Below are 57,671 nucleotides of genomic sequence, written 5' to 3'. Positions count from 1 at the left end.
CAAGGTTTATGCATAGAGGGAGCCCGGCGCTCGTGGAACGCCGGGCTCGGTCATTCGTTCAAGCGGCGCTGCAGGGTGCGGCGCCGTAAGGCTTACACAGCAGCGGCTTCGATCATCGAGCGGGCCTGGTTGATCCAGCCATCACGCTCGAGACGGCCGTTCAGCTTCAGGTCCTTGTCGAGCTGAGCGGTATCGGCCGGCTGCATGGCAGCGAGCTGCCAGTAGTGGAAGATGCCAGCCTCATTGAGCTTCTTCTCGAGCTGCGGGCCAACGCCGTTGAGCTTTGTCAGGTCGTCGGGAGCGCCGCGGGGAGCCGCCAGACGCTCGAACTGCTCGCCCTCATAGGCGGGGACAGCAGCCGTGTCGTTGGCCGGAAGCTCTTCAACCATCGGGTTCTCGGAGGCACCGACGTCGATACCCATATCGCCGGCGCCGCGGGAGATGCCATCGAGGGCAGCACGGGCCACCAGGTCGCAATAGAGCGCGATCGCGCGGCCGGCGTCGTCATTGGCCGGGACCGGGAAGGTGATGCCGTCCGGATCGCAGTTGGTGTCGACGATGGCCGCCACCGGGATTCCGAGGCGCTTGGCCTCCTGAATCGCCAGCTGCTCCTTGTTGGTGTCGATGACGAAGATCAGGTCGGGCGTGCCGCCCATGTCCTTGATGCCGCCAAGAGCGCGCTCGAGCTTTTCCTTCTCACGGGCGAGCATGAGGCGCTCTTTCTTCGTGAGGCCCTGGCCGCCGCCGGCCAGGATCTCGTCGACCTTGCGCAGGCGGGAGATCGAGCCGGAGATGGTCTTCCAGTTGGTCAGCATGCCGCCGAGCCAGCGAGCGTTCACATAATACTGTGCCGAGCGCTTGGCCGCATCGGCGACGGCATCGGCTGCCTGACGCTTGGTGCCGACGAACAGCACGCGGCCGCCCTTGGCCACGGTGTCGCTCACCGCCTGAAGGGCGCGGTGCAGCATCGGAACCGACTGGGCGAGGTCGATGATGTGGATGTTGTTGCGGGTGCCGAAGATGTATTGACCCATCTTCGGGTTCCAGCGGTGGGCCTGGTGGCCAAAGTGAGCGCCAGCCTCAAGCAGGCTGCGCATCGAAAATTCAGGAAGCGCCATCGTCTATTCTCCGGTTAAGCCTCCGCGGAACAGTGGACCGGACTTTCCGGCCACCGGGGGTTCCTCATGAGTCATGAGGGGATTCCGCGTGTGGGATGCGGGCGCATATAGGGGGAAACGCGAGGAAACGCAAGCGGGGCGTTCTCCCGCTGGGGCATGGAGCAGCCTCCTCTCCCGGTGTCCTCCCCGCGCAGGCGGGGATCCATCACCGCTGACGCCTGAAGAAGGGCGAACCGCGTCGCGCCTCTTTCTGCCTCGTCGGCGGTTATGGATCCCGGGCTCTGCTGCGCAGCCCCGGGATGACAGGGCTGGACTGGTTTGTGCGATCCCGGATCGGCCTTGCCGTCCGGGATGACCCACTTGATGTCTCTGTCAAACAGCCAGCACCGTGTGGCCCGCAGCCTGAGCTGCGAGCCTGAAGGGTGATCGAGGGTGGCGCGACGGGCAGCCCGGCTCGATGATGGATGGTGATAGGGAAGAGCCGAACTGTCTCTTCGCGCACGGCTTCTTTAGGCGTTCAAGCGATGCCGGCCCGGTGACCGCTCAAGGCGGGGCCCGCCTGCTCAGCGGGGGCCTTGAACCGATTCCGACCACCGGCACGCAGCCTGGGCCTCCTGTCAGTGCCGCTTGCGAGGCTGCACCACAGGACCGTGCCTGCTCCCACACTGCGACGCCTCGCGAGCGCGCCCCTCACAGGAACAGGTCTACACAACGATATAGCCGAGCTTAGCTAGACTGTCAAGAACAAATTGAGAACATCAAAGCTCCCGACGCTCTCTCCGTGTGGGAAAGGACTCCCGCACTGCCTCAATTCATCTGCACTTCGACTACCCCCGGCACGGCTCGGAGCGCACCTGCGATTTGGGGCGAGGCCATGTACTTGCCGGGAAGCTTGACCTCAACCTCTCGGTCGCCCTCATCCAGGATCAGAACCAGGGACACCTCGCCCTCGCCCCTCACCTTCAGGCGCTCCTGCACACTGGGTATCGGCCGCTCATCCCGCAGGAAGATCCGCATGCCCTTCTGGTGCTTGGCGAGAGCCTCTTCCAGCGGCTCGGCGATGCCGATTCGGGCCCTCACCTCCTCGCCCTCCATCCCGGCCTGCAGCATCAGGACCACGGCAGCGCCGGGCTCGAGCACCTCGCGGAACCGCATCAGGCCCTCCGAGAAGATGATGGCCTCGAATTGCCCGGTCTGATCGGAGAGCATGAGAATGCCCATCTTGTTGCCGGTCTTGGTTCGGCGTTCCTGCCGGTCGAGCACGGTGGCGGCCACTCGCCCGACAGAATTGCCTGCCTTCACGGAACGGCAGAACTCAACCCAGGTCTGCACCCGCAGCTTCTTGAGGAGCTCGCCGTATTCGTCCAGCGGATGCCCCGAGAGGAAGAAGCCGACAGCGTCATACTCCCGCTGCAGCCTCTCGGCCGCCGGCCAGGGATCGTAGGGCCCGATCCGCAGTTGGACATCGGCTGATGCAACGCCTCCGAACATGTCCATCATGCCGCCATTGGCGGCCTCATGGGATTGCTGGGCAAGGCTCATCATGGCGTCGATGGAGGCGCAGGCCTTGGCCCGCTCCGGCTCCAGCTCGTCAAATGCGCCGGCAGCGATGAGGTTCTCCAGCGTACGCTTGTTGATCATGCGCGGATTGATGCGCCGGGCGAAATCGGCGAGATCCTTAAACGGCTTGTCGCCGCGGGCCTCGATCACGCTTTCAATAGCCTGCCGGCCCACGCCTTTGACGGCAGCGAGCGCATAGAGAATCTGCCCCTGGCCTTCCGCATCGTACTGCACATCGAAGACCACGCCCGACCGGTTGATGGAGGGCGGGATGACCTTGAAGCCGAGGCGCTGAACCTCGCGGCGGAATTCCGACAGCTTGTCGGTGTTGTCGAGATCGAGCGTCATGGACGCGGCCAGGAACTCGACCGGGTGATTGGCCTTCAGATAGGCGGTCTGGAACGCAACGAGTGCGTAAGCCGCCGCGTGGCTCTTGTTGAAGCCGTAATCCGCAAACTTCGCGAGCAGGTCGAAGATTTCGTTGGCCTTCGCCTTGTCGAGGCCGCCCTCCTTCGCACCGGACACGAAGCGCTCGCGCTGCGCGTCCATCTCGGCCTTGATCTTCTTGCCCATGGCGCGGCGCAGAAGGTCGGCGTCGCCGAGCGAGTAGCCGGAGAGGACCTTGGCCACCTCCATCACCTGCTCCTGGTAGACGATGATGCCGAAGGTCTCGCGCAGGATCGGCTCGAGCTTGTCGTGAGGATACCAATCCTTCTTGTTGTGCTCGTCCTTGCCCAACTTGCGCGCGCAATAGACCGGGATGTTGGCCATCGGACCCGGACGATACAGCGCCACGAGGGCGATGATGTCCTCGAACCGGTCGGTCTCCATCTCGACGAGGGCCTTGCGCATGCCCGCCGATTCCACCTGGAACACGCCGACCGTTTCGCCGCGCTGGAGCATCTCGTAGGTCTTACGGTCATCCAGCGGCAGCGCCGAGAGATCAATCTCGATTCCCTTGCGACGGATGAGATCGACCGCGGTGCGCAGGACCGTGAGCGTCTTGAGGCCCAGGAAGTCGAACTTCACGAGGCCGGCCTGCTCGACCCATTTCATGTTGAACTGGGTCACGCGCATCCCGGTCTTCGGGTCTCGATAGAGCGGCACCAGTTCCTGCAGCGGACGATCGCCGATCACGACGCCGGCCGCATGGGTCGAGGCGTGCCGGTGCAAGCCTTCGAGCTTCTGCGCGATGTCGAGCATGCGCTTGACCACGGGCTCTTCGTCGATGGCCGCCTGCAGCTTCGGCTCGCCCTCGATGGCCTGCGCCAAAGTTACGGGGTTGGCAGGATTCTGCGGCACGAGCTTGGTGAGCTTGTCCACCTGGCCGTAGGGCATCTCCAGCACGCGGCCGACGTCGCGGATCACGCCGCGAGCGAGCAATGTGCCGAAGGTGATGATCTGCGCGACCTGTTCCTCGCCGTAGCGCTGCTGCACGTACTCGATCACGCGCTCGCGCCCGTCGACGCAGAAGTCGATGTCGAAGTCGGGCATCGACACGCGTTCCGGATTCAGGAACCGCTCGAAGAGCAGGCTGAAGCGCAGGGGATCGAGATCCGTGATGGTGAGCGCATAGGCCACGAGCGAACCGGCACCGGAACCGCGGCCCGGGCCGACGGGAATATCGTGATCCTTTGCCCATTTGATGAAGTCGGCCACGATCAGGAAGTAGCCGGGGAACTGCATCTTGCGGATGATGCCGACCTCGAAGGCCAGGCGGTCGTGGTAATCCTGCTCCGTCAACCCCGGCGCGGGTCCATGCGCGGCAAGACGCTTGACGAGTCCCTCTTCCGCCTGACGCTGCAACTCCGCGCCTTCGTCCAGAGTGGCGGCCTCAGGGCCGATGCCGAAATTCGGCAGGATGGGCTTGCGGGTCTTCACGCGCGTGGCGCAGCGCATCGCGATCTCGACGCTTGCCTGGAGGGCATCCGGCAGGTCCGCAAACAGCTCCATCATCTGCCCGCGGGTCTTGAAGTGGTGCTCCGGCGACAGGCGGCGGCGATCCGGGTTCGAGACGATCTGCCCTTCTGCAATCGCGAGCAGCGCATCGTGCGCCTCATAGTCCTTCGACGACGAGAAGAAGGGTTCGTTCGCTGCAACGATCGGCAGGCCGTTGCGGTCGGCAAGCGTCAGCAACTCGCCCTCGATCAGACGCTCGTCTTCCAATCCATGACGCTGGATCTCCACATAGAGCTGGTGGCCGAAGGCTTCTTTCAGGATATCGAGCCGAGCCTGCGCCAGATCCTGGCGCCCGCCATTGCGCAGGGCGCTATCGAGGGGACCCGTGAAGCCGCCCGTCAGGGCGATGATCCCCTGGCTGTGAGCCGACAGGATGGGAGCGGCAACGCGTGGATCCTCGCCGAGCGGCACGCCGAAATAGGCGTGGCTCACGAGGCGCATGAGGTTGCGGTAGCCCTCCTCGTTCTGCGCGAGCAGCACGATGTTGGCGGGCTGTGGCACCACGCGGGCCACCGGATCGGCCTCCTCGAAGCAGACCGAGAGCTGGACGCCGGCGATGGGCTGGATGCCGGAGCCCGCCATCTTCTCGGAGAATTCGAGGCCGCCGAAGAGATTGTTGGTGTCGGTGAGCGCCAGCGCCGGCTGCTTGTCGGCGGCGGCGAGTTTCGCCAGTTGCGCGATCTTCAGGGCACCCTCGAGCAGCGAGTACGAGGAATGCACGTGCAGATGAACGAAGCCGATATCGTGAAGAATGCGCGCCATGAAACTCTACTCACTCAATGGCACGCATAGTGACACGATTCTTTCCTCGAAATCCTAACCCGGGACCTTGAGGACTATGTTCCTGTGAATCGCGGTGGGTTGTTGTGGATTTCCGGTATCAAGCGATGGGAGAAAGAACCAGAGCCCAGATTGCCACGGCCGAGCCGAACATGGCGAGCGAAGCGATTTCGGCGGTGGTCTCGATGATGAAGCGAAGCATGGTCTGATCTCCGTGTTCCCAATATGTTCATATTTGTTCATTGGATGTTCTGTGTAAAGCGTGTGCAAAGACCGCTTTCGGGACGGAGTCAACAAAGCGTAAAGATGCGATCACGCGCAGGCGCGCGTGCCTCAAAGGCGCCGAACGACAATATAATTGAGAGAGTGGAAGCTCAGGGCAGCTGAACGATCAGCCCATCGCGGATGGTCACGCGCCGATCCATGCGTGCCGCGAGATCCATGTTGTGGGTGGCGATGAGAGCCGCGAGCTTCGAGGCGCGGACGATGGCCACGAGGGTTTGGAAGACCCGGTCGGCCGTGTGCGGGTCGAGGTTGCCGGTGGGTTCGTCCGCCAGCAGCAGGCGGGGCGCATTGGCGACCGCGCGGGCAATGGCGACACGCTGCTGCTCGCCGCCGGAGAGTTCGCCGGGACGATGGTCGAGGCGCTTGCCCAAGCCCAGGAAGGTCAGGAGCTGCTTCGCACGATCCTGCGCTTCGCCCTTTGGCAGACCGCGGATGAGCTGCGGGATCACCACGTTCTCCAGGGCCGAGAATTCCGGCAGGAGGTGGTGAAACTGATAGACGAAACCGAGTTCTTCACGCCTGACGCGGGTGCGATCCTGGTCGTTCATGGCGGCCGTCTGCTTCGAGCCGACGAAGACCTCGCCGCCGTCCGGCTTCTCAAGCAGACCTGCCAGATGAAGCAAGGTCGACTTGCCTGTGCCCGAGGGCGCCACGAGCGCCACGATCTCCCCCGGCCAGATCGCTAGGTCCGCCCCGCGCAGCACTTCGAGGAAGCTTTCCCCCTGCGGGTAGCGACGCTCGACTTTCGACAGGTACAGGGCGGGCTGGGACTGGGCTGGCGACATATTTATCCGTAACGCAACGCCTCGACGGGATCGAGTTTGGCGGCCCGCCAGGAGGGATAGAGGGTCGCGAGCAGCGAGAGCACCATCGCCATGATGAGAATGGTCGCCACCTCGGTGGGGTTCACATCGGCCGGCAGGCGGCTCAGGAAGTAAAGTTCGGCCGGAAAGAGGTTCGTGCTCGTCAGACGCGAGATCACATCGCGGATGGTCTCGACATTGAGCGCGAGCAGCAGCCCGAGGCCGAATCCCGCGATGGTGCCGACAATACCGATGGAGGCACCTGTGATCAGGAACACGCGCATGATCGAGCCACGCGTGGCGCCCATGGTGCGCAGGATCGCGATATCCTCCGACTTGTCCTTCACGAGCATGATGAGGCCGGAGATGATGTTGAGCGCCGCCACCAGCACGATGAGCGTGAGGATGAGGAACATCACGTTGCGCTCGACCTCAAGGGCGCCGAAGAAGGTGCGGTTGCGCTGGCGCCAGTCGGTCATCAGGATCGGCCGCCCCGCCGCCTCGTCGATGGCCGCACGCGCCTCGTCCACCCGGTCGGCATTGTCGAGATAGACCTCGATCAGCTGCACGTCGCCCTGGCGGTTGAAGTAGTTCTGCGCTTCCGTGAGCGGCATGAACACGAAGGTGGAGTCGAACTCCGACATGCCGATCTCGAAGACCGCCTTGACCGGATAGCCCTTCACCCGCGGTGCCGTGCCGAAGGGCGTGGAGGCGCCACGGGGCGTGATCAGCGTAAACGTATCGCCGGCCTGGAGCGACAGGGCATCGGCGAGACGGCGGCCGATCGCCACCCCCTCGCCTTCATCGAAATCATCGAGCGTGCCCTGACGGATGTTGCCGGAGATATGCTGGATCTTCTGCAAGTCCTCAGGGCGGATGCCGCGCACGAGAACGCCGCTTCCATTATATTGCGAGGAGCCGAAGGCCTGCCCCTCCACCAGTGGAATGGCGCGCCGGACGCCGGGCACGGCGGCAATGCGCGCCGCCACCTCCGGATAGTCGGTCAGCGGGCTTTCTATCGGCGCCACGAAGATATGGCCGTTGATGCCGACGATCTTGTCGAGCAGTTCCTTGCGAAAGCCGTTCATGACCGAGAGCACCACGATCAGCGTGGCGACACCAAGCATGATGCCGAGAAACGAGAACCCGGCGATCACCGAGACGAAGCCTTCCCGCCGCCGCGTGCGCAGGTAGCGCCCGGCGAGCATCCACTCGAAGAGCGAGAAAGCTTTCGTTCCCGTTGGTGCCGCTTTGGTGTCCGCTGCTTTGGCCATGGAGCTTATGTATGGCCGATCAGGCGGGCGGCCACATCCTCGAGGGACAGCGTCTCGCGCTCGCCGGTGGCGCGGCGCTTCAGCTCCACCTTGCCCTCAGCGAGACCCTTCGGGCCGATCACCACCTGCCACGGCACGCCGATAAGGTCGGCGGTGGCGAACTTGCCGCCCGGACGCTCGTCACGGTCGTCGTAGAGCACGTCGCGGCCGGCGGCGGAGAGTTCGCGATAGAGCTTCTCGCAGGCAGCATCCGTGCCGGCATCGCCTGCCTTCAGATTGAGGATCGCCACACCGAACGGCGCCACGCCTTCAGGCCAGATGATGCCGTTCTCGTCGTGGCTCGCCTCGATGATGGCGGCGATCAGGCGGCTCGGCCCGATGCCGTAGGAGCCCATGTGGACCGGCCTCTCCTGCCCGTCTGGCCCCATGACCTTCGCGCCCATGGGCTCGGAGTACTTGGTGCCGAAATAGAAGATGTGACCGACCTCGATGCCGCGCGCTGACATCTTCTTGTCGGCGGGCACCGCATCGAAGGCGCCCGCGTCGTGCATCTCGGACGTGGCGGCGTAGAGCGACGTCCACTTGTCGACGGTGCTCTGCAGGCCAGAGATATCGTCGAAGTTGGTGTTCTCGGCCGGGATGTCGAAGTTCAGGTAATCCGCGTGGCAGAACACCTCGCTCTCGCCCGTCGAGGCCAGGATGATGAACTCGTGGCTCAGGTTTCCGCCGATCGGGCCTGTGTCCGCCCGCATCGGGATCGCCTTCAGGCCCATCCGGGCGAAGGTGCGCAAGTAAGCCACGAACATCTTGTTGTAGGAATGGACGGCCCCGGCCTGATCGAGATCGAAGGAATAGGCGTCCTTCATCAGGAACTCGCGCGAGCGCATGACGCCGAAGCGCGGGCGCACCTCGTCGCGGAACTTCCACTGGATGTGATAAAGGTTCAGCGGAAGATCCTTGTAGGACCGCACATAGCCCCGGAATATCTCCGTGACCATCTCCTCGTTGGTGGGGCCGAACAGCATTTCGCGCTCGTGGCGGTCCTGAATGCGCAGCATCTCCTTGCCATAGGCGTCGTAGCGACCCGACTCGCGCCAGAGATCGGCCGACTGGATCGTCGGCATGAGGAGCTCGACGGCGCCGGAGCGGTTCTGCTCCTCGCGGACGATGGCATTGATCTTGTTCAGAACCCTCAGGCCCAGGGGCAGCCAGGCATAGATGCCCGCCGATTCCTGGCGGATCATGCCCGCGCGCAGCATCAGCCGGTGGGAGACGATCTCCGCTTCTTTCGGCGTCTCGCGGAGAATGGGGAGGAAATAGCGGCTCAAACGCATGGGACGCCTTCTAAAGTCTCGATCTGAACAGAAGCTGAGTAACGACTCGTTTCTCGCACACAACACAGGCCCTGGGCAAAAGACAAGCTGTCATCAGTTCGCAGGGCCAACGGCGCGATAAATTAGACCAAAGATGAATACCTGAAACGCCGAATTTTGCATCATCGGCAGCCTCGGAAAGGTGACACCCCAAGGGAAGGTGACTATAAACAAAATCCTAACGTCTTGAGACCTTCAAAGGTCAGAGGCTGCGGTCCGAGTTTCGGGAGGAACAAGACCCCTAGGCGCCAGACAGGCGCCGGCCTAAGAAAGCCAGGGGTAAAAATTGCCAAAAGGCAGTTCAGGCAAGGCGAAAGCCTTGCTTTTTCTTTTGGGCTCCCTGCGAAGGCTTTTTAGAGTCCCGCCAGAGGGAAAACCGCAGCAACGATCACCAGCACCACCGAGGCGACCAGTGTCGTCCAGATCGCCTTCTCGCGCAGGGCGGGAAGCGCAGGCGCACCCGGCTCGCTGCCTCGGATCACTTCACCGGCCTCTGCCTGGCTGCGGACGCCAAAGGGCAGAACGGCGAAGAGCAGAATCCACCAGATCACGAAATAGAGGGCCAGGCTGCCGCTCACCCGCAGATCGAAGCCGTTGACCGCGACGGCTACGGCAATCGCGGAGACCACCACCACCACGGCCAGGGTGGACCAGAACGAGCCGGAAAGGGCTTTCACAAAGTTTATCAACAGCTTGTCCTCAGGCTTGCTCAAGCTCGATGAGAGTACCATTGAAATCCTTCGGGTGCAGGAAAAGCACGGGTTTCCCGTGAGCTCCGATCTTCGGCTCACCGGTGCCGAGCACCCTTGCCCCGGAATTCACAAGCTGGTCGCGCGCGGCCGCGATATCGTCCACCTCATAGCAGATGTGGTGCATGCCTCCGTCCGGGTTCTTCTCCAGGAACCGGGCGATGGGTGAGTCGACGCCTAAGGGCTCCAGCAGCTCGATCTTGGTGTTGGGCAGCGTGATGAAAACGACGGTGACACCGTGCTCCTCAAGCGGCTCAGGCGCGGAGACCTGAGCGCCCAGGGTGTTGCGATAGACTTCGGAAGCCGCCGCGATATCGCGCACGGCAATGGCAACATGATTGAGGCGTCCGATCATCTGGCTCTCCCTGGGGCTCGATGCCCTATGCCTCGATCACGAGAACATGGCAGGCGGGTTTCTTGCCCCATTCCTGGTTCACCGTCGCGCGCACAGCCCGGTGGACGGCATTCTCGACCGCCTCGGGATCCCGGCGCTTGGCTTTCGGCAGCCCATCGAGCAGGTCCGCCACCGTATCGGCGATGATATCGGTCAAATCCCGGCCCTGGCGGTTCTTGTCCGGCAGGCCCATGGCGTCGATCACCGGATCGCCCACGAGTTCGCCCCGGCCGTCGATGGCGATCGCAACCGTCACGATGCCCGCGAAGGCGAGCTTGCGGCGCTCCGGGAGCGCCCGGTCCCCGGCTCCGATCACGATGTTTCCATCGCGGTAGAGACGTCCGGCCGGAATGGTGTCGACGATCTCGGCGGGACCGGGCGCGAGGCGCACCAGGCTTCCGTTCTTCGCGCGAACCACCTCCTGCACGCCCTGCTGACGGGCGAACTTCGCGTGCTCGCTCAAGTGGAGCGGCTCGCCATGAGCCGGAATGGCGATACGGGGCTTCGTCCACTGGTACATCTGGGCGAGCTCGCCCCGGCGCGGATGGCCCGAGACGTGAACCAGCTCCGTGCGGTCGGTGATAACCTCGACGCCCTGCTCGATGAGGCTGTTGATGATCGCCCCAACGCCCTTCTCGTTGCCGGGAATGGCGCGCGACGAGAAGATCACCCGGTCGCCTGCCGAGAGCGCGATGTCCGGGTGCTCGTCCTGGGCGATGCGGGCAAGGGCCGCGCGAGGCTCGCCCTGCGATCCGGTCAGGATCGCGACGATCTTGTCTCGCGGAATGTAGCCGAAGTTTTCCGCCGAGCGGAACTCGGGCAGCCCTTCCAGGTAGCCGCATTCCTTTGCGACCTCCACGACCCGGTCCATGGCGCGGCCCACCACCACGACCTCGCGGCCGCATTCGCGGGCGGCCTCCGCCACGGAGCGGATGCGCGCCACGTTGGACGCGAAGGTGGTGATGGCGACGCGATGGGGCGCATCGTTGATCAGCTGCGCCAGGTTCTTGGCCACATCGGATTCGCTGGGGCTGACGCCTTCGCGCACCACATTGGTGGAATCGCAGATGAGCGCCAGAACGCCCTCATCCCCCAGGGATCGGAACGCCTCCTCCGAGGTCAGGCTGCCGAGATAAGGGGTGTTGTCGAGCTTCCAGTCGCCCGTATGAACCACGAGACCGTGGGGCGTGCGGATCGCAAGCGCGTTCGACTCCGGGATGGAGTGCGCGACCGGCACATATTCGACATCGAAGGGCCCGAGCTTCAGCCGCTGGCCGGGAACGATCTCGTTCAGGTCGATCTTCGGCGCGCCCGCCTCGGACAGGCGGCGCGTTTCCAGGAGACCGATGGCGAATTTCGTGGCGTAGACGGGCGCCTGCAGGCTAGGCCACATCTCGACGAGCGCGCCGATATGGTCCTCGTGGGCGTGGGTGATGAAGATGCCCAGCAGGTTATGGCGTTCTTCCTCGATGAAGCGCAGATCCGGATAGACCACGTCGATGCCGGGGAGATTCTCCTCGCCGCCGAAGCCCATGCCGCAATCGACGAGAATCCATTGCCGCTCGGCCTCCGGCCCGAAGCCGTAGAGCGCAGCATTCATCCCGATCTCGCCAAGCCCTCCGAGCGGAAGGAAGACCAATTCGTCTTGATGGGAAGCCATTATTGTTCGAACCTTTTTATGCCAGCGCCGGGCTTGGCTATATCGTGCAGCGAATTGGGAAAATAAAGGTCGCCTGCATCGATGAGTTCCACGCCATCACGGCTTTTCAGCTGCAGGCGACCGAAACGATCGAGACCCTCGAAAACACCCTTCTTCTCGCCGGTGGGCAGGCGAAGCGCGACCTCCTGCCCTAAACCGGCAGCGCGCTCCAACCAAAGCCGTCGGATTGTCCCGAACGGGTCCGATGCATTCATATGGGCGGCTGCGCGCCAGGCTGAGAATGTTCGAGCAAAGGCGGATGACAGCGCGCAAAACACGTCTTCTCTGGTCAGGTCTGGCTTGATCACCTGAAGGGCGATGGCCGGATAGGGCGTCCCTGTCGGTGCAAAGGCCACGTTCACGCCACACCCGATAACGATTGCCAAAGGACCCTCGGGTCCAATCCTATGCCCCTCGAGGATAAGGCCCGACACCTTGGCACCGTCGAGCAGGAGATCGTTAGGCCATTTCAGGGACAGGCGTGGAGCGCCAACGCCGGTGATGGCCTCGATGGCCTCATGGACCGCGAGCCCTATGACGAACCCGAGCTGCGGCGCTAAGGCCATGTCGCAGGGGTCGATCAGGAGCAGGCTGGCGTAGAGATTGCCCTGCGGCGACGACCATTGCCGGCCGTGCCGTCCCCTGCCCGCAAGCTGCTCGGCGGCAACGATCCAGAGCTGGCCCGGATCGCCGGACTTAGCGGCTTGGAGGGCATCGTCGTTCGTCGAGCCTGTCGCCTCAAGGGAGAGCAGCCTGTATCCGGCGGACTCGGTCTCGGGCGACAGGTGCACGATCAGAACAGGGAGCTCGCGGCAGCGCGCGCAGCCGCCACCAGCGGCGCCGGAACGATACCGAAGAGGACGACGAAGATGCTGCAGAGGGCGAGCACGAACTTCACGCCTGCCGGCATGGCGTCGTAGCGCTCGGCCGGCTCATCGAAATACATCACCTTGACGATGCGCAGGTAGTAGTAGGCGCCGATGACGCTCGTCACGACACCGATGATGGCGAGCGCCACCAGATCGGCCTCGATCGCAGCGTTGAACACCGCGAACTTGGCGAAGAAACCGGCGAGCGGCGGAATGCCCGCTAGCGAGAACATCATCATGCCGAGGCAGAAGGCGAGCACCGGGTGCGTGCGCGCCATCCCGGAGAGGTCGTCCACCGTCTCGTACATCACGTTACCACGGCGCATGCCGAGGATCACCGCGAAGGTGCCGAGCGTCATGGCGAGGTAGATCGCCATATAGACGATGACGCCCTGGATGCCCTCGGCCGTACCGGCCGCAAGGCCGATGAGCGCATAGCCCACGTTGCCGATGGAGGAATAGGCCATCAGGCGCTTGATGTTGCGCTGGCCGATGGCCGCGAAGGAGCCGAGCACCATGGAGGCGATCGAGATGAAGACGATGATCTGCTGCCATTGGATCAGGATGCCCGGGAAGGCATCGATGAACACGCGGGTGGCCATGGCCATGCCGGCCATCTTGGGCGCGGCGGCGAAGAAGGCGGTCACCGGGGTTGGCGAGCCCTCATAGACGTCCGGCGTCCACATATGGAACGGCACGGCGGAGATTTTGAACGCGATGCCGGCGGCCACGAAGACGAGGCCGACGATGGCGCCGATGCTCACATTGCCCTGGAGCACCGTGGCGATCACCGGGAACGAGACGCTGCCGGAGAAGCCATAGACCAGGGACGAGCCGTAGAGCAGCATGCCGGACGAGAGCGAGCCGAGCACGAAGTACTTCAGGCCTGCTTCCGTGGAACGGACGTTGTCGCGGTCGAAGGCGGCGATCACGTATGACGACAGGCTCAGCAGCTCGAGGCCGATATAGAGGGCGATCAGGTCGTTGGCCGAGATCACCATCATCATGCCGATGGTCGAGAGCACGATCAGGATCGGGTATTCGAAGCGGCTGATCCCCTCGCGCCGCATGTAGTCGAGCGAGAGGATGACGCCGCCTGCGGATGCGATGAGCGTAAGCGCCTTCATGAACTTGGCGAAGCCGTCGACCACGAAGGAGCCGCCCATGGTCTCGACACGCTCGCCCGGCAGCATCAGCACCGCCACGAAGGTGACGGCGAGAAGCGCCAGGGCAATGATGTTCATGGCGTAGCCCGGTCGCTCGCCACGGATGGCGCCGAACAGGACCATGATGAGGGCTCCGGCCGCCAAGAGGATCTCTGGCAGCACGGGGCCGAATGCGGGAATGGTGAAGGCGGGGTTCATCATGACCTCAGTGTGCGGCGGCAGCGGCCGTTTTCACGGTGGCGAGCGCAGCCTGAACGTTGTTAAGGAGCGTCTCCGTCGGCGCTGCGAAGACGTCGAGGATCGGACCCGGCTGCACGCCGTAATAGATGATGAGAAGGATCAGCGGCGCGAAAGTGATGATCTCACGACGGTTCAGGTCGGTGATCGTCTGGAGCGCCGGCTTGTCGAGTTCTCCGTAGACTACGCGACGGTAGAGCCAGAGTGCGTAAGCGGCTGACAGGATCACGCCCGTGGTGGCGAAGAACGCCACCCAGGTGTTGGACCGGAAGGCTCCCATGAGGGTCAGGAACTCGCCGATGAAGCCCGAGGTGCCCGGCAGAGCCACGTTAGCCATGGTCAGGATCAGGAACACCACCGCATACATGGGCATCCGGTTCACGAGGCCGCCATAGGCCTTGATCTCGCGGGTATGCATCCGGTCATAGATCACGCCCACGCTAAGGAAGAGCGCGCCGGAGATGAGGCCGTGGGAGATCATGGTGAACATGGCGCCCTGGATGCCCTGCTCGTTCATGCTGAACAGGCCCATGGTCACGAAGCCCATATGCGCCACCGACGAATAGGCGATGAGCTTCTTGATGTCTTCCTGCATCAGGGCGACCAGCGAGGTGTAGACGATCGCAATGACGGAAAGAGCAAAGACCAGCGGGGCGAAATACTCCGAAGCCTCGGGGAACATCGGCAGCGACACACGGATGAAGCCGTAGCCGCCCATCTTCAGCAGGACGCCCGCCAGGATGACCGAGCCCGCCGTCGGCGCTTCCACGTGGGCATCCGGCAACCAGGTGTGGACCGGCCACATGGGCATCTTCACCGCGAAGGAGGCGAAGAAGGCGAGCCAGAGCCAGGTCTGCAAGTTCGACGCGAACTTGAAGGCCAGCAGGGTCGGAATGTCCGTGGTGCCGGCCTGCCAGTACATGGCCATGATGGCGAGCAGCATCAGCACGGAGCCGAGCAGCGTGTAGAGGAAGAACTTGAAGCTCGCGTAGATGCGCCGCTTGCCGCCCCAGATGCCGATGATGAGGAACATCGGGATCAGGCCTGCCTCGAAGAACAGGTAGAACAGCACGAGATCGAGGGCGCAGAACACGCCGATCATGGTGGTCTCGAGGACCAGGAACGCGACGAAGTATTCCTTCACGCGGTGCCCGATGGATTCCCACGAAGCCAGGATGCAGAACGGCATCAGGAACGTGGTGAGCAGGATCAGCGGCATGGAGAAGCCGTCGACCCCGAGCTTGAACCGGATGGTCTCGGTCAGCCACACGTGGCTTTCCACGAGCTGGAACGACGCCGTTGCCGTGTCGAACCGCGCCCAGGCGACGAGCGACAGCAGGAAGGTGGCAATCGTCGTGGCAAGCGCAGCCCAGCGGGCGTTGGAGCGAGCAGCCTCGCTGTCGCCGCGCAGGGTCAGGATGAAGGCCGCCCCGACGAGAGGAAGGACGAGAAGGCCGGAGAGGATGCCGAAGCCGAGCATTAACGGGCTCCCCTGAAGAGATAGAAGGTCACGAGAGCCGCAACGCCGATCAGCATCGCGAAGGCATAATGATAGACGTAGCCGGTCTGCACCCGCACCACGCCGCGCGTCACGTCCATGACGCGGGCGGAGATGCCGTCTGGGCCGAGCCCGTCGATGATGCGCTGGTCGCCAGTACGCCAGAAGAAGCGGCCGATGGCCATGGCAGGACGCACGAAGATCGCGTCATAGAGCTCGTCGAAGTACCACTTGTTGAGCAGGAAGCGGTACAGGATCGGGTGATCGGCCGCGAGCTTTGCCGGCTGCTTGGCGTCGACGATGTACATGTAATAGGCCAGCACGAAGCCCAGAGCCATCATGACCGTCGGGAGCAGCGGCACCCAGCCCGGGAGATGATGCATCTCTTCCAGGATGTGGTTCTCGGGTCGGGTGAACAGGGCACCCTTCCAGAACTCCTGATAGCCTTCGCCGATGAAGGCATTGTGGAACACGAAGCCGGCCACGAGCGCGCCGATGGCGAGCACGATGAGCGGCAGCAGCATCACCAGCGGGCTCTCATGGGGCGTGTGGTCCTCATGGTGGCCATGATCGTGTTGAGCGTGGCTTGCGGGTTCCACATCGCGGTCATGATCGTCATGCTCCACGCCCTCATGGGAATGGGCAGCATGGGCATGGTGGCCGTGATGGCCATGGCCCCAGCGCGAGGTGCCCTCGAAAGTGAGGAAGAACAAACGCCAGGAGTAGAACGAGGTCATGAACGCGGCGACGACCGTCGCCAGGAACGCGAAGGAACCGGCGGTCGAGTGAGCCGCGTAGGCCGCCTCGATGATCGCATCCTTCGAGTAATAGCCCGCCGTGAACGGGAAGCCCGTGAGCGCCAGCGTGCCGATGGCCATCATGGCGGTGGTGAGGGGGATGTAGCGGCGGAGCGCTCCCATGTGGCGCATATCCTGCTCGTGGTGCATGGCGTGGATCACCGAGCCGGCGCCCAGGAACAGCAGTGCCTTGAAGAAGGCGTGGGTGAACAGGTGGAACACGCCGGCGCTGTAGGCCCCGACGCCGAGCGCCACGAACATGTAGCCGAGCTGCGAGCAGGTCGAGTAGGCGATGACGCGCTTGATGTCGTTCTGAACCAAACCGACGGTCGCGGCAAAGAAGGCCGTGATGCCGCCGATGACCGTCACGACGGTTAGCGCAGCCGGTGCGTATTCGAAGATCGGCGACAGGCGCGCGACCATGAACACGCCGGCGGTCACCATGGTGGCCGCGTGGATCAGGGCGGAGACCGGGGTCGGGCCCTCCATCGCGTCCGGCAGCCAAGTGTGGAGCAGGAACTGCGCCGACTTGCCCATAGCGCCCATGAAGAGCAGCAGGCAGGCAATGGTCAGGGCGTGCCACTCGATGCCCAGGAAGGTGAAGTTCGCGTTCGCGAGCTCGGCCACACGCGGGAAGATCGCGTCGAAGGTCACGCCATTGAACAGGACGAAGACCGTGAAGATTCCGAGCAGGAAGCCGAAATCGCCGACGCGGTTGACGATGAAGGCCTTCATGGCCGCCGCGTTGGCGGAATCCTTCTGGTACCAGAAGCCGATGAGCAGGTAGCTTGCGAGGCCGACGCCTTCCCAGCCGAAGAACATTTGGACCAGGTTGTCGGCGGTCACCAGCATGAGCATGGTGAAGGTGAAGAGCGACAGGTAGGCGAAGAAGCGCGAACGGTGCGGATCCTCGTGCATGTAGCCGATGGAGTAGAGGTGCACGAGCGCCGAGACGGTGTTCACCACCACCAGCATCATGGCAGTCAGCGTGTCGATCCGGAACGCCCAATCGACCTGAAGGTCGCCGACCGACATCCACTGGGCCACCTGGACCCGGGTGGCGCCATCACCGAAGCCGACCTGGATGAACGACACCCAGGAGAGGACGGCCGCCACGAAGAGCAGCGCCGTGGTGATGATCTCGCTCGGCCGCGGGCCAAGCACGCGGCCGAAGACGCCTGCGATGAGGAAGCCGACGAGCGGCAGGAAGACGATTGCGTGATACATGTGCTTTTACTTCGCCGGTCCGTTCGGGCTTACAGCTGATGCATGATTTTGTTCAGAAAACCGGTTCCCACTTTTCTGAATCATGCTCCTAGCCCCTCATCATGTTGACGTCTTCAACCGCGATGGAGCCGCGGTTGCGGAAGAAGACCACCAGGATCGCCAGACCGATGGCCGCCTCAGCCGCCGCCACCGTGAGGATCAGCATGGCGAAGACTTGGCCGACGATGTCGTTCAGGTGGGTCGAGAAGGCCACCATGTTGATGTTCACGGCGAGCAGGATCAACTCGATGGACATCAGGATGACGATCACGTTCTTCCGGTTGATGAAGATGCCGAACACGCCGAGCGTGAAGAGGACGGCCGCGACGGTGAGATAATGACCCAGTCCGATAACCATGGCGCGCCTCCTTAAATGCCTTGGCGGAAGGGAACCTTCCGCACCTCGACCGCGGTTTCCTGCGTCCGGGCGTTCTGCTTGGTGATGTCCTGGCGCCGCACGCCCACCCGCTCGCGCAGGGTGAGGACGATGGCGCCGATCATGGCGACCAGCAGGATCAGGCCGGCGGCCTGGAAGAAGTAGAAGTAGCGGGTGTAGAGCACCTGGCCGATAGCCTCGGTGTTGGTCATGACGTCGGCCGACGGGATCGGCACCTGGGGAGACCGGACCAGACCCGGGTCGATGGTGTAGGTGCCGACCACGAGGATCAGTTCCAGCAGGAGGATCAGCCCGATGAGACCGCCGATGGGCAGGTACTGCAGGAAGCCCTGGCGGAGAGCCGCGAAATCCACGTCGAGCATCATGACGACGAAGAGGAACAGCACCGCGACCGCGCCCACATAGACGATCACCAGGATCATCGCCAGGAACTCGGCTCCCATCAGCAGGAAAAGGCCCGCCGCATTCACGAAGGCCAGGATGAGGAACAGCACCGACTGCACGGGATTGCGGGAGGCAATCACCATGAAGCCGGAGGCGATCGTGATCGTCGCGAACAGATAGAAGAAGGCGGCGGTAACCGTCATGCTCAGTTCAAGCCGCTGGTGAGCGGCCCCTTCCGACGTGGCCCCGGACAACCCGGCGGCCTGTCTATAAATTCCGAATCCGGCGGGGACAACCCGCCGGAGCTGCTTGCCCCTGCCCTCACCGGGCCAAAGGCGCTCTTAGCGGTAGGGGGCGTTCTTCGCGAGGTTCTTCGCGATCTCGCGCTCCCAGCGCTCCCCGTTCTCGAGAAGCTTGGCCTTGTCGTAGTAGAGTTCCTCGCGGGTCTCCACGGAGAACTCGAGGTTCGGCCCCTCCACGATGGCGTCCACCGGGCAGGCCTCCTGGCACATGCCGCAATAGATGCACTTCACCATGTCGATGTCGTAGCGGGTCGTGCGGCGGGTACCGTCGTTGCGGCGCGGACCGGCCTCGATGGTGATGGCCTGCGCCGGGCAGATGGCCTCGCACAGCTTGCAGGCGATGCAGCGCTCTTCCCCGTTGGGATAGCGCCGCAGGGCATGCTCACCGCGGAACCGGGGCCCGCGATGCCCCATCTCGAACGGGTAGTTCAGGGTCGCCTTCGGCTTGAAGAAGTATTTCACCGTCAGGATGAAGCCTGAGATGAACTCCTTCAGCAGGAGGGATTGGGCAATGCGGTCGAGCTGCATGGCCGATCTCCTTTAGCGGACGCCCGGCGCATTGCCGGTGACCATCAGGACAGCCGCCACGATCACGACCATGGCGAGCGACAGCGGCAGGAAGACCTTCCACCCGAGGCGCATGAGCTGATCGTAACGGTAGCGGGGAACCAGGGCTTTCACCATGGCGATGAGGATGAAGAGGAAGCTCGCCTTCAGCACGAACCAGATCACGCCCGGCACCCAGGTGAAGGGCGCGAACGGGATCGGCGACAGCCAGCCGCCCAGGAACAGGATCGTGCCGAGTGCGCACATGGTCATGATGGCCACGTACTCGCCGAGCATGAAGAGCAGGTACGGCGTGGAGGAATACTCCACCATGTAGCCGGCCACGAGCTCGGATTCGGCCTCCGGCAGGTCGAAGGGCGGGCGGTTCGTCTCGGCCATGGCCGAGATGAAGAACACCACGAACATCGGGAAGAGCGGCAGCCAGTACCAGCCCAGGATGCCGAGGCTGGAGTTCTGCGCTTCCACGATAGCCGAAAGGTTCAGGGTGCCGGCGCACATGAGCACGGTCACGATCACGAAGCCGATGGACACCTCGTAGGAGACCATCTGGGCGGCCGAGCGGAGCGCGCCGAGAAACGGGTACTTCGAGTTCGAGGCCCAGCCGCCCATGATGACGCCGTAGACGCCGAGCGACGAGATCGCGAAGATATAGAGGATGCCTACGTTGATGTCGGCGATGGCCCAACCGGAATTGAGCGGAATGACCGCCCAGGCCGCCAGCGACAGGGTGCACATCAGCAACGGCGCCAGCAGGAACATGCCCTTGTTGGCCGGCGCCGGGATGATCGGCTCCTTCAGGACGAACTTGAGCAGATCGGCGAAGGATTGAAGCAGGCCCCAGGGACCGACCACGTTCGGGCCGCGGCGCAGCTGCACGGCAGCCCAGACCTTGCGGTCGGCATAGAGTGCGTAGGCAATGAAGATGAGAAGCGCGACCAGCATGAGCAGGCTCTTGCCCAGCATGATCGCGACGGCGAGGAGGATGTCCCCAAATTCCATGATCCGTTCCTCTTACTCAGCCGCCTCGAGCTTCAGCTCACGGGCGAGCGCGGAGCACTCGGCCATGACGCCGGAGGCGCGGGCAATGGGGTTCGTCAGGTAGAAGTCCTTCACGGGGCTCACGAAAGGCTCGCGCCCAAGCGAGCCGCCGACATTGGCGAGCGCCTGGATGGCCGCGAAGCTGTCCGCCGGCTGAACCGTCTCGACCGCGGCGAAATGCGGGTAGGCCGCATAGAGCTTCGCCCGCAGGGCGTTCAGCGAGTCGAACGGCAGGCGATGCCCAAGCACGTCGGACAGAGCGCGCAGGATTGCCCAGTCCTCGCGAGCCTCGCCCGGAGCGAAGGCTGCCCGGTTGGCGAGCTGCACCCGGCCCTCGGTGTTCACATAGGTTCCGGACTTCTCCGTATAGGTGGCAGCCGGCAGGATCACATCGGCGCGGTGCGCGCCGCGGTCGCCATGGGTGCCCTGATAGATCACGAAGGCGCCCGGGGCGATGTCGATCTCGTCTGCGCCGAGATTGAACAGCACGTCCACTTCGCCCTGCACCATGGTCTGAGCATTCAGGCCCCACTCGCCCGGCACGAGACCGAGATCGAGGGCGCCGACGCGCGACGCAGCGGTATGCAGAACCGAGAAGCCGGTCCAGCCGTCCTTCACCGCCCCGACGTCACGGGCGAGCTGAGCCACGGTGGAGAGCACCGCCAGACCGTCAGGACGGGAGAGAGCGCCCTGCCCCACAATGATCAGCGGACGCTCGGCGCCGCGCAGCTTCTCGATGAAGCTGTGGCGGCCGGAGGCCAATTCGGAGAGCGTCTCGGGACCAGCGCCGAGGTACTCGTAGGGGTATGTCAGATCCGCATGCTCGCCGATCAGCGCAATCGGCGGCGGAGCCGCGCGCCAGCGCTTGCGGATACGCACGTTGACGAGCGAGGCCTCGATGCGCGGGTTCGAGCCCACGATCAGGATCGCGTCCGCATCCTCGATGCCGGAGATGGTGGTGTTGAACAGGTAGGAGCCGCGGCCATAGACCGGGGTCAGCACGCTACCGTCCTGACGGGCGTCGATGTTGGTGACGCCGAGGCTCTCCATGAGGAGCTTCAGGGCGTACATTTCCTCGACCGCAGCGAGATCGCCCACGATGGCGCCGATGCGCTTCGGGTCGGTGCCCTTCACGCGGTTGGCGATGGTGGCGAAGGCCTCCTGCCACGAGGCAGGACGCAGGCGGCCGTTCTCCCGCACGAAGGGGCGGTCGAGGCGCTGAAGGCGCAGGCCGTCCACGATCTGGCGGGTCTTGTCGGTGATCCACTCCTCGTTCACCGCCTCGTTCACGCGCGGCAGGATGCGCATGACCTCGCGGCCACGGGAATCGACGCGGATCGAGGAGCCGACCGCATCCATCACGTCGACGGAATCGGTCTTGGTGAGCTCCCAGGGACGGTAATGATAGGCTTCCGGCTTGTGGGTCAGCGCGCCCACGGGGCAGAGATCCGCCACGTTGGCCTGCAGCTCGGAGCCGAGGGCCTTCTCGAGATAGCTCGTGATCTCCATGTCTTCGCCGCGCCAGAGGGCGCCGAGATCCGGCACGCCGGCCACTTCGGCCGAGAAGCGCACGCAGCGGGTGCAGTGGATGCACCGGTTCATGGAGGTGCGCACCAGCGGACCGAGATACTTGTCGGTCACCGCGCGCTTGTTCTCGTGGAAGCGGCTGCTGTCGACACCGTAGGCCATCGCCTGGTCCTGCAGGTCGCACTGGCCACCCTGGTCGCAGATCGGGCAATCGAGCGGGTGGTTGATGAGGAGGAACTCCATCACCCCTTCCCGCGCCTTCTTCACCGTCGGCGACTTGGTGGAGATTTCCGGCGGCTCGCCGTTCGGGCCCGGACGGCAGTCGCGCACGCCCCAGGCGCAGGAGGCCACCGGCTTCGGCGCGCCCTTCACCTCGACGAGGCACATGCGGCAGTTGCCGGCAATCGAGAGCCGCTCGTGGTAGCAGAAGCGCGGAATTTCCGCCCCGGCCATTTCGGCGGCCTGGAGCAGGGTGTATTCCGCAGGAACGTCGACCTCGACGCCATCAACGATGATTTTCGCCATCTTCAATCTCACTCCGCCGCGATCATGACGGATTCGGAATGCGGGTTCGCCGCGTAATCGTCGATCCGCTTCTCGATCTCGTGACGGAAGTGGCGGATCAGACCCTGGACCGGCCAAGCCGCTGCGTCGCCGAGCGCGCAGATGGTGTGGCCTTCGATCTGGGTCGAGACTTCGAGGAGCATGTCGATTTCACGCTTCTGGGCGCGGCCTTCGGCCATGCGGGTGAGCACGCGCCACATCCAACCCGTACCCTCACGGCACGGGGTGCACTGGCCGCAGCTCTCGTGCTTGTAGAAGTAAGCGAGACGGGCGATGGCCCGGACGATGTCGGTGGACTTGTCCATGACGATCACGGCGGCGGTGCCGAGGCCGGACTTCAGGTTCCGCAGCGTGTCGAAATCCATATAGGCGTCGGCGATCTCATGGGCCGGAACGATCGGCACGGAGGATCCGCCAGGGATGACGCCCAGAAGGTTGTCCCAGCCGCCACGGATGCCGCCGCAATGGCGGTCGATCAACTCGCGGAAGGTCAGGCCCATGGCCTCTTCCACGTTGCAGGGCTTGTTCACGTGACCCGACACGCAGAAGAGCTTGGTGCCCACATTGTTCGGGCGACCGATGCTGGAGAACCAGGAGGCGCCACGGCGCAGGATCGTGCCGGCGACCGCAATGGACTCCACGTTGTTGACCGTGGTCGGGCAGCCGTAAAGGCCCATATTGGCCGGGAACGGCGGCTTCAGGCGCGGCATGCCCTTCTTGCCTTCCATGCTCTCGATGAGCGCCGTCTCCTCGCCGCAGATGTAAGCGCCTGCGCCGTGGTGGACATAAAGGTCGAAGGGGTAGCCGTGGATGTTGTCCTTGCCGATGAGCTTGGCCTCATAGGCCTCGTCCACAGCGCGCTGGAGCGCATGGCGCTCTGCCACGTACTCGCCGCGGATGTAGATGTAGGCCGCGTGAGCCCCCATGGCGAAGGACGCGAGAAGGCAGCCCTCCACGAGAAGATGCGGATCGTTCCGCATGATCTCGCGATCCTTGCAGGTGCCGGGCTCCGACTCGTCCGCGTTCACGACCAGGTAGTGCGGACGGCCGTCCGACTGTTTGGGCATGAAGGACCATTTCAGACCCGTGGGGAATCCGGCGCCGCCGCGGCCGCGCAGGCCGGACGCCTTCATCTCGTTGATGATCCAGTCGCGGCCCTGCTCCAGGAGGAACTTGGTTCCGTCCCAGGCGCCACGCATCTGCGCGGCCTTGAGGTCCGGCGAGTGGAAGCCGTAGAGATTGGTGAAGATACGATCTTTGTCCTGAAGCATTCCCGATCACTCCATCAGGACGTCATGTTGTCTTTGTCGACGGTCACGCCCGGCTTGCTCTCGCTGCCGTCACGGCGTGTCTCGGCTTGGGCAGGCGGCGTACCGGCTTCCGGGGTCGTCGGGCTGTTGGGCACAGCCTCGCCGTCCTTCGTGGGCGATGCCACGTAGGACTTGCTGCTCTGCGGAGCAGGCCTTGCGCCCTCTTCCGTATGCGACTTGCCCTTGGTCGCCGTCGACGGATCGGCGGCTTCCTTGCGGTCCGTCGGATTGATCGGCGTCTCGCCTTCCTTGGCGCGTTCCGCCGGGGTGTCCGCGACAGGGCTCTCGATGGCACGGCCAGCGGTGGGCTTCGCAGCCTTCACCTCCTGGGGAATGCTCGCCATGGCGGCCGCATTCTCGCCGGTCTCGGCAGCCTTCGCCTGCTCATCGAAGCGCTTGCGCCAGGCGCCCACGAGCGAGCCGTCAAAGAGCGTCGGATCCTGGAGGGTATTCACGGCCTCGAAAGGCTCGGACCGGTTGCGGCCGATCTGCGATCCCGTCTTCACGGGCCGGCCGGCAGCAAGATCATCGAGAAGCTTCTCGAAATTCTCGGTCGTCAGGTCTTCGTAGTAGTCGTCGTTAATCTGCACCATCGGGGCGTTGGAGCAGGCACCAAGGCACTCCACTTCCAGCCAGGAGAAGGTGCCGTCGGCAGACACATGGTTCTGCTCACCGACGCGGGTCTCCAGGACCTTTCGGATGTCCCCGGCCCCGCGCAGGACGCAGGGCGTCGTGCCGCAGAACTGGATGAAGTATTTCCCGACCGGCTCGAGGTTGAACATCGTGTAGAAGGTCGCCACCTCCATCACGCGGATCACCGGCATGTCGAGCTTCGCGGCCACCGCCTCGATGGCCTTGCGCGGCAGCCAGCCGCCCGCCTGCTCCTGAGCCTTTCCCAGGAGAGCGATCACCGCCGAAGCCTGCCGACCCGGGGGATACTTGGCGATTTCCTTGTCAGCGAAGGCCTCGATCTCCGGGGAGAGAACGAAGGTATCGGGCTGCATGTCTTCAGGCGCGAGCTTGCGAACGGCCATACACTCTTCTCCTCATCGTCATGGCCGGGCTCGAGGCCCGGCCATACGACTTGAACCATTTCAGCACGCTTCAATGAGCGTGGCTTCCTGTTCCGTGTTCGGAACAGGTATTCGTTAGCGGTCGACCTCGCCGAACACGATGTCGAGGGAACCCAGGACGCCCGCGACGTCGGCCAGCATGTGGCCGCGGCACATGAAATCCATGCCCTGCAGATGGGCGAAGCCCGGGGCGCGGATCCTGCAGCGATAGGCCTTGTTGGTGCCGTCCGACACAAGGTACACGCCGAACTCACCCTTCGGAGCCTCGACGGCGGCATAGACCTCGCCCGCAGGGACGTGGAAGCCTTCCGTGTAGAGCTTGAAGTGGTGGATCAGCGCTTCCATCGAGCGCTTCATATCCTTACGCGACGGCGGCGCGACCTTGCCGTCGAGCGTGGTCACGGGCCCCTGCCCGTCCGGCGCCCGCAGCTTGTCGAGGCACTGGCGCATGATCCTGACGCTCTGGCGCATCTCTTCCATGCGAATGACCTGACGGTCGTAGTTGTCGCCGTTCTTACCCACGGGGATGTCGAATTCCATCTCCTCGTAGCACTCGTAGGGCTGCGACTTGCGCAGGTCCCAGGCGACGCCGCAGCTGCGGACGATCGGGCCCGAGAAGCCCCAGCGGAAGCAGTCATCCAAGGTGATGGTGCCGATGTCAACGTTACGCTGCTTGAAGATGCGGTTGCCGATCACGAGGGTGTCGAGATCGTCCAGCACCTGCAGGAACGGGTCGCAGAAAGCCTCGATATCGTCGATCAGCTCCGGCTGGATGTCCATGTTGACGCCGCCGGGCCGGAAGTAATTCGCATGCATCCGCGAGCCGGAGACGCGCTCATAGAAGATCATGAGCTTCTCGCGCTCCTCGAAGCCCCAGAGAGGCGGCGTGAGCGCGCCAACGTCCATGGCCTGCGTGGTCACGTTGAGGAGATGCGACAGAAGACGGCTGATCTCCGAGAAGAGGACGCGGATCAGCTGGGCACGCCGGGGCACTTGGATCCCGAGGAGCTTCTCAATGGCAAGGCAGTAGCCATGCTCCTGGTTCATCGGCGCAACGTAGTCGAGCCGGTCGAAATAGGGATTGGCCTGAACGTAGGTCTTGTACTCGATCAGCTTCTCGGTGCCGCGATGGAGCAGGCCGATATGCGGATCGACGCGCTCGACCACCTCGCCGTCCAGCTCCAGCACGAGGCGCAGCACGCCGTGCGCAGCCGGGTGCTGCGGCCCGAAATTGATGGTGAAGTTGCGGATGTTATGCTCGCCCATGGGTCGCCCTTTCCGCTCCTTTAAGCCTTGGCCTTCTCGTCGCCCGGCAGCACGTAATCCGTGCCTTCCCAGGGAGAGAGGAAGTCGAAGTTGCGGAATTCCTGATTGAGCTTCACGGGCTCGTAGACCACGCGGCCCTGCCCATCGTCGTAGCGGACCTCGACATAACCGGTCATCGGGAAGTCCTTGCGGAGTGGGTGCCCTTCGAAGCCGTAATCCGTGAGGATGCGGCGCAGGTCCGGATGCCCGGAGAACAGGATGCCGTAAAGGTCGTATGCCTCGCGCTCGTACCAGTTCGCCGCCGGGAAGAGGCCGACAAGCGACGGCACAGGCGTTGCCTCATCGGTCATCACCTTCACCCGGATCCGGCGGTTATGGTGCGGCGCCAGGAAGTGGTAGACCACGTCGAACCGCTCCTCGCGCGCCGGATAATCCGCCCCGCAGATGTCGATGAAGCAGACGAACCGGCATTGCGGGTCGTCCCGCAGGAAGGTCACCACCGGCAGGATGTCCTCGCGGCGCGCCACGATGGTCAACTCGTCGAAGGCGATAGCCCGGTCCACCACCGCCGCGCCGAGGGACGAGGCGATATGGTCGCTCAGGGCTTGGAGCTCAGCACTCATACAATGACCTTTGCTCAGCGCTCGATGGTACCGGTTCGGCGGATCTTCTTCTGCAGAAGGAGCACGCCGTAGAGGAGTGCCTCAGCCGTGGGCGGGCAGCCCGGCACGTAGATGTCGACCGGCACGATGCGGTCGCAGCCACGAACCACGGAGTAGGAGAAGTGATAGTAGCCGCCGCCATTGGCGCAGGAGCCCATGGAGATGACGTAGCGCGGCTCCGGCATCTGGTCGTAGACCTTGCGGAGCGCGGGCGCCATCTTGTTGGTGAGCGTGCCGGCCACGATCATCACGTCGGACTGGCGCGGCGAGGCACGGGGCGCGAACCCGAAGCGCTCGGCGTCATAGCGCGGCATGGACATCTGCATCATCTCGACGGCGCAGCACGCTAGGCCGAAGGTCATCCACATGAGCGAGCCGGTGCGCGCCCAGGTGATGAGGTCCTCGGTCGAGGTGACGAGAAAGCCCTTGTCGGACAATTCCTCGTTGATGGAGACGAAGTAAGGGTCAGTCGAGCCGACCGGCTTGTCGGTGTTCGGGTCGATGATGCCGCGCGGAGCGGGAGCGACCATGGTCGACTGGTTGTCGGAGATCAATCCCATTCGAGGGCTCCCTTCTTCCATTCGTAGATGAAGCCGACCGTCAGGACACCAAGGAAGAGCATCATGGAAATGAAGCCGAACCAGCCGAGATTCCCGAACGTAATGGCCCAGGGGAACAGGAACGCCACTTCAAGGTCGAAGATGATGAAAAGGATGGCTACGAGATAGAACCGCACGTCGAACTTCATGCGGGCGTCGTCGAACGCATTGAAGCCGCACTCGTAGGCGGAGAGCTTCTCCTGGTCCGGACGGCTGTAGGCGACGATGAACGGGGCCACGAGCAACGCCACCCCGATCAGGAGCGAGACGCCGATGAAGATGACAAGAGGCAGGTAGTCGGCGAGGAGATTCGTCATACGACACCTAGAAGGACAGGAATCCGGCCCGGGGCCGGCAATCTGCAACGCATTTAAGCCTCAGAAAGGCCCAAAACACCCCCCTGCGACATCACGCTGATTGCGCCGGAGCCTTAGCTGAGATCCCCTTCCCTGACAAGTGTTTGCACTGCCGCAAAAAGAACCATTCCAAACTAGGAATTCGATTTCTGCATGGCTCCATGCCCGACAAAGGCGATGCGACTCAGCGTTAGCGGCATACCTTCTGCAATCTGAAGCGCGTAGACCATGAAGCCATTGTAAACACTATGGATTCGCACTCAGACTTACGTTACTTTATATAGTTCGACATCTCTTATCGTAACGTGAGCCTCAGATGTCCATTCGTTTCCAAAGGCTAGCTGCCCTGGCGCTCGCCTGCCTCATTCCCACAACCGCTTTGCCCCAAAGCAGCCGCCGACCTGCGCCCCCTGCTCCCACCGGCCGCCTTTTCATCACCGTCGATCTGAAAGGTTCCGGGAGAAAGGACCTGTCCAACAAGGTCGAATGGTACCGACTGACAGCGAACCGCAAGCTGGAACTTGAGCTTGCCATGTACATGCCCATGAAGAGCCCGGCCGCGATGATCAAGGTTGGCGGCATCGATCAGAACAACGCGCCTATGCCGGAGGGAATGGCAGCCCTCAAGAACGCGGTGGAAGGGTGCAAGGGAGATCAGGCCTGCGAGAGGCAGGCAGCAACCGCCATCATGCAGAAGATGATGGCCAACCCTGGAGGCCTCGGCGCCATGCAGCCGGACAATAGCCGGTTCCAGAATTGGGTGGCAGACCGGCGCGTCCCCTGCGCGACAGGGACTGCTACGGTGGAAGACGAAGGAGATGGCGTGAACATCTCACCGCCCGCCCCGGCAAAGCCCTATAAGTTCCAGCGAACCGGCAAACTGGACCTCTCGGGTCAGCCGACGAGCGTTCTGGACAAGGCGTGTCAGGCCGAGATCTCAGTCGACCTTCATAAGGGGCTTCTCAGCCTGCGTCTCAATGGGCTTAGCATCCCCGTGCCTGTTCAGATGAGCGGCCAAGCCTACACGAAAGAGAACTCGGTCACGTTCCTTGAGGGTCGGGGCAAGTTCGAGCTGTTCGATCAGCCCATCAAGGTGGATGAGGCAACATGGAGCGGCCAGGGCCGGTTCGAGAATATAGGGTCCGTATCCCACAATTCAGGCCAGACGGTTGCCCCCATGACAGGCACGCTGATCTGGCGGCTCGTGCGAGACTAGCAGCCGCTGCAGCCAGGAACTCCAGCCCATCAAGAGGTCGCTCGTTCAGCGGCCTTTTCCGCCTTCCGATTGGCGGACGCCTCGGCGCGGCTGGCAGCCGTCTCTGCTGCGGCTTTCGCTTCGCATTTGGCCCGAATCTCGTTCAACTCTTCCTGGGTGAGGTGTTCGATACCAATGAAAACATTCTGGGCGGCGCTGGCCCGGATCAGTTCATCAAGTTTGGCCTGAATCGCAGCTCCATCCCGATTTTGAGTGTTCTGAATCAGGAACACCATCAGGAAGGTGATGATGGTCGTGCCCGTGTTCACGATCAACTGCCAGGTATCCGAGAACCCGAAGAAGGGACCCGAAGACGCCCAAAGCAAGATCACCAAGAGGCAGAACCCGAAGGTGATCGGGCGGCCAGTGACCTGAGCAACCCAATTGGAGAAACTGGTGAACCATCTGGACGTCGACATAGACGGAGCCTCGCATTTTCCTCCTGATAACGTCCAGCTTCGCCAAACCATTCCAGTTCGGATGGGAAAATGCACGGTCAAGCCGAAAGCACCGCTTGGGAGCCGCCTATCGAAGCGGCGCCAAGCGAACGGCAACGAGAAAACCCCCAGGGGCTCATCGTGTCTTGTAATATCCGGGGGAGAAGTGGCGCGGGCGACGGGGCTCGAACCCGCGACCTCCGGCGTGACAGGCCGGCACTCTAACCGACTGAGCTACGCCCGCGCATCGGACCGCCGAAGCGGTGTGGGTGCGGTTTAAGAGCCGACCATCACCCTGTCAAGGGTGCAACACGCTCATTTTCGATTGCCACGCCAAAACGGGTACGATGCAGGCCGGATCGCAGCTCGACACGGGATCGCGATAGGACGGCTATTCCGCAGTCACAGCATCTCCAGGGCTCTTCAAAGACGTCAGGACACGGTCACATTCATAGAGCTCCTCCAGGACCCCTTGGAGGCCACGGAGCGCCTCCCGGGAGAGTTCGCCGTGTGGGGCAAGAGGGATATCGTTCTCTTCGGGCGCTAAACCCTCCGAAACCGGAACGTCCTCATCGGGATGTGTAACGTCGCGCTCAGGGCTAAGCTCGGCAAGGGTCTGCTCTCCCCGGCCGACGCCCTGGACGAAGCGAACACCCTCCGCCTTCAGGATCCGCTGAACTCCTTTAATCGTATAACCTTCACCATAGAGGAGGTGTCGGATTCCCTTGAGCAGGTCGACGTCATCAGGACGGTAGTAGCGGCGCCCGCCGCCGCGTTTCAGCGGCTTGATGTGATTGAACCGGGTCTCCCAGAAGCGCAGCACATGCTGGGGGACATCGAGATCGTCGGCGACCTCGCTGATCGTGCGGAATGCGTCGGGGCTCTTGTCCATGACGCCACTCGCCATCCGGATCAATCCTCGCCTTCGAAGGTCTCACCGTTGATATGCGCCTTCAAGACATTTGAAGGTTTGAAGACCATGACCCGGCGCGGATCGATCGGAACCTCGACGCCGGTCTTGGGGTTGCGGCCGACGCGCTCGCCCTTGCTGCGCACGATGAACGAGCCGAAGGAAGACAGCTTGACCGTCTCGCCGGCGGCCAGGGAATCGCAGATTTCAGCCAGAACCCGCTCCACCAGCTCCGCTGATTCTGTCCGGGACAGGCCCACCTTCTGGTAAACCGCCTCGCTCAGATCCGCTCTCGTTATCGTTTTGCCAGCCATTGAGCTCCCCAGCGCACTTCAGTTCGTTGGTCCTGTCGCCGTGTGACGACGCTATGCAGATGGCTCCCTATGGTCAACCGCCAAGGTGTGAACCATTGATACCACCAGAGTTCAGTTGCCTTGACCCTACCAGCGGATCAAGGCGCTTCCCCAGGTGAAGCCACCGCCGATCGCCTCGATCATCACGAGATCGCCGTCCTTGATCCGGCCGTCCTTTCGAGCTGCGTCGAGAGCCAACGGAATGGAGGCAGCCGAGGTGTTGCCGTGCTTGTTCACGGTGATGACCACCTTCTCAGGCGCGATCCCGAGCTTGTCGGCGCTGGCCGTGATGATGCGCCGGTTGGCTTGGTGCGGCACGAACCAATCCAATTCGTCAGCGCTCGTGCCCGTCGCCTTGAAGGCGTCCTGCACCACGTCCGCCACCATGCCGACGGCGAACTTGAAGACCTCACGGCCCTCCATCTTCAGGACGCCGGTGGTCTTCGTGGAACCCGGGCCGCCATCCACATAGAGCTTGTCCCGGTAGCGCCCGTCGGAGCGGAGATGGGACGTCAGGACTCCACGGTCGGCGGATGTGCCCTCCCCCTCCTGGGCCTCGAGCACAAGGGCACCCGCGCCATCGCCGAAGAGCACGCAGGTGGTGCGGTCGTTCCAGTCGAGGATCCGCGAGAAGGTCTCCGCCCCCACCACGAGAGCGCGCTTGTGCGAGCCGGATTGCAGGAACTTGTCGGCGGTAGCCACGGCATAGACGAAGCCGGTGCAGACGGCCTGCAGGTCGAAGGCCATGCCGAGGGTCATGCCGAGGCCGGTCTGGATCATGGTGGCGGTCGACGGGAAGGTAAAGTCAGGTGTCGAGGTCGCGCAGATGACGAGATCGATGTCATTGGCTGTCAGCCCGGCATCGGCTAGCGCCGCCTCCGCCGCCTTGATGCCGAGAACCGACGTGGTCTCGTCGTCCTCGGCGATGTACCGCTCTTCGATGCCGGTCCGCTGCACGATCCAGTCATGCGAGGTATCCACCAGCTTCTCGAGATCTTGGTTCGTCAGCTTGCGCCTCGGCAGATAGGAGCCGACGCCGCGTACGATGGAACGGGTGCGTTTCAAGATGCGCCTTCCTACAGCATGGTCCAGGCAAGTGGGAGTCTATTGCCCAAAAAGATCATGATATTCCAAATGTTTAAGAGCATGTCCATGCTCTAAGCAGTTTGCCCGACCGGATCATGATCGAGCATGCTCCGGATTGTGTTCATCAGTTCAAAGTGCGCCATGTCATAGGCGACATCGATGGCGCTGGCGAAGCCGAGATCGTCGGTTCCGCCGTGGCTTTTCACCACAACTCCCTCAAGGCCCAGGAACACGCCGCCATTGACCTTGCGGGGGTCCATCTTGTCCCGGAGAGCGTTAAAAGCCTGTTTCGCGAAAAGGTAGCCGATCTTGGCCATCAGGGTTCGGCTCATGGCCGAACGGAGATACTGGCCGATCTGCTTGGCGGTGCCCTCCGCCGTTTTCAGGGCGATGTTGCCGGTGAAGCCCTCGGTCACGACCACATCGACGGTGCCCTTGCCGATGTCATCTCCTTCGACGAAGCCGTGATAAGCGAGGTTCGGGAGGCTTGTCTCCTTGAGGATCCGGCCGGCTTCCTTGACGGCTTCGATCCCCTTGATCTCCTCCGTGCCGACGTTGAGGAGGCCGACGGTGGGACGATCGAGATCGAAGACGATCCGGGCCATGGCCGCGCCCATGATGGCCATATCGACCAGATGTCCGGCATCGGCGCCGATGGTCGCTCCCACATCGAGCACGATGCTTTCACCACGCATGGTCGGCCACATGGCGGCGATGGCCGGGCGCTCGATATGCGCCATCGTCTTCAGGCAGACCTTGGCGGTCGCCATGAGCGCTCCGGTGTTGCCGGCGGACACCATTGCGTCCGCCTCCCCGTCGCGGACTGCCTGCACGGCGCGCCACATGGAGGATTTGCCCCGTCCCATCCGGATAGCCTGGCTGGGCTTCTCGTCCATGGAGATCGCCATATCGGTATGACGCAGCTCCGTGGCCGCCTTCAACCGGGGTTGCGCGTCCAACAGAGGCGCGATCACCGTCTCGTTGCCGAACATCAGGAAGCGCAGGTCTGGGTGCCGCTCCAAGGCCAAGGCAGCGCCTGGGATCACAACGGATGGACCGTGATCGCCCCCCATCGCATCGAGCGAAATACGCACCGGCTTCGGCATGAACGGTTGTTCTTTCTTTTAAGTCATTCAACAGGGGGCGGAAAATAGCGGTTTGCGGGGGCTCCGCAACTGAATTCTGAGCTCCCTGCAAAAGGGTCGACGGCAGAGAGATTCGTGAGATAAGAGCCTCCGAACTGCCCGCTATTTGCCTTGCCGGAGCTTGTTGAGCGCCGCAAATGGCGAATCCTTCTCGTCGGAAGGATCCCGATAGTCGAAGTCGACACCGGGCTTGCGCGGGTAAGGATCGAGCCCGAGCGCCAGGAACTCGGCCGTGAGGGCGCCCAGGTCGATCTGGCCGTTCACGATCTCATCCGGGGGCTCATACTCGTTGATGTCGGTCGGCGGCTCGGGCGGCATGCCCGAAGACTCGGCGAAATCCACCTCAACCTCTTCCTCCACGGAGGAGTCGAAGGGCTCAAGGGTCGTGACGCAGATCTGGGTGATCGAGGCCTTGACGACCCCAGTCACATTGATCCCCTTGGCCGAGGTTTTCAGGTGATAGTCGCCGCTCAGCGACCGGATCGCCGGCAACCCGAAGTCCCGGGCGAGCGCTGCGCATTCCTCGGCCGTTGCTTCCACATGCACGTCCTGCCCGCGCGGCGGGATCCTCATGACGTCGATTAGCCGCGACAATGGCCCCACGGTTTCAGGTGTCATGGGTTTCCCTCCTTATGCGAGAGCTTCGGGCCTGGGGAAGGCCGGCCCCGTTTCCAGAAGCACGTCGAGGCTGATCGTCTTGAGTTCCTGATCGGCCGCGAGAGCATAACGCGCAAGGGCAGTCGCCGGTGCCTCGGTGCCATAGGCGTTCCGGCCAAGAGCCGATGCGAGTCCCGCCTCATCGGAGGCGTTGAGCGGCCCGTCATAGGCCTGGGCCCTCCCGTAGAAGGACTCGGCGATCTTCTTCATCCGCTTGGGGACGACCGTATCGCCCACCCCCATCTCCCTCAAGGAAGCGTCCATGTCCCTGAAGAAGGCGTCGGTTAGGTCCTTGGCCACCTCGTCGGCCGGCGACGGCATTTCCCGTAAGGCCCGGAGCACCAGGATCATGTGGAGCGACAGAGCCTCGAACCGTCCCTCGACGGTATCCGGGATGCCAAGTGACGCGTAGAGCCCCGGCTCACGGGATGCCGTCGCAACGCTCTTGTAGAGCGTGGCGATGATCGTGCGCCGGGGATCCTTGCGGAAGAGACTGAAGATCACAGCCCTGCCCTTCAAAAGCTTGTCAAAATCGTAGCCTCGGGTTACGCCATCACGGTCCATAGGCGCAAGCTTATCCGCGCCGCATTTTCTGGAAGAACCGTACGATGCGTCGATATCATCCTCTTTTGGTGCGCCTGGCTACAGCAACCTTTCTCGCTTCGTCCGTTGCCGCATGCACCGGCGTGGGCGAGGAGTTCCAACGCGGCTATGTCGTGGATGAGCGCGCCATCTCCCAAGTACGGAAGGGCATGAGCGCCGAGCAGGTTCTGCAGACCCTCGGAACACCTTCGACCGTGTCCACGGTCGGCAACCGGAACTGGTACTACATCAGCCAGAAGTCCCGCCGCTCCCTGCAGTTCATGGGCGAGCAGGTTGTGGACCAGCAGGTGACGGCCGTCTATTTCGACAGCGGCCTCCGCGTCGAGCGCATCGCCCTTTATGGCCTGCAGGATGGCCGGGTCTTCGATTTCATCAGCCGCACCACACCGGCCGGCGGCGAGGAGTCGAGCTTCCTCGGGCAGATCTTCCGCGGCGCAAGCAGCTTTAACCCGTTCGGCACCTGAGCCGAAGCTTCTCGAGCTTTTGATGGCCGGGCTTGCCCCGGCCATTTTCATATCGAATGTCTCATGAAAAAACCCGCGGCTCTCACCGCGGGTTTTGCGCATTCGGGACCGCTGCTTCTACGAATGGGCCAGGATGGCCAGGAGAAGCAGGGCGATGATGTTGGTGATCTTGATCGCCGGGTTCACGGCGGGACCCGCCGTGTCCTTATAGGGGTCGCCGACGGTATCACCGGTCACGGAAGCCTTATGGGCCTCCGAGCCCTTGTGGTGGGTGGTGCCGGAGGCATCCGTGAACCCATCCTCGAAGGACTTCTTGGCGTTATCCCAGGCGCCGCCGCCCGAGGTCATCGAGATGGCGACGAAGAGGCCCGTCACGATCACGCCCAGCAGCATGGCGCCCACGGCCGAGAACGCCTCGGACTTGCCCGCCACCCAGTAGACCACGAAGTAGGTCACGATGGGGGCCAGCACGGGCAGGAGCGACGGCACGATCATTTCCTTGATCGCCGCCCGGGTCAGCATGTCGACGGCGCGGCCGTAATCGGGACGGTCGGTGCCTGCCATGATGCCAGGCTTCTCCCGGAACTGACGGCGCACTTCCTCAACCACCGCACCGGCTGCCCGGCCCACCGCCGTCATGGCGATGCCGCCGAACAGGAATGGGATGAGGCCGCCGAACAGGAGCCCGACCACCACATAGGGATTGGTCAGGGAGAAGTTCGGAGCCACACCCTGGAAGTACGGATACTGCGCCGCGTTCTGGGTGAAGTAGTTCAGGTCCGAGGTGTAGGCCGCAAAGAGCACCAGGGCACCGAGGCCTGCGGAGCCGATGGCGTAGCCCTTCGTCACCGCCTTGGTGGTGTTGCCGACCGCGTCCAGAGCGTCCGTGGACTTGCGGACTTCCTTCGGCAGGCCTGCCATCTCAGCGATGCCGCCTGCGTTGTCCGTCACCGGACCGAAGGCGTCGAGAGCCACGATCATGCCAGCAACGCCCAGCATGGCCGTCACCGCAATGGCGATGCCGAAGAGGCCAGCCAGCTTGAAGGCCACGATGATGCCCGCGATGATGACCACGGTCGGCAGCGCGGTGGATTCCAGCGAGACCGCAAGGCCCTGAATCACGTTCGTGCCGTGACCCGTCACCGAAGACTGGGCGATGGACCGTACGGGACGGAAGCCGACGCCGGTATAGTACTCGGTGATGACCACGATGAGAGCCGTCACGGCGAGGCCGATGATGGCGCACCAGAACAGGTCCTGGCCGGTGAACTCCGCTCCCGCGATGGCGCCGAAGCCGATCATCTGCCAGGTCACGAGGCCGATGGCGACGGCGGACAGAACGCCGGTCACGATCAACCCCTTGTAGAGCGCGCCCATGATGGACTCGTTCTGACCGAGCTTGACGAAGAAGGTTCCGAGGATCGAGGTGACGATGCAGGCCGCGCCGATGCCGAGCGGGTACAACAGCATGGTGTCGAGATTGGCCTGTCCGGCGAAGAAGATCGCCGCAAGAACCATGGTGGCGACGACGGTCACCGCATAGGTCTCGAACAGGTCGGCCGCCATGCCGGCGCAGTCGCCGACATTGTCACCCACATTATCGGCGATGGTTGCCGGGTTGCGCGGGTCGTCCTCCGGAATGCCGGCTTCGACCTTGCCCACGAGGTCGCCGCCCACGTCGGCACCCTTGGTGAAGATGCCGCCGCCGAGACGGGCGAAGATGGAGATCAGCGAGGCGCCAAACCCTAAGGCGACGAGGCTGTCGATGACCACGCGGTCGGAGGGGCGGAACCCATCGAGCCGGGTGAGGTAGCCGTAGTAGAGGGCCACGCCGAGGAGGGCGAGGCCGGCCACCAGCATGCCCGTGACGGCACCGGACTTGAAGGCCACATCGAGGCCTCCCCCGAGGGACTGGGTGGCGGCCTGGGCCGTGCGCACATTGGCGCGGACGGACACGTTCATGCCGATGAAGCCTGCCAGACCCGAGAGGATGGCGCCGATGGCGAAGCCTATGGCGACCCGGATGCCGAGCAGATAGGCGATGATGGCAAACAGAATGACGCCGACGATGGCGATAGTGAGGTATTGCCTGCGGAGGTAAGCCTTTGCGCCTTCGGCAATCGCCCCGGCGATTTCCTGCATGCGCTGAGAACCGGCGTCCCGCTTCATCACGTCGCTGATGGCCCAGAAGCCGTACGCGATCGAGAGAAGCCCGCCCAAGATAATTAGGGTGAGTGCCATCATGCCATCCTTGTTATGGGAAAGCAGAAAGCCGCTCCTCAAGGCTCGTTTTTTGGCCTTGAGCGGCCCCTACCCCCAGCGAACTTTATAGTTGGTGGCAAAAAACTGGGCAGTTCGCAACAATCCTGCGGAAAGAACCCACAGGAAGCCCTTTATACTTTAGCGGGTGCGATGGCCTTGGTCTTCTGCTGCCAAGCCAGGAGAGCTAGGGCAATGGCGACCGGCGGGAAGACCAGCCAGTTCACGCTCTCCCACCCGCTGGCGCTCAGGAGCTTGCCGGACGAGAACGAGGCCAGGGCAACCGATCCGAAGATCAGGAAGTCGTTGGCGGCCTGGACCTTGGCGCGCTCCTCGGGACGATAGCAGTCGGTCACGAGGGCTGTGGCTCCGATAAAGCCGAAATTCCAGCCGAGGCCGAGCAGAATCAGCGTAATCCAGAAATGCGCGATGGTGATGCCCGACAGCCCGATCACCGCAGAGAGGGCGATCAGCACGAGCCCCGCCGCCGTTACCGGGCCCTTGCCGTAGCGTGAGATCAGACGGCCGGTGAAGAAGCTCGGACCGAACATGGCCAGAATGTGCCACTGGATGCCGAGGGCGGCGGCTCCGACGGAATGGCCGCAATCGATCATCGCCAAGGGAGCCGCCGTCATCATGAAGGTCATGAGGCTGTAAGACACCAGGCCCGTCACGGCGGCTACGATGAACCGGGGCTGCCGCACGATCTCGAGCAGAGGCCTGCCGCCTCCCGTCTTGGTGGAGGCAACGCTCACCGGCGCAGGCCGCAGGAACCACACGACGATCATCGACAAGAAGGCGAGTGTCGCCTGCCCCAGGAAGGCTCCGGCGAAGGGAGCGGCTTCAACGGCATCACGGGTCCAGATCACGGTCTGCGGCCCGATCACGCCGGCAATCAGCCCGCCGGTCATGACCCAGGAGATCGCCCTCGGCTTGAAGGCGTCGGAGGCCGCATCGGTCGCTGCGAACCGGTAGCTCTGGTTGAAGGAGCCGTAGCTGCCGATGATGAGAGTGCCGAGGCAGAAGAGCACGAAGCTGTAGGAGGCGATGCCGTAGGCCGCGAGGCAGCCGCCGGCAAGGCCGATCCCTGCGCCGACCATATAGCCGATGCGGCGTCCAGCCTTGCGCATCAGCATGGCGGCCGGAATCGTGCCGATCGCCAGCCCGAGATTGAGCAGGCTCACGGGAAGGGTCGCCAGTTCCTTGTTCGAAGCGAGCGCCTGACCGACAAGGCCGCCGAGGGACACGACGATGGCGGGGCTCGACCCGCCGAGCGCCATGGCGACGGCCAGCACCACGGCGTTGTGCTTGGCGACGCTGTCGCTGGAAGGCGTCTGGAAGGCGGTATCAGAAATGCTGGTAGGAGCCGACATCGTAGCGTCTTTCGAGACCGTTCATCCGAAAGACCGGCCGATTGGACCCTGAGACGACTCGGCCGATGACGGACAGGGGAAGGCCGATGCTATCGGCCTCCTGGCGGAACCTGTCGAGGGACTTTTGCGGGACAGTGCAGAGAATCTCGTAATCGTCGCCGCCGGTGAGGGCCAAGTCCATCAGTTCGGGCGACGCCTGAATGGCCTTGGCGACCGCAGCCGACAGCGGCACCTGATCCGCCTCGACGATGGCCGAGACGCCGCTGGCCTTCATCATCTTGGCGAGATCGCCCGCAAGCCCGTCCGAGACGTCCATGGCGGCGCTGGCATGGGCCCGCAGGATCGAGGCGAGCTGGTGGCGGGGCTGGGGGTGGAGGTAGCGGTCGGCAAGATGCGCCTTCTCGTCCGGCGACAGGCCCTGGCTCCAGGAAGGCGCGGAGCGGAGCTTGAGGCCCAAGGCTCCATCGCCGATGGTGCCGGTGACGCAGACGAGTTCGCCAACCTGCGCCGTGGTGCGCTGAACCATGCGGCCGGTCGGCACCTGGCCCACGGCGGTGACCGAAAGGGTCAGAGGGCCCCTCGCCTTCACCGTATCGCCGCCGAGAAGCGGGCAGGAGAAATCCCGCGACGCCTGGCCGAGCCCGGCCGCGAAATCCGCAAGCCATCGCTCGGTCCAACCCTCGGGCAGCGCGAGACTCAGGAGGAAGCCTGCCGGATCGGCGCCTTTCGCGGCGAGATCGGAAACGTTCACGCCCAATGCCTTGCGGGCGATGGAGCCGGGAGCATCCTCGGGCAGGAAGTGGACCCGCTCGACCAGGGCGTCCGTGGTGAGGACGAGGTCGTGGCCGGGTTTCGGCGTCAGGCAGGCCGCATCGTCCTTGAGGCCGAGGGCGCCTTCTCCGGCGATGGGAGCGAAGAATCGCGCGATGAGGCTGTCCTCGCTCGGGCGTTCGCTCGCACTCATCGGCCGGTCACCTTGCCTGCTCGCGTTATCGCCCGCCCTGCCCGGCGGCCTTCTTCTCCAGCTCGCCGGGGCGAACCTCGCGGGCGACCTTGTCGAGCACCGCATTGACGAGACCCGGCTCATCGTCGCCGTAGAAGCCGTGGGTCACGTCCACGTACTCGGTGATGACGACGCGGGCCGGCACGTCCTTGCGGAACATCAGCTCGTAGCCACCGGCGCGCAGGATGGCGCGCAGCACCGCCTCGATGCGCTTGAGGGGCCAATCAGTGGCCAGCGCGTTGTCGATCCTGACGTCGATATCGCGCTGGTTCCTGACCACGCCCGACAGGATATCGCGGAAGAAATTGTTGTCCGACGGCTTGAACTCGATGCCCTCGACCTCGCGGCCGATCCAGAAGGCTTCGAACTCGGCGAGCGCATCGATCACGGTCTTGCCGGAGATGTCCATCTGGTAGAGTGCCTGGACGGCAGCGAGGCGAGCGGCCGAGCGCTCTGCTGGCTTCGTCATGATCAGGCCTCCGGTTTCTGTTTGATGCGCAGAACGGCGAGCGCCGCTTCCACCGCGCCCCCACCCTTATTCAATTCATTCACGCTCGCACGGGTCCAGGCCTGCTGATCATTCTCGACGGTCAGGATGCCGTTGGCGAGCGGAATACGGCGCTCGACCGACAGGTCCATCAGCGCGCGGGCGCTCTCGCCGGCCACGATGTCGTAGTGGCCCGTCTCACCGCGGATCACGCAGCCCAGCGCCACGACGGCGTCATAGGGTTTGCCGGCCTTCTCGGCAGCGTCGAGCGCGATGGCGATCGTGGCCGGGATCTCGAGCGCGCCGTCCAGGGTCAGCACGTCCATGCTGGCCTGCGCCGCCTCGACGGCCCCTTGCGCGCCGCGCAGAAGCTCATTGGCGATGTCGTCATAGAAGCGGGCTTCGACGACCAGGATGCGGGCACCGGGAACCGGCGGGCGTGGGCTTTTCGGCTTGTCGGAATGGGCGACCATGTATGTTTCGAGACCTTCGTAAGCATCCACCCTCATCCCGAGGAGGCGCGAAGCGCCGTCTCGAAGGAGGATCCAGAGCGCACTGGAATCTCCTTCGAGACGGGCCTGCGGCCCTCCTCAGGATGAGGACAGAGCCATGACAATAGGGAAGATGTTAAGCGTTCACCTACCCCGCCCGGCGCGCGTCCGCAAGCCGCGCCGCGTAACGGGCCATGAGGTCGACCTCCAGGTTGAGCTTGTCGCCCACCTGCCGGTCGCCCCAGGTGGTCACAGCGAGGGTGTGCGGAATGATGAGCACGGAGAACATGTCGTCGTTGACCGTGTTCACGGTGAGCGACGTGCCGTCGAGGCAGACCGAGCCCTTCTCGGCAATGAACGGGGCAAGCGCCGGCGGCACCTTGAGGGTGAAGCGGGCTGTCGGCCCCCAGGGATCGTCACCGGCGGTGATCGCCTCCTTGGCCACGATGGTGGCCAGACCGTCCACGTGCCCGGTGACGATATGGCCGCCGAGCTCGTCGCCAATCTTCAGGGAGCGCTCCAGGTTGACCCTGGTGCCGGGCAGCCACTCGCCGACGGTGGTGCGATCCAGGGTCTCGGCCGCGGCATCCACATCGAACCAGCAGCCGCCTTCCCGCTCTCCGAACGCCACAACCGTCAGGCACGGCCCGCCGCAGGCGATGGAGGCGCCGAGCACGATGGTGGCGGGATCGTAGGACGAGTGGATGCGCAGGCGCTTGAGGGTGCCCTGGGACCCTTCCACCGTTGCCACTTCACCGACATCGGTGACGATACCCGTAAACATCAGGGTCTCTCCCAAAACATGAAAAGATCGGGGCCGACCTGTTCCTCGGCCCATAAGCGAAGATTGTCCATACGGTCCTGCAGCGACAGACCGAGCGCCGGAACGTCGCCTTCGCACCGCGCGGAGCGGCCCGTGATCAGGACCAGATCGTCGATCAGATCGGCTCTCGCCAGCGCGTCCGCCAGATCAGGGCCGCCTTCGCAGAACACCTGCGTGAGCCCACGCGCGCCGAGAAGCTGCAGGGCCTCGGGCAGGCAAACGCGGCCGGACTCATCGGCCGAGACCCGCATGACCTCGACACCAAGCGCCGTCAGCGCCCTCTCAGTTGCAATAGAGGCGTCCACAGTCGTCAGAATCCATGTCGGGATCTCCCGCGCACCGGCCGCAACCCGCGATGTCACCGGCGTCCTGAGCTGAGAATCGACAATGATGCGGACCGGCGAGCGGCTCTCCAAGCCGGGCAAGCGTACATTCAGCAGCGGATCGTCTGACAGCACCGTCCCGACGCCGACCATGATCGCATCCGCATGGGCGCGCATCAGGTGGACTTTTGCCTGGGCGGTCTCTCCGGTGAGGATCAGGCGCGGCCCCTGGCGTGATCCTGCAAATCCTTCGGTGCTCCGGGCAAGCTTCACGGTCACGGCAGGACGCCCTTCGGTGACGCGGGTGATGTGGCCGCGATGCAGCCTTGCGCCTTCCTCGCCCAGGCAGCCGATAGTCGTCGGGATCCCGGCAAGGCCGAAGCGCTCCGGTCCCTGCCCGGCCGCGTGCGGGCTCGGGTCGGGGACGCTGACCACCAGCCGGCCGATTCCGGCAGCCACGATGAGATCGGTGCAGGACGGGCCATGGGTTGGGCTGCTGCGGGTGGCGCAGGGCTCAAGGGTGACGTAGAGCGTCGCGCCGCGGGCGCGTTCACCTGCGGCCTCCAAGGCCATGCGCTCTGCATGAGGCCTGCCGCCGGCCTGGGTGATGCCTTGCGCGATGATGACGGGCACCTCGCCGCTCTCGTCGAGCAGCACGGCCCCGACGGATGGATTGGGCCAGGTCAGGCCGAGATGGCGGGAGCCGAGCGCGACGGCGAGGCGCATGAAGCGCTCGTCGTGGCTCGTTCGGTCAGGCGGCAGCCCCCTGGCGGCGGGGCCGGTCATGGCTCGCTCGCAGCGCGCTTTTTCTTCGGCGGAGGCGGCAGGTCCTCCTCGGTTTCGCCCTCAGCCAGCTTGCCAAGAATCTCTTCGAAGTCCCTGGCTTCGCGAAAGTTCTTGTAGACGGAAGCGAAGCGCACATAGGCCACGTCGTCGAGGCCTTTCAGCCCCTCCATGACGAGTTCGCCCACCTGCTCGCTCGACACCTCGCCGTCGCTCATGCTCTCAAGCTGGCGCACGATGCCGTTGATCATGCGCTCGACGCGCTCCGGCTCGACCGGCCGCTTGCGCAGGGCCACGTCCACCGATTGCTGGAGCTTGTCACGGTCGAAGGGCACGCGCCGGCCGGAGCGCTTCACCACCGTGAGTTCGCGCAGCTGCACACGCTCGAAGGTCGTGAACCGGCCGCCGCAATCCGGGCAGATACGGCGGCGGCGGATGGACGAGGAATCGTCCGTGGGGCGGGAATCCTTCACCTGGGTGTCCAGGCTCCCGCAGTAAGGGCAACGCATCGGTCTGCTTAACCCTCAGCCATAGATCGGGAAGCGGCGGGTCAGCTCATGAACGCGAGCCTTCACCGACTCCTCAACAGAAGCATTGCCCTCATCGCCGTTCTTCGCGAGGCCGTCGAGGGTCTCGACGATGAGCTCACCCACGCGCTTGAACTCGGCCACGCCGAAGCCGCGAGAGGTGGCGGCGGGCGTGCCGAGGCGCACGCCTGAGGTGACCATCGGCTTCTCGGGGTCGAAGGGCACGCCGTTCTTGTTGCAGGTGATGTGAGCGCGGCCCATTGCGACTTCAGCCGCCTTGCCGGTGAGCTTCTTCGGGCGCAGATCCACCAGCATCAGGTGATTGTCCGTACCGCCGGCCACGATGGCATAGCCGCCCGCCAGCATGGTATCGGCCAGCACCTTGGCGTTCTCGACCACGGATCGCGCATAGAGCTTGAACTCGGGGCGCAGGGCCTCACCGAAAGCGACAGCTTTCGCCGCGATCACGTGCATGAGCGGGCCGCCCTGGAGGCCTGGGAAGATGGCCGAGTTGAACTTCTTCGCCAGGTCTTCCTCATTGGTGAGGATCATGCCGCCGCGCGGGCCGCGCAGGGTCTTGTGGGTGGTGGTGGTGACCACATGGGCATGCGGGAACGGGGAGGGATGCGCGCCGCCGGCCACGAGGCCGGCGAAATGCGCGATGTCCACCATGAAGAAGGCACCGACCTCGTCGGCGATCTCGCGGAAGCGGGCGAAGTCCCAGAACCGGGAATAGGCCGAGCCGCCGGCGACGATCACCTTCGGCTTGTGCTCGCGGGCAAGCTGCGCGACTTCGTCCATGTCGATGATCTGGTCGCTCTCGCGCACCTTGTAGCTCACGACGTTGAACCACTTGCCGGACATGTTGACCGGCGAGCCGTGGGTCAGATGGCCGCCGCAGGCAAGATCCAGGCCCATGAAGGTGTCGCCCGGCTTCATGAGCGCCATGAACACGGCCTGGTTGGCCTGGGAGCCGGAATTGGGCTGGACGTTGGCGAACCGGCAATCGAACAGGCGCTTGGCGCGCTCGATGGCGAGTTCCTCGGCCATGTCGACGAACTGGCAGCCGCCATAGTAGCGGCGGCCCGGATAGCCTTCCGCATACTTGTTGGTCATCACCGACCCCTGCGCCTCAAGGACGGCGCGGGACACGATGTTCTCGGAGGCGATCAGCTCGATCTCGTCGCGCTGGCGTCCGAGCTCCAGCCCAATGGCGCGGGCGATCTCGGGGTCGCTGTCGGCGAGGCTTGCGGAAAAGAAGCTGTTGGAGAGATGGCTGTGTGCCGCTTCACTGGCGCTCATGGGTACCCTCGCCTTCCTGTAAGCCCGCCGGACACGGGCCGCTGAATCCTGATTGCCTGGGCTTTATCATGGCTGCCTTCGCCGCGCCAACCCGCTCGCAGGACATGCCCACTAGACATCAGGAATGCAACGGCTGCCTCCAGTGTCATTCCCGGCCGGAGGGAAAGGGAAACCATAGAACCGCGCGAAGTGTGGATCCCCTTCCCGGCCTGCGGCCACCGGGGATGACACCCGCACTGTCATTCCGGGGCGGCCCATAGCCGAGCCCGGAATCCATAAACACGACGTCTCAATGAAGGGTAGTCAGAGTCCCGCTTCTTTCTGAACCGTTAGTGGTTATGGATTCCGGGCTCGCCTGCGGCGCCCCGGAATGACAGTGCACGGCACAAGTCACCGCGTTATGGCCGGGCCTGTCCCGGCCATCCCGATCGGGAAAGCGCCGCGCCTCTCAGAAACGAGATCACCGGCACGAGGCCGGTGATGACGTGGAGGTTGAAGCGGTCGTCCAGACCTCAGTTCTGCAGGAACATCTCCTGGTCCGGCTCGGTGGGAACCCGGCTGGCGACCGGGATGGCGTTGCCGAGGCCGTCCTTGTTGTAGATGTCGTCGCGGAACTGCACGAGGCCGTCCGGGGTCGCCCAGGCGGTGACGTAGATCCAGTGGATCGGAACGGCCTGGGCCAGGCGGGCGTCGATGCGCTCGCCGGACTTGAAGACCGCGTCGATCTGCTCACGGGACCAGCCGGGGGTGTCCTTCAGGAGCCACTCGATGTAGTCGCGCACGTTCTGGATGCGGATGCAGCCCGAGGACACGAAGCGGAAATCGTCGCCGAAGATGCCCTTGGAGGGCGTGTCGTGCATGTAGACGCCGTGCTGGTTCGGGATGTTGATGCGCACGAAGCCCATGGAGTTCAGGTCGCCGCCCGGATCCTGGCGGAAGCGGTAGCGGGTCGCCTCGTCCGAGAACCAGTTGATCTGGCTGGAGGGAATCTCCTGGCCGGCCGCATTGAAGATGCGGATCTTGTTCTCGGCGAGATAGTTCGGCTCCTTCTGCATCTTCGGAATGAGGTCCTTCTTGACCACCGAGGCAGGAGCCGTCCAGAACGGGTTGAAGTTGACCTCGACCACCTTCGAGTTCAGCAGGGGCGACTGGCGGTCGATCTTGCCGACGCCGGCCGCGTGCCGGGTGTGCACGACGCCGCCCTCCACCGTCTCCACGAGAGCCGCGGGAATGTTGGCGACCGCGTAGCGGTTGGTGAGCCCGGTGCCGACGAGGCTGCGCAGGCGCGCGACGTTGATCTCGAGCTGGCGGATGCGCAGGTCGACCGGCACGTTCATGGCGACCACGGTCGGGCCCGTCATGGTGCCCGTGGAGCTGATGCCGTGGCGGGCCTGGAAGCGGCGGACGGCCGACTCGACGTAAGAATCGTAGATCGGCGATTCGCCGGCCGCGGGATCGAGGTCGCCCGTGACGATGAGGCGCTGGCGCAGGGCCATGACGGCCGGGTTCTTGGACCCGACGCGCAGACCCTGGACGCCCTGCACGGGCTGCCAGCCGCCTCGGGCCGCGATGTTGCGGTAATACTCGATCATCTGCTCGGTGGCGGCGAGAGACTCGGCCGAGAGCATCGGGGTCGAGGTCCGCTGAACGCGGGTGCGGGAGACCGCCTCGTAATTCTGCGACCACTCGGCCTGGTTCTGGGCAAACTGCTGCGCCAGGGCTCCGGTGGCCGGCGTGAAGATCAGGGCGAGCGATCCAGTCAGAAGGGTACGGCGAGACAACATGAGCGCAGGCTCTTCCCGGTTAGGTGTGGTCATGGCGGGAGCGGCGGACTGGCGCCCGTCTACCCCCTCTCCCAGCGATAAGTGCCGGGATAGGATTAAGGAACGGTATCGAAAACGAGGAACATCGGGGCCGTTTTATGGCAATCCCGCCAATGGGCCGCCCCTCACCCCTCGGAACCGCTCCTGAAGGCGATGTAACCTTGAACTGTTGTCTTGAGGATACACTTCTGCGTGAGGAGCTTGGCCTTTGGGTTCCGCCTTCGGCGGCGGGTCAGTGCCCCTCCCGGGCCGCCAGCCAGGAAATGCCTAAATAGACCGCCATGAGGGTGAGGAAGAACGCCACGGTCATCATGCCGCTTGCGAGGATGCCCGGGAAGAAGGCCGCCAGGATCAGGTGGCTCATGATGGCGAGAAGCCACATGATTCCCCCCCAGGTGCTCGCCATCCACAAGCCCACGGCGGCGATCAGGTCGATCAGGGCGAAGTAGATGATGGTGGCCTGGTAGCCTGTGGAGCGCGCCTCGAACTGGCCGACCGGGGTCCAGATGCCGAGGATCACCGCCCAGGAGCTCAGGCCCTTCATGATCCAGAGCACCGCCAGGATGCGCATGAAGCAGGTGAGCACGAAGCTCCAGCGCATGAATCCCTGGGGTGCGGGGCGCTCCTCGATCCGGTCGGACAGGTACTCCCGTGCCGCGTGGCTGGACGACTGGCTGCCGCTGCGGGGCATCAGGCAATCTCCAGTTCGTGCGGACCAAGGCTCGCGAAGTGATGCTCGATCGCGGCCCTGTCCACCTGATCGAGGGAGGCGGGTTGCCAGCGGGGCTGGTTGTCCTTGTCGATGATCACCGCCCGGACGCCCTCGTAGAAGTCATGCCCGTCGCCGATGCGGGACACGATGCGGAACTCGACCTTCATGGCCTCCTCGAAATCAAGCGATGCGCCCCGGCGAACCTGCTCGAAGGCGAGGTTCATGCTGGTCGGCGACTTGGTGCGCATGCCGGCGGCCGTCTTGGCGGCGAAGTCCGAACCCTTGGCGGCAGCCTCATTGAGGCGGTGCAGAACTGCGGTGACGCTCTCGGCGGAGAAGCAGGAATCGATCACGGCCTGCTGTGCCTCCAGCGGAGCAGGGCCTGGATCGGCAGCGGCTCGGGCAAGGGCCTCGTCCACCGGCTCGCCGGCAATGAGCGCCTCGCGCAGGGCGGGGATGCCCGCGCTCGCCACAGCGTGCGTCGCCAGCCCCAGCATGACCGCATCCGCCCGCTTCACCCGGTCGCCGGTGAGGGCAAGATACATGCCCGTCGCGCCGGGCAGGCGCGGCAGCGCGTAGGTGGAGCCCACATCGGGGAAGAAGCCGATGCCGACCTCGGGCATGGCGAAGAGATAGCGCTCGCCTGCCACCCTATGCGAGCCGTGCAGGGACACGCCGACCCCGCCGCCCATGACGATGCCGTCGACGAGGGCGATATAAGGCTTGGGATAGCGCTTGATGCGGATGTTGAGTTGGTATTCCTCGCGCCAGAAGGCGAGCGCATCCTCGCGTTTTCCGGCCTTCAGGCTCTCGGTGAGCTGCCGGATGTCGCCGCCGGCGCAGAAGGCCTTCTCGCCGGCACCCTGAACGATCACCCGCGTGACGGCCGGATCCCGCTCCCAGGCGTCGAGCGCCCGGCGCATCTTGCGCACCATGGCGAGGTTGAGGGCATTGAGCGCCTTGGGACGGTTGAGCGTGATGAGCCCGGCCTCCCCCTGCTTTTCGCAGACGACTTCGACGCTCTCGTCCATGAAACACTCCTTATCTCGCTGCGGCTTAAAACAAGGCCGGGGCCGGCCGTCAATGGACACACTGTCATTCCAGGAAGGACGCCCGACCGAACCTGACACCCACTCCGTCATCACCGGCCTTGTGCCGGTGATCCCGATGCGGACGCGTAGCACCTTTCCAGTCGGGATGACCGGGACAGGCCCGGCCATGACGTGGAGGGCATGACAGAGCAGCGCGGCCCTCATTGCAGAACTGGATCGTGCCCAATCTTCCACGGATCCTGCGGAACTGCGACCTCGCACCCTTTTTTAGAGCGATTTAAATGTGCTAACCCTCTCTCAAGCCGCCGGCGCAGCGAAGCCGGGGCCGGATGAGGACCATGTCGAAGCTGTCGCCGTTCCCCCGCCCTGCTTCAGAGGAAGGGGTTTCTTCCTCCCTGAGCCTGTCCCACCGCCCGCGGCGCAATCGCAAGGCGGAATGGGCGAGGCGGCTGGTGCGCGAGAACGTGCTGACAGCAAACGACCTGATCTGGCCGATCTTCATCGTCGAGGGCGCGAGCGGCCGCACGCCGGTTGCCTCGATGCCGGGTGTCGAGCGGCTGACCATCACGGAGGCCGTGCGCGAGGCCGAGCGGGCCGCATCGCTCGACATCCCGGCCATTGCGCTCTTTCCCTATACCGATCCGAGCTTGCGTGATCCGACGGGATCCGAGTCGCTCAACAGCCGCAACCTCGTCTGCCGGGCGGTGCGCGAGATCAAGAAGGCGGTGCCGAACATCGGCATCATCTGCGACGTGGCTCTCGATCCCTATACCAGCCACGGCCATGACGGCGTGCTGGAGGGCGAGCGGATCCTCAACGACGAGACCGTGGCGCTGCTGGTCAGTCAGGCCCTCCTTCAGGCCGAGGCCGGGGCCGACATCATCGCACCGTCCGACATGATGGACGGACGGGTGGCGGCCATCCGCACCGGGCTCGACGAAGCCGGGTTCCAGGACGTGCAGATCATGGCCTATGCGGCGAAATACGCCTCCGCCTTCTACGGGCCTTTCCGCGACGCCATCGGCACCAGCGCCTGCCTCGTGGGCGACAAGCGCACCTACCAGATGGACCCGGCCAATTCCGACGAGGCTCTGCGCGAGATCGCCCTCGATCTCGAGGAGGGCGCCGACATGATCATGGTCAAGCCCGGTATGCCCTATCTCGACATCGTGCGCCGGGCCAAGGACACCTTCGCGGTCCCGACCTTCGCCTACCAGGTCTCCGGCGAGTATGCCATGATCCAGGCCGCGGCCGCCAATGGCTGGATCGACGGAGAACGGGCGATGATGGAAAGCCTTCTGGCCTTCAAGCGGGCCGGCGCAGACGGCATCCTCACCTACTTCGCCCCCAGGGTCGCGGAGAAGCTGAAGCAGGGCTGATTACCGATCTCAGGCGCCATTCGTGTCAGGCTCACCGCTTTTAAGACGCTGGCCCAGCAATTGCGCGGCGCGTCTTTCCCTCCCCCTTGCGGGGAGGGTGGCCGCGGCAGCGGCCGGGTGGGGGTCGCAAAGTCAAATCCCTGCGCGCGATCTAGGAAATACGGAGGTGGCCACAACCTCCCCTCTCCCGTGTGGGAGAGGGGCAGGGGTGAGGGTGCGGCGCTGGACGAGCCTGGCACCGCCATGTCCGCTGCAAGACGTCACCCGCTGCACTTCGTTCGGCACCGGCTTCCCCTCACCCCAACCCTCTCCCACACGGGAGAGGGAGACGTGCCGGCTGCTGGCAGGTCTCACCCGGTTGCACCACCCCCACCCCTGCCCCTCCCCGCAAGGGGGAGGGAAAAGCGCCGCATGTCTTTGATGAGCCAGTTTCTGAGGATCACTTGGTTCGCATCTCTCCTGCTGGGCCTTAGCTTTATCGCTGCCTGCAACATCGCCATCGATGCCGAGCAGGCGCGGGTCTGCCGCTCGGCCCTGCCGGCACTCAATCCCGGCGCAGTCATCGCCGTCGAGCGGGTGCGCGAAGGTCCGGTCGCGAGAAGCCTGCGGGTCGATTACATCGCGCAATATCCCGACCGCCCGGTGCTGGAGCGGTTCGCCATCTGCCAGTTCGCCGCCGAGGGGCTGTCGCCCAACAAGGCGGAGCTCACGGGCCTCGGCACCGAGGAGGGCCCGCTCTCCGGCGCCAGCCTCTACATGCTCAAGCGCTATTATCTGGATACCCCCGAGGGCGCAGCGGGTGATCCCGGCAGCCGGTCCAACATCGACGTGGCCGAGATCCCGATGGCCGCCGCCTATTGGCTGCAGCAGATTCTCGTGAGCCTGCCGCGAACCGCCATCTATGCCCTCCTCTCGGTCGCCTTCGCCCTGGTGTTCGGCCTGAGCGGCCGCATCAATCTCGCCTTCGGAGAACTGGCGGCCATTGGGTCGGCGGCCACCATCGCCGGCGCTTCGGTCGTGCTGGCTTCCGGCGCCAGCGCACCCGTGCTCGGGCTGGCAGCAGGCCTCGTCGCCGCGCTCTTCGCCGGCGCGATCCACAGCGCGGTCGGCGGATATTTCACCATCGGGCGCATCACCGCCACGAGCCCGCAGCCGAGTCTCATCGCCACCGTGGGCCTCTCGCTGTTCCTCATGGAATACCTGCGGATTGTGCAGAGTCCCGTGACCGTCTGGCTGCCGCCAATCTGGTCCGAGGCATGGTCGCTTGCCCGTGCACAGGATTTTCTCGTCAGCCTGACGCCGATCACGGCCATCACCAGCGGCATCGGCCTGGTCGCGGCCCTGGGCCTCTTGTGGCTCGTCCAGGCCACCGCCTTCGGACGGGCCTGGCGGGCTTATGCGGATGATGCGAAAGCCGCGGCGCTCATGGGAGTCAATGGCCCGCGCCTTCTCATGCAGACCCTAGGCCTCGCGGGTGCCATGGCGGGGCTCTCGGGCATGCTGATCGTGGCGCAATATGGCGGCCTCGGCTTCGCCGGAGGCTTCCAGTACGGGCTCAAGGCGCTGATCGCGGCCATCATCGGCGGGATTGGCTCCATCCCCGGAGCGATGTTAGGAGGTTTCGCCGTGGGCTTGTTCGAGACCCTGTGGTCGGCGTATCTGCCCATCGAGGTTCGCGACATGGCGCTTTATGCGGCGCTCGTCGTGTTCCTGATCTTCCGGCCCGGCGGCCTGCTGGGTTTTCAAGATCCAACGCCAAGACCCGTTTAGGGGCGTATAGTAAGAGTTCGGAGGACACAGTGGCCGATTACGCCATCACCATCGACGATGTCACACGTGCCGCGGAGACGATCCGGGGCCAGGTGCTGCGGACGCCGCTCGTTCCCGCCCCTCGCCTGTCGCAGCTCACCGGCGCCACGGTCTGCGTGAAGCACGAGAACATGCAGCCGACCGGCTCCTTCAAGGAGCGCGGCGCGGTGACGAAGCTGGAGAGCCTGACATCCGACGAGCGCACCCGCGGGGTCATTGCCATGTCGGCCGGCAACCACGCGCAGGCCGTGGCCTATCATGCGCGGCGCCTCGGCATCCCGGCCACCATCGTCATGCCCGAGGGCACGCCCCTGGTGAAGGCGGAGAACACCCGCTCGTATGGCGCCAAGGTGATCCTGTTCGGCGAGACGCTCTACGAATCGGCTGCCCGAGCCCGCGAGATCGCCGAGGTCGAAGGCCTGGTTTTCGTGCACCCTTACGACGACCCCAAGGTCATGGCCGGCCAGGGCACCATCGGGTTGGAGATGCTGGAGGATGCACCGGATCTCGACCAGATCATCGTGCCCATCGGCGGCGGCGGGCTCATCTCCGGCATTGCGGTGGCCGTGAAGGCTCTCAAGCCCGGCATCGAGATCATCGGCGTCGAGGCCGCCCTCTACCCCTCGTTCCGCAATGCCATCCTGGGCCAGAACCAGCCGATCGGCGGCGCGACGCTGGCCGAGGGCATCGCGGTCAAGACTGTCGGGCAGCTGCCCCTGCCCATCGTGCGCGATCTCGTGTCCGACATCATCGCCGTCGAGGAGCCTGTGATCGAGCGCGCCGTCAACGCCTATGCCACCCTGCAGCGGACCATGGCGGAGGGCGCGGGCGCCGCAGGCCTCGCGGCCATGATGGCGCAGCCCGAACGGTTCGAGGGCAAGCGGGTTGGCCTCGTGCTCTGCGGCGGCAACATCGACGCGCGCATCCTCGCCTCCGTCATGGTGCGTGAGCTGGAGCGCGACGACCGCATCACATCCTTCCGCATCACCTCCAATGACCGGCCGGGCCTGTTGGGCCGCGTGGCGAGCCTGCTCGGCCAGCTGGGGGCCAACATCCTGGAGGTGTCGCACGGTCGCCTGTTCCTGGACGTGCCGGCTAAGGGCGTGTCCATCGACATCACTATCGAAACCCGCGACAGACAACATACATTGGAGGTGTTCGAGGCTCTGGCCGCCGAGGGACTCGCCCCGCAGCGGATCGTCTCCCGCAGCCTGCCCGCGACCGCCTTCTGAGGAGAAACCTATGGTCAACCAGCCCCACCCGCCGACCCTAAATTATCCGTCCTATGAGGTCGACAGGGTGACGGAAGGCGTCATCAGCCGGCGCTTCTGGGCCTATCTGATCGACCTCGTGGTGATCGCCCTCTGGGTCGTGCTGATCTCCATTGGCATCTTTTTCCTCGGCATCATCACGCTCGGCCTGGGCTGGGGCCTGTTCTTCGCACTCCCGCTCACGGCGCTGATCTTCATCGTCTACAACGCGGTGACCATCGGGGGCGCGGCGCAGGCGACGGTGGGCATGCGCTACATGGGCCTGCGGGTGATCGATCCGCGCACCGGCCGGGGCCCGTCCCCATTGTCGGCCGCCGTGCACGCGCTGTTCTTCTACGTGGCGATCTCCACCTTCCTGCTCTGGGCCTGCGACGTGTTCCTCGGGCTCATTCGCGATGACCGGCGCTTCATCCGCGACCTGCTCACGGGCATGATGGTGGTGCGGGCCTGAGCCGTCGACATTGAAAACCGCCCCGTCATCACCGGCCTTGTGCCGGTGATCTCGATCCGAGAGGCGCAGCGCGTCACTGATCGGGATGGCCGGGACGAGCCCGGCCATGACGTGGGACGGAATGCACCACTGTCATTCCGGGGCGCCGAAGGCGAGCCCGGAATCCATAACCACTAACGGTGCAGAATTAGCGAAGCGCTGCCCGCCTCTTCCTGAATCATCGTGTTTATGGATTCCGGGCTCCGCTGCGCGGCCCCGGAATGACAGTGGCGAACCTTCTGAAAACACACCCCTGTGACATACGCCCTCTTTTCCTGGACGTGCCGGACACCAATGTTATCCTTGAAGCGTTGACGTAGCGCTCAAGGTTTCTCCACAAGGCTTTCCCGATTGACGAGCCAGCCCCGCGACGCCCCGCAGTTCTACCTCACCTCCCCGTCCGCATGTCCCTACCTGCCGGGCAAGGAGGAGCGGAAGGTCTTCACGCATATCGTCGGACGGCGCGGACGGGAGCTGAACGAGATCCTCACCCAAGGCGGCTTCCGCCGGTCGCAGACCATCGCCTATCGGCCGGCCTGCGACACCTGCCGGGCCTGCGTGTCGGTGCGGGTCCTCGTGGATGAGTTCGAGCCTTCGGGCAATCTCAAGCGCGTGCTGAAGGACAACGCCGATCTTATCGGCGAGCCTCTGCCCAACCGCCCGACATCGGAGCAGTATTCCCTGTTCCGCCGCTACGTCGACAACCGCCATGCGGACGGCGGCATGGCCGACATGACCGTGCTCGACTACTCCATGATGATCGAGGACAGCCATGTGGACACGCGGCTCATCGAGTATCGTCGGCGCGGGATCGACAGCGGCATCACCGGCAAGGGCTCGGGCGATCTGATCGCCGTCTGCCTCACCGACGAGATGAGCGACGGGCTGTCCATGGTCTACTCGTTCTACGCTCCGGAGATGCAGCACCGCAGCCTCGGCACCTTCATGATCCTCGACCACATCCGCCGCGCCAAGGCGATGGGCCTGCCCTATCTCTATCTCGGCTACTGGGTCGAGGGCTCGAAGAAGATGGGCTACAAGGCCCGCTTCACGCCGCAGGAGCGGCTGCTGGCGAATGGCTGGGCGCGGGTGGAGTGAAAACAGCGTCATCCCGGACGAAGCGCAGCGAAGATCCGGGATCGGGTTCAGGATAAAGCACTGTCATTCCGGGGCCGCGCAGCGGAGCCCGGAATCCATAAACACAATGATCTCAGGAAAATGCGAGCAGCGTTTCACCGCTTTCTGCACCGTTAGCGGATATGGATTCCCGCCTACGCGGGAATGACAGCGTTGAGGTTCTGGTGCCACTCCCTCAAAGCGATCCCGGATCGGCTTGCGCCGTCCGGGATGACGTCTCCTGAGATTTACTCCCCGAACCTGTTCGACTTCGGGAAGCCCTTCGGCGGCAGGCGACCGGCTTCTGTCCGGTCGCCCATCCAGTCGCGCAGGTCTTCCTTGGCCACCGTCCAGGTGCGGCCCGAGGTGTCCTTCCAGGTCAGACCCTCTTTCAGCTTGAAGACCTTGGCGTCGGAGACGTCGCCGTCCTTGTAGCGCTGGAGGCGCACGCCCTTGCCGCGGGTCATCTCCGGCACCTGCTTTGCCGGGAAGATCAGCAGCTTGCGGTTCTCGCCGATGATCGCGACATGGTCGCCCTCGGCCTCGGTGCAGACCACCATCTTGGCCGGCGCATCGAGGTTGAGGATCTGCTTGCCCTTGCGCGTGTTCGCCGTGATCTCCTCCGTGGGCACGATGAAGCCGCGACCGTCCGTGCCTGCGACCAGCAGCTTCGAGCCGGCCCGATACGGGAAGGCTGCGATGAAGTCGGCGCCCTCCTCCAGATCGACCATGAGGCGGATCGGATCGCCGAACCCGCGGCCGCCGGGGAGCTTGGAGGCTTCAAGCGTGAAGAACCGCCCATTGTCCGCCGCCACCACGATCTTTGACGTGGTCTCGGCGAAGAAGGCCGTCTTCAGGGCATCGTCGCCCTTGAACTGCACGGCGGAGAGATCCGTCTGGTGGCCCTTCATGGCGCGGATCCAGCCCTTCTCGGACACGATGACCGTGATCGGCTCGCGCTCGATCATGGCCTCGGCGAAGTCGATGTCGGAGGTGTCCGGCGCCAAATCGAAGGTGGTGCGGCGCTTGCCCAGTGGGGTGTCGGGGCCGAAGGTCTTGCGGACCTCCTTGATCTCGGCCGAGATGGTCTTCCACTGCACCTTCTCGGAGCCAAGCAGTTCCTCGATCTTGGCCTTCTCGTCCTGCAGGTTCTTCTGCTCGCGCTTGAGCTCCATCTCCTCGAGCTTGCGCAAGCTCCGCAGGCGCGTGTCGAGGATGGCGTTCGCCTGCACCTCGGTAAGCTTGAAGACGCGCATCAGCTCCTGCTTCGGCTCGTCCTCCTCGCGGATGATTTTGATCACCCGATCGAGGTCGAGATAGACGATGAGCAGGCCGCCGAGGATTTCCAGGCGCCGGTCGATGGCGGCGAGCCGGAAGCCGGAGCGGCGGATCAGCACCTCGCGGCGGTGGTCGAGCCATTCGCGCAGGCATTCGGCGAGGCTCAGGACCTTCGGCACCTTGCCGCCGGCGAGCACGTTCACGTTCACCGGAACGCGGCTCTCGAGCTCGGTGAGCTTGAACAGCGATTCCATGAGGATGATCGGATCGACCGTCTTGGCGCGAGGCTCCAGCACCACGCGGATGTCCTCGGCCGATTCATCGCGCACGTCGGCCAGAAGCGGCAGCTTCTTTTCCTGCAGCAGCTCGGCGATCTTCTCGATCAGGCGCGACTTCGGCACCGCGTACGGGATTTCCGTCACGACGATCTGCCAGTTGCCGCGCCCGAGATCCTCCTTCGCCCAGCGGGCGCGCACGCGGAACGAGCCGCGGCCGGTGCGGTAGGTCTCGGCCATGGCGGCCGCCGTATCGACGATGATGCCGCCGGTGGGCAGGTCGGGGCCCTGCACGAACTGCATCAGTTGCTCGGTATCGGCATTGGGCTTGGAGATCAGGTGGAGGGCCGCGTCGCAGAGCTCGGCGGCGTTGTGCGGCGGGATCGACGTCGCCATGCCGACCGCGATGCCCTGCGAGCCGTTGGCCAGCAGGTTCGGGAAGGCGGCCGGCAGCACCACCGGCTCTTCGTTGGCCTGATCGTAGGTCTCGCGGAAGTCGACGGAATCCTCGTCGATGCCCTCCAGCAGCAGGCGCGCCACTTCCGTCATGCGCGCTTCGGTGTAGCGCATGGCGGCTGCGCCATCGCCGTCAATGTTGCCGAAATTGCCCTGCCCGTCCGCCAGCGGATAGCGCTGCGCGAAATCCTGCGCCATGCGCACCAGCGCCTCGTAGATCGACTGGTCGCCGTGCGGGTGGAACTGACCCATCACATCGCCGACGATGCGGGCGCATTTCTTCGGGGCCGACTTCGGATCGAGCCTCAGGAGCCGCATGGCGTGCAGGATGCGGCGGTGGACGGGCTTAAGCCCGTCGCGCGCATCAGGCAGCGCCCGGTGCATGATGGTGGAGAGCGCATACGCGAGATAGCGCTCCTCCAGGGCGTCCTTGAGATTGATGTTCTCGATCTCGCCCCCTGACGGCGGATTGACCGGCTTACCCATAACTCGAAATCCTCAACTGCGAATCGCTTCTTAGCATCTGAAAAGAGAACATAACAGAAACAAACCTCATTCGTCCCCAGCCGTGGCCAGTGCGACGAAACGCGCCCGCTCCTCTGGCGCCCGCTGCCCCTGGGGGCCGAACACGTTGTGATGCAGGAAGAAGTCGGTGAGCGCAAATCCGGCCCGGATGTCATCTTCGCGTGGCCGGTTCTCTCGGGTCTGGCCGAACAGGAAGCCGGGCAGCTTGAGCAGCCGATCCTTGTAGGGCTCGCCAGCCTCCGCACAGACCGCCCGCCCGCTCCGGGGCGACACATAGGCGAGGTCCCGCTCCGTCCCGGTGGCCGCGCAACTGGTGAGGTCGAGGCCGAAGCCGAGCTCGGTGAGCATCGCAAGCTCGAAGCGCACGAACAAAGCCGGGGCAAGATCGGGATCGTCCAGGTGGTCGACCAGGACGGTGAGCGTCTCGAAGAGGGCGAAATGCGGGTCGCGCTCCGGGAAGTAGCGCAGGAGATGGGCGAGCGTCGACAGGCCGTAAAGAGCCATGGACGAGCCCATGAGGCGCGCGGCGCGCAGGTTCAGGCCTTCCACCTGATAGGTGCCCAGATGCTCGTCGAGCCGCGCCCGCCAGGTCGCCTGCACGGTGTTGCCCGGCTGGAGGACCGCCTGAAGGCTCTTGGAGCGCCCGCCATGGACCAGCCCCATGTGCCGGCCGTGCTCGCGCGTCATCAGCTCGAGGATGACGCTCGACTCGCCGTGCTTGCGGACGCCGAGAACGACGCCTTCGTCAGTCCAGTGCATCGGTCGCGGTGGCCTTTGGAAAAGATAACTGCCGGAATCCTGATGTAAGCATTCAGGAGGCATTCAGCCATGTTTTTCAACCATATCCGACAACTTCTAAAATTCTGTTGCAAAAGCAGAATTTCGCCCCAGGGGAACCAAAATGGCCCCTTCACATTATCGAGCACCTTAGTGTGTCTAGTGATGAATCGAGAACCATGAAACTCTCCAACCTGTTTCTTGCGAGCACCGCCCTTCCCCTGATGCTGCTGCCGGCGAACGTATCGGCGCTCCAGACGGAAGCCGCAGCGCCCATTGTCATCGCCCAGGCCGGACCAAGCGCCCAGGAGGAACTCCCGCCCGGCGCCCGCCCGAGACGGCAGGGTCAGCAGGAGGGTGACGCCCCCCGTCGCGGCGGCCAGGGTCAGGAACGCCGGCAGGGCGGCCAGGATGCCGGCGGCCCCGGCGCCTCCGACGATGCCCCGCGCGGTCCGCGAGGCGCAGGCCCGGCGGAGCGTGGCGGTCCCGATGGGCCGCGCGGGCCCCGTGCAACCGATTCCGAGGATGCTCCGCCGCCCCGTCGCGGCGCAGCGC

51 protein-coding genes, 1 tRNA gene and 1 pseudogene are annotated in these 57,671 nt (G+C 64.2%); 8 read left to right on the top strand and 45 right to left on the bottom strand.

Annotated features, from left to right (window positions below; all coding sequences use genetic code 11):
- Positions 1-92: 92 nt before the first annotated feature.
- From IC232_RS19710 to IC232_RS19600, 23 genes are all read right to left on the bottom strand, one after another.
- On the bottom strand, positions 93-1,118 hold the full coding sequence (locus tag IC232_RS19710; protein ID WP_190846657.1) for a 30S ribosomal protein S2: 1,026 nt from the start codon (positions 1,116-1,118) through the stop codon (positions 93-95).
- A gap of 807 nt (positions 1,119-1,925) precedes the next feature.
- Complete coding sequence (gene dnaE, locus IC232_RS19705) at positions 1,926-5,399, bottom strand: DNA polymerase III subunit alpha (RefSeq protein WP_190846656.1); 3,474 nt, start codon at positions 5,397-5,399, stop codon at positions 1,926-1,928.
- A 392-nt stretch (positions 5,400-5,791) separates the two neighbouring features.
- Complete coding sequence (locus IC232_RS19700; RefSeq protein WP_190846655.1) at positions 5,792-6,487, bottom strand: ABC transporter ATP-binding protein; 696 nt, start codon at positions 6,485-6,487, stop codon at positions 5,792-5,794.
- A gap of 2 nt (positions 6,488-6,489) precedes the next feature.
- On the bottom strand, positions 6,490-7,779 hold the full coding sequence (locus IC232_RS19695; protein WP_190846654.1) for a lipoprotein-releasing ABC transporter permease subunit: 1,290 nt from the start codon (positions 7,777-7,779) through the stop codon (positions 6,490-6,492).
- Between the two features lie 5 nt (positions 7,780-7,784).
- Positions 7,785-9,113, bottom strand: a complete 1,329-nt coding sequence (gene proS / locus IC232_RS19690) for a proline--tRNA ligase (protein ID WP_190846653.1) — start codon at positions 9,111-9,113, stop codon at positions 7,785-7,787.
- Positions 9,114-9,505: 392 nt separating this feature from the next.
- On the bottom strand, positions 9,506-9,829 hold the full coding sequence (locus tag IC232_RS19685; protein ID WP_312895205.1) for a DUF1467 family protein: 324 nt from the start codon (positions 9,827-9,829) through the stop codon (positions 9,506-9,508).
- A gap of 22 nt (positions 9,830-9,851) precedes the next feature.
- Positions 9,852-10,256, bottom strand: a complete 405-nt coding sequence (gene mce / locus IC232_RS19680; protein ID WP_190846651.1) for a methylmalonyl-CoA epimerase — start codon at positions 10,254-10,256, stop codon at positions 9,852-9,854.
- A 25-nt stretch (positions 10,257-10,281) separates the two neighbouring features.
- On the bottom strand, positions 10,282-11,955 hold the full coding sequence (locus IC232_RS19675; RefSeq protein ID WP_190846650.1) for a ribonuclease J: 1,674 nt from the start codon (positions 11,953-11,955) through the stop codon (positions 10,282-10,284).
- Positions 11,955-12,785, bottom strand: a complete 831-nt coding sequence (locus tag IC232_RS19670) for a biotin--[acetyl-CoA-carboxylase] ligase (protein ID WP_312895204.1) — start codon at positions 12,783-12,785, stop codon at positions 11,955-11,957. The genes IC232_RS19675 and IC232_RS19670 overlap by 1 nt, the downstream gene beginning before the upstream one ends.
- Before the next feature lie 2 nt (positions 12,786-12,787).
- Positions 12,788-14,227 (bottom strand): NADH-quinone oxidoreductase subunit NuoN, encoded by a 1,440-nt coding sequence (gene nuoN / locus IC232_RS19665; RefSeq protein WP_190846679.1) that lies wholly within the window; start codon positions 14,225-14,227, stop codon positions 12,788-12,790.
- Positions 14,228-14,234: 7 nt separating this feature from the next.
- A complete protein-coding gene (locus tag IC232_RS19660) occupies positions 14,235-15,746 on the bottom strand; it encodes an NADH-quinone oxidoreductase subunit M (protein ID WP_190846649.1) in 1,512 nt (503 codons plus the stop codon).
- Positions 15,746-17,788: an NADH-quinone oxidoreductase subunit L gene (gene nuoL, locus IC232_RS19655; protein WP_190846648.1), complete on the bottom strand. Its 2,043-nt coding sequence runs from the start codon at positions 17,786-17,788 to the stop codon at positions 15,746-15,748. Before nuoL ends, IC232_RS19660 begins: the two co-directional genes overlap by 1 nt.
- 88 nt (positions 17,789-17,876) lie before the next feature.
- Positions 17,877-18,185 carry an NADH-quinone oxidoreductase subunit NuoK gene (gene nuoK / locus IC232_RS19650; protein WP_036353841.1) on the bottom strand — a complete coding sequence of 103 codons (309 nt, stop codon included), beginning with the start codon at positions 18,183-18,185 and terminating at the stop codon, positions 17,877-17,879.
- 11 nt (positions 18,186-18,196) lie between these two features.
- On the bottom strand, positions 18,197-18,811 hold the full coding sequence (locus IC232_RS19645; protein ID WP_190846647.1) for an NADH-quinone oxidoreductase subunit J: 615 nt from the start codon (positions 18,809-18,811) through the stop codon (positions 18,197-18,199).
- A gap of 138 nt (positions 18,812-18,949) precedes the next feature.
- Complete coding sequence (nuoI, locus tag IC232_RS19640; RefSeq protein WP_190846646.1) at positions 18,950-19,438, bottom strand: NADH-quinone oxidoreductase subunit NuoI; 489 nt, start codon at positions 19,436-19,438, stop codon at positions 18,950-18,952.
- Positions 19,439-19,450: 12 nt separating this feature from the next.
- The gene (gene nuoH / locus IC232_RS19635) at positions 19,451-20,476 is read right to left on the bottom strand and encodes an NADH-quinone oxidoreductase subunit NuoH (protein ID WP_190846645.1); all 1,026 of its coding nucleotides are present in this window, start codon (positions 20,474-20,476) and stop codon (positions 19,451-19,453) included.
- Positions 20,477-20,488: 12 nt separating this feature from the next.
- On the bottom strand, positions 20,489-22,567 hold the full coding sequence (nuoG, locus tag IC232_RS19630) for an NADH-quinone oxidoreductase subunit NuoG (RefSeq protein ID WP_190846644.1): 2,079 nt from the start codon (positions 22,565-22,567) through the stop codon (positions 20,489-20,491).
- A gap of 8 nt (positions 22,568-22,575) precedes the next feature.
- Complete coding sequence (gene nuoF / locus IC232_RS19625) at positions 22,576-23,877, bottom strand: NADH-quinone oxidoreductase subunit NuoF (protein WP_190846643.1); 1,302 nt, start codon at positions 23,875-23,877, stop codon at positions 22,576-22,578.
- A 14-nt stretch (positions 23,878-23,891) separates the two neighbouring features.
- Complete coding sequence (nuoE, locus tag IC232_RS19620; protein WP_190846642.1) at positions 23,892-24,950, bottom strand: NADH-quinone oxidoreductase subunit NuoE; 1,059 nt, start codon at positions 24,948-24,950, stop codon at positions 23,892-23,894.
- A gap of 114 nt (positions 24,951-25,064) precedes the next feature.
- Positions 25,065-26,255: an NADH-quinone oxidoreductase subunit D gene (locus IC232_RS19615; protein ID WP_190846641.1), complete on the bottom strand. Its 1,191-nt coding sequence runs from the start codon at positions 26,253-26,255 to the stop codon at positions 25,065-25,067.
- Positions 26,256-26,275: 20 nt separating this feature from the next.
- On the bottom strand, positions 26,276-26,878 hold the full coding sequence (locus IC232_RS19610; protein ID WP_190846640.1) for an NADH-quinone oxidoreductase subunit C: 603 nt from the start codon (positions 26,876-26,878) through the stop codon (positions 26,276-26,278).
- A 14-nt stretch (positions 26,879-26,892) separates the two neighbouring features.
- Positions 26,893-27,498 (bottom strand): NuoB/complex I 20 kDa subunit family protein, encoded by a 606-nt coding sequence (locus IC232_RS19605; RefSeq protein WP_409564943.1) that lies wholly within the window; start codon positions 27,496-27,498, stop codon positions 26,893-26,895.
- Complete coding sequence (locus IC232_RS19600) at positions 27,468-27,833, bottom strand: NADH-quinone oxidoreductase subunit A (RefSeq protein WP_036353869.1); 366 nt, start codon at positions 27,831-27,833, stop codon at positions 27,468-27,470. The genes IC232_RS19605 and IC232_RS19600 overlap by 31 nt, the downstream gene beginning before the upstream one ends.
- 355 nt (positions 27,834-28,188) lie before the next feature.
- Here IC232_RS19600 and IC232_RS19595 point away from each other — a divergent pair, with 355 nt between their 5' ends.
- Complete coding sequence (locus IC232_RS19595) at positions 28,189-29,088, top strand: hypothetical protein (RefSeq protein ID WP_190846638.1); 900 nt, start codon at positions 28,189-28,191, stop codon at positions 29,086-29,088.
- Between the two features lie 29 nt (positions 29,089-29,117).
- Here IC232_RS19595 and IC232_RS19590 read toward each other — a convergent pair whose 3' ends face one another.
- The 8 genes from IC232_RS19590 to IC232_RS19555 form a co-directional block, all read right to left on the bottom strand.
- A complete protein-coding gene (locus IC232_RS19590) occupies positions 29,118-29,546 on the bottom strand; it encodes a low affinity iron permease family protein (RefSeq protein ID WP_190846678.1) in 429 nt (142 codons plus the stop codon).
- Between the two features lie 185 nt (positions 29,547-29,731).
- Positions 29,732-29,808 (bottom strand) — tRNA-Asp (locus IC232_RS19585).
- A gap of 147 nt (positions 29,809-29,955) precedes the next feature.
- A complete protein-coding gene (locus IC232_RS19580) occupies positions 29,956-30,456 on the bottom strand; it encodes a MerR family transcriptional regulator (protein ID WP_190846677.1) in 501 nt (166 codons plus the stop codon).
- Positions 30,457-30,476: 20 nt separating this feature from the next.
- On the bottom strand, positions 30,477-30,788 hold the full coding sequence (locus IC232_RS19575) for an integration host factor subunit alpha (RefSeq protein WP_009491113.1): 312 nt from the start codon (positions 30,786-30,788) through the stop codon (positions 30,477-30,479).
- Between the two features lie 126 nt (positions 30,789-30,914).
- Positions 30,915-31,892: a beta-ketoacyl-ACP synthase III gene (locus tag IC232_RS19570; protein WP_190846637.1), complete on the bottom strand. Its 978-nt coding sequence runs from the start codon at positions 31,890-31,892 to the stop codon at positions 30,915-30,917.
- Positions 31,893-31,984: 92 nt separating this feature from the next.
- The gene (plsX, locus tag IC232_RS19565) at positions 31,985-33,019 is read right to left on the bottom strand and encodes a phosphate acyltransferase PlsX (RefSeq protein WP_190846636.1); all 1,035 of its coding nucleotides are present in this window, start codon (positions 33,017-33,019) and stop codon (positions 31,985-31,987) included.
- A 141-nt stretch (positions 33,020-33,160) separates the two neighbouring features.
- A complete protein-coding gene (locus IC232_RS19560; RefSeq protein ID WP_190846635.1) occupies positions 33,161-33,676 on the bottom strand; it encodes a YceD family protein in 516 nt (171 codons plus the stop codon).
- A 12-nt stretch (positions 33,677-33,688) separates the two neighbouring features.
- The gene (locus IC232_RS19555) at positions 33,689-34,219 is read right to left on the bottom strand and encodes a ubiquinol-cytochrome C chaperone family protein (protein ID WP_190846676.1); all 531 of its coding nucleotides are present in this window, start codon (positions 34,217-34,219) and stop codon (positions 33,689-33,691) included.
- A gap of 104 nt (positions 34,220-34,323) precedes the next feature.
- Here IC232_RS19555 and IC232_RS19550 point away from each other — a divergent pair, with 104 nt between their 5' ends.
- Positions 34,324-34,782, top strand: coding sequence for an outer membrane protein assembly factor BamE (locus IC232_RS19550; protein ID WP_190846634.1), 459 nt, complete (start codon positions 34,324-34,326; stop codon positions 34,780-34,782).
- A 117-nt stretch (positions 34,783-34,899) separates the two neighbouring features.
- Here the strand turns inward: IC232_RS19550 and IC232_RS19545 are convergent, their stop codons facing one another.
- From IC232_RS19545 to IC232_RS19490, 12 genes are all read right to left on the bottom strand, one after another.
- A complete protein-coding gene (locus IC232_RS19545; protein ID WP_190846633.1) occupies positions 34,900-37,026 on the bottom strand; it encodes a sodium-translocating pyrophosphatase in 2,127 nt (708 codons plus the stop codon).
- Positions 37,027-37,175: 149 nt separating this feature from the next.
- Complete coding sequence (locus IC232_RS19540; protein WP_190846632.1) at positions 37,176-38,414, bottom strand: MFS transporter; 1,239 nt, start codon at positions 38,412-38,414, stop codon at positions 37,176-37,178.
- Positions 38,389-39,378, bottom strand: a complete 990-nt coding sequence (gene thiL / locus IC232_RS19535; RefSeq protein ID WP_190846631.1) for a thiamine-phosphate kinase — start codon at positions 39,376-39,378, stop codon at positions 38,389-38,391. Before thiL ends, IC232_RS19540 begins: the two co-directional genes overlap by 26 nt.
- A gap of 25 nt (positions 39,379-39,403) precedes the next feature.
- Entirely contained in the window at positions 39,404-39,886 is a 483-nt protein-coding gene (gene nusB / locus IC232_RS19530) for a transcription antitermination factor NusB (protein WP_190846630.1), read from the bottom strand.
- Positions 39,887-39,888: 2 nt separating this feature from the next.
- Positions 39,889-40,377, bottom strand: coding sequence for a 6,7-dimethyl-8-ribityllumazine synthase (ribH, locus tag IC232_RS19525; RefSeq protein WP_190846675.1), 489 nt, complete (start codon positions 40,375-40,377; stop codon positions 39,889-39,891).
- Between the two features lie 166 nt (positions 40,378-40,543).
- The gene (locus tag IC232_RS19520; protein WP_190846629.1) at positions 40,544-41,179 is read right to left on the bottom strand and encodes a riboflavin synthase; all 636 of its coding nucleotides are present in this window, start codon (positions 41,177-41,179) and stop codon (positions 40,544-40,546) included.
- Positions 41,179-42,327 carry a bifunctional diaminohydroxyphosphoribosylaminopyrimidine deaminase/5-amino-6-(5-phosphoribosylamino)uracil reductase RibD gene (gene ribD / locus IC232_RS19515; protein WP_190846628.1) on the bottom strand — a complete coding sequence of 383 codons (1,149 nt, stop codon included), beginning with the start codon at positions 42,325-42,327 and terminating at the stop codon, positions 41,179-41,181. The genes IC232_RS19520 and ribD overlap by 1 nt, the downstream gene beginning before the upstream one ends.
- Positions 42,324-42,833: a transcriptional regulator NrdR gene (gene nrdR / locus IC232_RS19510; protein WP_190846627.1), complete on the bottom strand. Its 510-nt coding sequence runs from the start codon at positions 42,831-42,833 to the stop codon at positions 42,324-42,326. The genes ribD and nrdR overlap by 4 nt, the downstream gene beginning before the upstream one ends.
- A 15-nt stretch (positions 42,834-42,848) precedes the next feature.
- Complete coding sequence (gene glyA / locus IC232_RS19505; protein ID WP_190846626.1) at positions 42,849-44,153, bottom strand: serine hydroxymethyltransferase; 1,305 nt, start codon at positions 44,151-44,153, stop codon at positions 42,849-42,851.
- A 512-nt stretch (positions 44,154-44,665) separates the two neighbouring features.
- The gene (locus IC232_RS19500) at positions 44,666-45,937 is read right to left on the bottom strand and encodes a murein L,D-transpeptidase (RefSeq protein WP_190846625.1); all 1,272 of its coding nucleotides are present in this window, start codon (positions 45,935-45,937) and stop codon (positions 44,666-44,668) included.
- Between the two features lie 271 nt (positions 45,938-46,208).
- Positions 46,209-46,667, bottom strand: coding sequence for a DUF6163 family protein (locus tag IC232_RS19495; RefSeq protein WP_190846624.1), 459 nt, complete (start codon positions 46,665-46,667; stop codon positions 46,209-46,211).
- The gene (locus IC232_RS19490; protein WP_190846623.1) at positions 46,667-47,719 is read right to left on the bottom strand and encodes an enoyl-CoA hydratase/isomerase family protein; all 1,053 of its coding nucleotides are present in this window, start codon (positions 47,717-47,719) and stop codon (positions 46,667-46,669) included. Before IC232_RS19490 ends, IC232_RS19495 begins: the two co-directional genes overlap by 1 nt.
- 359 nt (positions 47,720-48,078) lie before the next feature.
- Here IC232_RS19490 and hemB point away from each other — a divergent pair, with 359 nt between their 5' ends.
- The 5 genes from hemB (at position 48,079) to IC232_RS19465 (ending at position 53,787) form a co-directional block, all read left to right on the top strand.
- Complete coding sequence (hemB, locus tag IC232_RS19485) at positions 48,079-49,119, top strand: porphobilinogen synthase (RefSeq protein WP_190846622.1); 1,041 nt, start codon at positions 48,079-48,081, stop codon at positions 49,117-49,119.
- A 420-nt stretch (positions 49,120-49,539) separates the two neighbouring features.
- Positions 49,540-50,889 (top strand): branched-chain amino acid ABC transporter permease, encoded by a 1,350-nt coding sequence (locus IC232_RS19480; protein WP_190846621.1) that lies wholly within the window; start codon positions 49,540-49,542, stop codon positions 50,887-50,889.
- 29 nt (positions 50,890-50,918) lie between these two features.
- Positions 50,919-52,160, top strand: a complete 1,242-nt coding sequence (locus tag IC232_RS19475) for a threonine ammonia-lyase (RefSeq protein WP_190846620.1) — start codon at positions 50,919-50,921, stop codon at positions 52,158-52,160.
- Positions 52,161-52,170: 10 nt separating this feature from the next.
- On the top strand, positions 52,171-52,650 hold the full coding sequence (locus tag IC232_RS19470; protein ID WP_190846619.1) for an RDD family protein: 480 nt from the start codon (positions 52,171-52,173) through the stop codon (positions 52,648-52,650).
- 390 nt (positions 52,651-53,040) lie between these two features.
- Positions 53,041-53,787 (top strand): arginyltransferase, encoded by a 747-nt coding sequence (locus tag IC232_RS19465; protein WP_190846618.1) that lies wholly within the window; start codon positions 53,041-53,043, stop codon positions 53,785-53,787.
- A gap of 266 nt (positions 53,788-54,053) precedes the next feature.
- On the opposite strand, the gene parC is transcribed toward IC232_RS19465, so the two are convergent.
- Both parC and recO read right to left on the bottom strand, forming a co-directional pair.
- The gene (parC, locus tag IC232_RS19460; RefSeq protein WP_190846617.1) at positions 54,054-56,300 is read right to left on the bottom strand and encodes a DNA topoisomerase IV subunit A; all 2,247 of its coding nucleotides are present in this window, start codon (positions 56,298-56,300) and stop codon (positions 54,054-54,056) included.
- A gap of 66 nt (positions 56,301-56,366) precedes the next feature.
- Positions 56,367-57,098, bottom strand: a complete 732-nt coding sequence (recO, locus tag IC232_RS19455; RefSeq protein ID WP_190846616.1) for a DNA repair protein RecO — start codon at positions 57,096-57,098, stop codon at positions 56,367-56,369.
- A gap of 197 nt (positions 57,099-57,295) precedes the next feature.
- Here recO and IC232_RS19450 point away from each other — a divergent pair.
- Positions 57,296-57,671: pseudogene (locus IC232_RS19450) on the top strand (hypothetical protein); the annotation flags it as partial.

Origin of the sequence: Microvirga sp. (assembly GCF_014699075.1) — a bacterium.
Taxonomy (GTDB): domain Bacteria; phylum Pseudomonadota; class Alphaproteobacteria; order Rhizobiales; family Beijerinckiaceae; genus Microvirga.
The sequence above is the reverse complement of the archived record's forward strand: the minus strand, read 5'-3'. Positions and strand labels throughout refer to the sequence as shown.

Coding starts and splice junctions, on each gene's coding strand:
- IC232_RS19545 (WP_190846633.1), bottom strand. CDS start 37,026: ATGATGGCACTCACCCTAATTATCTTGGGCGGGCTTCTCTCGATCGCG.
- IC232_RS19480 (WP_190846621.1), top strand. CDS start 49,540: ATGAGCCAGTTTCTGAGGATCACTTGGTTCGCATCTCTCCTGCTGGGC.
- plsX (WP_190846636.1), bottom strand. CDS start 33,019: ATGCCGAAGCCGGTGCGTATTTCGCTCGATGCGATGGGGGGCGATCAC.
- nuoG (WP_190846644.1), bottom strand. CDS start 22,567: ATGGCGAAAATCATCGTTGATGGCGTCGAGGTCGACGTTCCTGCGGAA.
- nuoI (WP_190846646.1), bottom strand. CDS start 19,438: ATGCAGCTCGACCGCATTGCCCAATCCCTCCTGCTGAAGGAGTTCATC.
- thiL (WP_190846631.1), bottom strand. CDS start 39,378: ATGAGTGCGAGCGAACGCCCGAGCGAGGACAGCCTCATCGCGCGATTC.
- hemB (WP_190846622.1), top strand. CDS start 48,079: ATGTCGAAGCTGTCGCCGTTCCCCCGCCCTGCTTCAGAGGAAGGGGTT.
- IC232_RS19710 (WP_190846657.1), bottom strand. CDS start 1,118: ATGGCGCTTCCTGAATTTTCGATGCGCAGCCTGCTTGAGGCTGGCGCT.
- IC232_RS19560 (WP_190846635.1), bottom strand. CDS start 33,676: ATGACACCTGAAACCGTGGGGCCATTGTCGCGGCTAATCGACGTCATG.
- ribD (WP_190846628.1), bottom strand. CDS start 42,327: ATGACCGGCCCCGCCGCCAGGGGGCTGCCGCCTGACCGAACGAGCCAC.
- recO (WP_190846616.1), bottom strand. CDS start 57,098: ATGCACTGGACTGACGAAGGCGTCGTTCTCGGCGTCCGCAAGCACGGC.
- nrdR (WP_190846627.1), bottom strand. CDS start 42,833: ATGCGTTGCCCTTACTGCGGGAGCCTGGACACCCAGGTGAAGGATTCC.
- dnaE (WP_190846656.1), bottom strand. CDS start 5,399: ATGGCGCGCATTCTTCACGATATCGGCTTCGTTCATCTGCACGTGCAT.
- IC232_RS19470 (WP_190846619.1), top strand. CDS start 52,171: ATGGTCAACCAGCCCCACCCGCCGACCCTAAATTATCCGTCCTATGAG.
- IC232_RS19520 (WP_190846629.1), bottom strand. CDS start 41,179: ATGTTTACGGGTATCGTCACCGATGTCGGTGAAGTGGCAACGGTGGAA.
- nuoK (WP_036353841.1), bottom strand. CDS start 18,185: ATGGTTATCGGACTGGGTCATTATCTCACCGTCGCGGCCGTCCTCTTC.
- IC232_RS19590 (WP_190846678.1), bottom strand. CDS start 29,546: ATGTCGACGTCCAGATGGTTCACCAGTTTCTCCAATTGGGTTGCTCAG.
- IC232_RS19645 (WP_190846647.1), bottom strand. CDS start 18,811: ATGACGGTTACCGCCGCCTTCTTCTATCTGTTCGCGACGATCACGATC.
- IC232_RS19580 (WP_190846677.1), bottom strand. CDS start 30,456: ATGGACAAGAGCCCCGACGCATTCCGCACGATCAGCGAGGTCGCCGAC.
- IC232_RS19615 (WP_190846641.1), bottom strand. CDS start 26,255: ATGGGCGAGCATAACATCCGCAACTTCACCATCAATTTCGGGCCGCAG.
- IC232_RS19490 (WP_190846623.1), bottom strand. CDS start 47,719: ATGGACGAGAGCGTCGAAGTCGTCTGCGAAAAGCAGGGGGAGGCCGGG.
- IC232_RS19575 (WP_009491113.1), bottom strand. CDS start 30,788: ATGGCTGGCAAAACGATAACGAGAGCGGATCTGAGCGAGGCGGTTTAC.
- ribH (WP_190846675.1), bottom strand. CDS start 40,377: ATGGTCGCCCATTCCGACAAGCCGAAAAGCCCACGCCCGCCGGTTCCC.
- nuoF (WP_190846643.1), bottom strand. CDS start 23,877: ATGCTTCAGGACAAAGATCGTATCTTCACCAATCTCTACGGCTTCCAC.
- mce (WP_190846651.1), bottom strand. CDS start 10,256: ATGATCGGACGCCTCAATCATGTTGCCATTGCCGTGCGCGATATCGCG.
- nusB (WP_190846630.1), bottom strand. CDS start 39,886: ATGACGAAGCCAGCAGAGCGCTCGGCCGCTCGCCTCGCTGCCGTCCAG.
- IC232_RS19700 (WP_190846655.1), bottom strand. CDS start 6,487: ATGTCGCCAGCCCAGTCCCAGCCCGCCCTGTACCTGTCGAAAGTCGAG.
- IC232_RS19540 (WP_190846632.1), bottom strand. CDS start 38,414: ATGTCGGCTCCTACCAGCATTTCTGATACCGCCTTCCAGACGCCTTCC.
- proS (WP_190846653.1), bottom strand. CDS start 9,113: ATGCGTTTGAGCCGCTATTTCCTCCCCATTCTCCGCGAGACGCCGAAA.
- glyA (WP_190846626.1), bottom strand. CDS start 44,153: ATGAGCGCCAGTGAAGCGGCACACAGCCATCTCTCCAACAGCTTCTTT.
- nuoL (WP_190846648.1), bottom strand. CDS start 17,788: ATGTATCACGCAATCGTCTTCCTGCCGCTCGTCGGCTTCCTCATCGCA.
- IC232_RS19605 (WP_409564943.1), bottom strand. CDS start 27,498: ATGGAAGAAGGGAGCCCTCGAATGGGATTGATCTCCGACAACCAGTCG.
- IC232_RS19495 (WP_190846624.1), bottom strand. CDS start 46,667: ATGCCCCGCAGCGGCAGCCAGTCGTCCAGCCACGCGGCACGGGAGTAC.
- IC232_RS19675 (WP_190846650.1), bottom strand. CDS start 11,955: ATGGCTTCCCATCAAGACGAATTGGTCTTCCTTCCGCTCGGAGGGCTT.
- IC232_RS19695 (WP_190846654.1), bottom strand. CDS start 7,779: ATGGCCAAAGCAGCGGACACCAAAGCGGCACCAACGGGAACGAAAGCT.
- parC (WP_190846617.1), bottom strand. CDS start 56,300: ATGGGTAAGCCGGTCAATCCGCCGTCAGGGGGCGAGATCGAGAACATC.
- nuoE (WP_190846642.1), bottom strand. CDS start 24,950: ATGGCCGTTCGCAAGCTCGCGCCTGAAGACATGCAGCCCGATACCTTC.
- nuoH (WP_190846645.1), bottom strand. CDS start 20,476: ATGGAATTTGGGGACATCCTCCTCGCCGTCGCGATCATGCTGGGCAAG.
- IC232_RS19550 (WP_190846634.1), top strand. CDS start 34,324: ATGCGTCGATATCATCCTCTTTTGGTGCGCCTGGCTACAGCAACCTTT.
- IC232_RS19600 (WP_036353869.1), bottom strand. CDS start 27,833: ATGACGAATCTCCTCGCCGACTACCTGCCTCTTGTCATCTTCATCGGC.
- IC232_RS19610 (WP_190846640.1), bottom strand. CDS start 26,878: ATGAGTGCTGAGCTCCAAGCCCTGAGCGACCATATCGCCTCGTCCCTC.
- IC232_RS19660 (WP_190846649.1), bottom strand. CDS start 15,746: ATGCTCGGCTTCGGCATCCTCTCCGGCCTTCTCGTCCTTCCTCTCGTC.
- nuoN (WP_190846679.1), bottom strand. CDS start 14,227: ATGAACCCCGCCTTCACCATTCCCGCATTCGGCCCCGTGCTGCCAGAG.
- IC232_RS19595 (WP_190846638.1), top strand. CDS start 28,189: ATGTCCATTCGTTTCCAAAGGCTAGCTGCCCTGGCGCTCGCCTGCCTC.
- IC232_RS19500 (WP_190846625.1), bottom strand. CDS start 45,937: ATGTTGTCTCGCCGTACCCTTCTGACTGGATCGCTCGCCCTGATCTTC.